Source organism: Ensifer sp. MJa1 (assembly GCF_037026475.1).
Classification (GTDB): domain Bacteria; phylum Pseudomonadota; class Alphaproteobacteria; order Rhizobiales; family Rhizobiaceae; genus Ensifer.
The window spans coordinates 276409-329862 of the sequence record NZ_JAKUMO010000001.1 but is presented as its reverse complement, the minus strand read 5'-3'; the positions used below and the strand labels follow the sequence as shown (position 1 = coordinate 329862).

The window sequence follows — 53454 nt, the reverse complement described above, 5'->3', positions numbered from 1 at the left end:
CCGCCGACGATCTCGTCGCCCGGCCGGACCAATGTCACATCTGGCCGTAAGCTTGCTGCTGTGCCGCGTTCTCGAAGGCTGCCGCCTGCTGGGCAAGACCCGCCTGCCGCGACTGCTCCTGCCCGGCGTTGAGGATTGCGCCAAATCGGGCGTCGTTCGCCTGCCGGTTGGCCTGGTCGATCGCCCTGTTGTAGGCTTCCGATCCCGGCTGCAGGCCCTGATTGGCAAGCTGCGTTTCCAGGGCGGCACGATCCCGCTCCAGCTGCGGATTCATGCGCGCCATCAGCGCGTCCTCGTACCGCTTGGTATCGAAGTTGGTCTCGTAGCTGCGCCTGATGTCGCCGGTATTGCCGAGCGAGGTCTGGATCGCACCGGCATTGGCAACCGCCGTTTGAGCGCTGCCCAAATTGGGGAGTGACGTCTGCAGCGTCGGACCCGGACCATATTGCTGATACTGCGGCAGCTTGATCGCGCCGGGGTTACCGGCTGCCGGCGCGCCGGAGAGGTCGATCGGCCGGCCGAGCAGATCGTTCAACCTGGCCGACTGGTTGTTGGCCAGCGTTGCCAGGTTCTTCTCCGCGGCGTCGGTCTGGTCCTTGATTGCCTGCTGCGCCGGCGAAAGCGTTTGCGTCGCCGTCCAACTCGGCAGGTCGTAGATCTTGCCGTTGAGCGGGTCGGTCCACTTCGTCGAGCCCGTCTGGGAGTAGGTCAGACTGCCGTCCGGCGTCACCTGGTTGATGTTACCGAGTGTCCCGTTGGCAATTGCGGTTCCGATATTGGTCGCGGTCTGCGCCGCCGCGGTTTCGCGCGGATCCGGCGGCTTTGGAGCTTTGGGCTTTCCCATGGTTCCTACCTTTGATTGACGGGATGCGCCCGCCAGTCGCTGTCTGTCAGGGTGAAGATGATTTCTGCTTCCGCCCGCCCGCGAAGGCGGGGAATGGAATGCGGCGTGAAGCCGAAACGTTTGGCAATTGCGACCATGCCGTTGTTGCGCTCGGAGACCCTCAAGACCGCCATCTGGCAGCCGATCTCGTCGAAGGCGTAGCCGAACATGGCCTTCAGCACCGACCGCGTCATCCAGCGTTTGCTGGTCGAAGCCGCCGACAGCTCGATGACGCCTGCCTCGGGCGCATAGTTGTGAAACACCACGCCGGCAACGAGCCCGCCGGCGTCGATGACACCCATGGTGGTGAAATCGGCAAAGCCGCGCTCGCATCCCTCGATATGGTTTGCAACGAAATCGGCGATCGCCTGGTTTGTCGTGGGGTCGCGGCTGCCGCCCCAGACCACCCTCATGTGCTCGCCTCGCCGGTTTCGACCTGAAGTGTCGCCAGATCCACCTCGACGTCCAGTTTCGCAGCGCCGCCCGAGGTGATGGCGCAACCGACCGCAAGCATGTCGCCGGTCGCCCGCACATTCTGGCGGAAGCTGTAGCGAAGCTGCTGCGTCAGCGCATCCCAGGCTGCCGTATCCCACAGGCCGACGTCCCATTCCGACGACGCGGTATTGCCGGTTGTGACGGCTGTGGAAGACGGGATCGTCCGGTCGAAATCGCCGCGGGCAAACAGCCGCACCTTCGGCTCGCTCTTGGCGCGAAAGAACATATGGGCAAGCGTTGCCCGCGCCCGCTGGCCGAACTGGCCGGCGGGTGCAAACTGCGAGAGATAGGCGGCGGTGAAACTCAGCCCGTCGTCGGTTCCTGTCGTGTCCCCCTGCCAGCAGAACCCGTCATCCGAGCCAAAGAACAGCCCGCCCTGCAGCGTTTCGTAGCAGCGGGCCCGCCAGTTGCTGATCGTCGACCAGCGACCGCTCAAGACGTTGAGCACGAAGGTCGTGTCAGCAATGACCGAGTTGGGCGGAAAGGCGATGAAGACGAGGTTCTGTTCCGGCCATTGTTTCACCACCCAGCCGGCACCCGTCGCGTTCGCGGCACGCCGCCAGTCGTCCTCGATCGGCCGTGAAACCGAAACCTGGCTCAGGGCCTGGCGGTCCCGCTGGAACACCTGCGAGATCGGCGTCAGCCCGTCGCTGGTGGCAATCAGGATATCGCCTCCGGCACGGATCCAGGCATTCTTGCCGAGCGGTCGGCCGATCTGGTAGACGCCCTTCAGCGCAAAGCTGTTGGCGTCACTGGGATCGGACCCGGCATAGACGGCCACCTCCCCTTCGGTTGAAACGAAGACGCAGAGATCGGAAAGCCCGTCGCCGCTTTCGAGCGACCAGGAAAAGCCCGTCAGCAACGAGCCGCCCTTCTTCATCACCCCGCCAAGCGGAAACACGGCCGCCGCCCCGCCGATCAGGTTGACCGGCAGATAGTAGGCGTCGAGCGTGGCATTCTTCAAAAAGAACTGCCGGTTCTTGAACAGCCAGCCATAGTTGAGCTGCGCCATCGTCGTCGTGTCGGTAAAGGTGATCGCCGGTGTCGTCGTCCAGCTGCTGCCGTCATAGACCCGGCGCTGGTCCGCACCGTTCAAGCAAATGAGAAAGGAACTGCCGGCATTGGTATGCTGGAAGGTGCACCAGTTGCCGCTCGAAAGCCCGCTGACGGCGGCTGCCGTTGTCGCTGGCGGTGCTGCCGGCGACGTCATGTCGTAGATTGCCGCATCCGTCGCCATGAAGAGCTTTTCGGTGGCGCCGTATTTGTACTTGAAGGCGCTTCGAATGGCCCCGCCATCGGCTGCTCGCCCTCGTTTCTGGGATCCACCGCGAATGCGGCAGCCGACGAGCGTCGGGAAAAAGTTGCGAAGCACTGTTGCGGATCCCGGTTGCTGCGCGGCCATGTCAGCGGCCGTGACGAGGCCATTGACCGGCGCCGGAAAGGTAACGGGCTGCGAGGTCTGCTGCCGCCCGATGCTGGTTGCGCCACGATTGCTTTGCCCGATGCGCCCGGGCTTCACGTCCACTCTCATGACACCCCCCTGTCGGCGTTGATTTCCTGCAGGAGATCGGCCTCGAATTCGGCAAGGCTGTCGTCATAGGGCAGCCCCTTCTGCCGTTTCCACCGCCACAGGATGCCCTTGCAAAGCAGCCGCTCGGGAAACACTGTGCCGTCGTCGTCCGCCTTCAGCGTGTCCCGCTCTTCATAGGGATCACCAAGCACCCAGTTTTTCGAGACGTAGTCGACGACGGCGCCGACGCCCGCTGCCGCCGGCGAGAACAGGATCTGGCTGGCACGCAGGAAGAAATAGGGCTGCGCCGATGCAGTCCCGTCTACAATCGCCCATTGTGAACTGTTGGCGATGGGCCGGAAGCAAGTGCCGGATGCGGTCCTGACAGCACCGCCCGGCGTCATCCGCTGATAGTCCGCCGGTAGCGTCATTGGCGAAATGATCGCCACCTGCTGCTTCAGAAGGCGCCGCCAGTCGCTGCGGCGGGCAATCTCCTCGCCCGCCTCCTGCGCCAGCGCCACCATGGTCTCGGCATTGGGATCGTTCGACCCGTAGATACTCTCGAACCGGTCGAGCGAGACGATGTCGCAGACCTCGTTGATCACGGAAAGCAGGGTCATGGCGTGACACCTCCGACTTTCATTTCGGCATCGCCCCAGCGGGCGCGCTCATCAGCAATGCCAAGGCCCGCCAGCGCCGCCATTTTCAATTGCTGGGCAGCGCCCGCCTTGCCGCCATCGCGCTCCCAGATGGCGATCTCCTCGACCAGGCCGTAGAGGTAGACGTCGGGCGCTTTGGTGAGCAGCCAGTTCGTCGGATTGGCGGCCGCAAGCGCCGGGATCTTGCGATAGTAGGTCATGGTCAGCCCGGAGCTTGCGGGCGGAAAAGCCTTGATCCGGTTGCCGACGATTGCGTATCCAGGCGGCGCGCCGGCCCCGGAGCTCTCGGCCAGCTGTTGCAGCGCCACGGCGTGGATCGGCCGGCCGCTGGCTGTTCGCACCAATCGCACGTCCAGATAGTCGTCCGGCAGCGGCGCGTCGCCATCGACGACCGAAATCGCCGCCGTCGCCTCCATGTCGGTAAGACGCAGCACCCGGTTGAGCTTCAGTTCCGCAAGCCCAACAAAGCGGGGAAACAGATGGGCGATATCGTTGCGCCCACTGTATTCGCCGGCATCGACAAGCAATGCGGCATAGTCGGCAATGCTCATAGCCGGCCCTCCTTGGTGCGCCAGGCGCGGTTGTCGCCATCGTTGAGGAAGCGCTTGACGAAGCGGTCGTCGCCTTGCGAATGCGCGGCCACCAGGCCCGAGGCATGCGCAATGTTGTGCGGAACCGAGGCGACGCGGTGCCAATCGCCTCGCCAGATCTTTTCGGCGCTGTTGCGCACCTCCTGGTTCTCGCTCACCAGATTGTCGACCGGATAATCGACGCGATAGACGTCCTTCTCCCCGTCGAAGAGGTGCCAGGTCGAGCGCCCCGTCACCCTGTCATGATCGTAGAGCGTCCAGGCTCCATCGCGGATCACCATGGCTCACTCTCCTGGCAGCGGATCGGCGCGCTCGGCCTTGCCGGCGGCGATCAGCGCTTTCGCCTCGTCGAGGCTGACAGACACGGTCGTGCCAGCGGCTGTGCGCTCACCCTCCTGTAACCAGACGTCGTAGACGAGACGGACAGGCACCGGTTTCTTTGCGTCGGACATAAAAATCTCCATGAAAAAAGGCGGCTCCGAAGAACCGCCTTGCAAGAATTGTTCGCTTGAATGGGGATGCGCCGCCCATGAACTCAAAGGCGCGACAACAGCCGGAAGTACAACGACCACACGCATTGCCCCGACGGAGCCGCAACAGCGCCGAGGTCGATCGACACGTTTCCAGCGGGCTTTCGCGCGAGGTCAAACCGTTATCTCTGGCGGCGCTGTGGTACGTTCGAAGAAAACGGCGCCACCGCCAATCCATGGGCAAGATCCCAACCGGCCAGGACCTGTGGCCCGTCGCTGCGGTTTACCGTGCCGATGTCATTGCTTGAACAAGCTTTCGGGTTTGGGAAACTCTGTCATGTCGCCCATCATGTCGGCCGTTGCGCCACAAAGCACATTCGTGAGCAACGGAAAATTCGACCGTTCGACCTTGAAGACACGGTAGGATTGCCCCTCAGCCCCTTCGCTTCCGGCACTCGCCGGAGGCCGCGTCTCCAGCGCCCATTCCCCCCAGCCGATGTGTTGCGCCCTGCTCAGGGTCTCTGTGCGCGTCGATAGCCAATGGGCGACAAGCCGCACATCTTCCTCGGCGCGAAACCCCCACCAGAAGGCGACGGGCTTGCCGTCCTTCTTGTGCAGCATCTGGGTGTATCCCTTCAGATCCAGCCCGTAAGCTCGGATTGGCTCGGCAAAGGTCACCGTACTGCCTGAGACTTCCCCCACCCGACCATCCGGTGCGGCTACGAACAGCGGTTCGATCGTCACGCGTCCAAACCGCGCCTTGGCCTGCGCGAGCGTCGTGAAAAACGTCACATCGCAGCGAGAAAACGCCTCAAGCGCGTCCTCCTCGTTCGCCGTCTTCGGCAGAACGAAAAGGCTGGTCGTGGGCGGAAGCCGCTTCCTGCCTGTCCTCTCGTCGGTTTTGAGCTCCGACATCCTGTCTTCGCTCGCATTGCAGAGGATCATGGAACGATCTGAGCGGTCATCCTGAAAAACAAGCAGGCTCCGATAACTTTCTCCGGGTCGCATCCCCGACACTGGCTTGGCATTTGCAGGTTCAAGGCGCAACTCAAAACCTCCTGCATCGGTCGAAGCAAACCGGACGTCGGAAAGGCGCGCCTCGATCATCTTGGCAACCTCGGCTGCCTTCCGGTTCGCAGAAAATCCCCAGGTCAGGCTGGGGCCGCTGGCAGCCTCGTTGTGTTGCTGGATGTAACCGTTGAGGGGCACACCGTCGACATTCACCAGCGCAGAAAACGGAACCATTCGTCTGTCGACCCAGACCGGTGCGATATGATCCTCATGCGACTGGAATTCCCTCGCCGGAAAATCCGCCTGGGCGCTGGCCAAGAGATCAAAGAAATCGACCTTGCAGGTCAAAAACGCGTCGAACACCTTCTCGACGTTCGCCTGGCCAGGCTCTGCGGCAACAGGCGTCCCCACCATCAAGCGCCAGCAGGACGCGAATGATACTGACAAACGGGGTAGCGCGCATTTCCTGTTTCCGCTCCTGAAGCCTATTGCCTGAACATGCCGCTGACATCCGGCAGTGACGTCATGTCGCCCATCAGGTCGGACGTGACGATGCACAGAACGAGAGACTGGTTCGGATTTCCGGACTCGTTGATCATCATCGTGCGCGCCGAGGCCGTGCCGCCGCCAGACTTTCCCTCTTCGATGACACGGAAGATCACCTCGCCCTGCACAAAGAACTCCGCCGTGGGTTCGCGCACACGGATAGCGTCGGCGAGATCCTTTGGTGCACGGTCGGTGACGAAACCCCACCACCAGGCGTCCGGTTGTCCGGCCGCCTTCATTTGCGAGTACTTCAGGAGACGAATGCCATCGACGTCAATCGGAGCGGCAAAGGTTACCTTGGCCGTCTCCGTCATGCCCTCGCCGGCGAGATCAGGTGCGGGCGAAACGACCTCGCTCGCGCCAAAGGCTGGCCCCTCGTCCCGCAGCACCGCAAAAAACTCCGGCCTGCAGTCCAGGAAAGCGTCAAACGCCTTCTCTGCATCAACGCCCTTGCCCCCGCCAATGCCGGCGTCGCATGCGCCATGACGGCGGCCATGACCAAACACTTTGCGAAACAACGATGTAACACCGACCTGCAACTCCCATGCAACGTTCAAAACTCGCTCCACGACGCCACACGAAAAATGTGCGCTCAAGCAACCTTTCCCGCTATTCTTGTAGAACATTACAGGAACACACGCAATAGACGTGCCGGCTTCTCTTGACTTTTCGAGAAGCGCGCAAGGCGGTGCATACCCGGCCACAGCGTCTTGCGGCGATCATTCAAGCCATTTCCGCGAGGCATTGAAGAGGTTGTCCAGGCCCGGCACATTGTCCCGCCAGAATCGTTGCAGATCGGACACTGGCGGCGTTGTTTCTGCAGGCACCCGCTTGCTCGGCCACATTTGCCAGGCCTCGCGTTTGTCATGCAGGCTTTCCAGTGAAGACGAGGTCGCCTTGCGCTCCAGTGCCAGCCGCTCCTTGGGCGTGTCAAACCCCTGGTAGGGATCCAGTTCGCCACGCATCTTGGATACGGCTGCCCGCCCATCATAGGTAAACTGCGGATTTGTCCTTCGCGGCCCTGGAAATCCATTGGGCGGTACGGCCACCCCATCTGTGAAAGGCATCTTTTCCAGTTCGTCCTCAGGTACATGAGGCACGACGTCTTCGCCTTGCACGCGCCCGACGATTGACGCACCAGCGATCCCGGCGGAGTTGTTGAGATGCTGTTCACCGCCATCGCCGTAGGGATTGAAATTGAACTCCCGTCCCTCAGCTTTGGCCTTGGCCTTGCTCGCGGCAATGTTCCTGGAAAGGCTGTCTGGTTTCATCTTGGAGAACATTAAGTGAACAAACACAAGGCATCGTTGAGAAGAAATCGTATCTTTTACCCGGCACAGCCGACCACAGTTGCCGCCTTGACGAACTCGGCAATGGCAACGGAATCGTGTGAACTGTGACACGACCGTCCTTCGGCCACGGCCACACCCTTGATGCCGCCTAGCGCCGCCAGGGTGGATCTGAGATGGGATTGCGCATCGGATTGGCAGGGGGAACGGGTGTCTCGACAGAGTAATCCGGAAGTCCCAGAACCCGCCGCACCAGCTCTTGACGTTCGGCAAGCTTCATCTTGGCGGGGTTCGGACGCTCGTACTTGTCGGCGACGACGTAGGTGGCGTTGTCGATATCCTTGGCAATCGACAATGGCTCCCGCACCCCCTGCTCGCCGTTGAGAAGTTCGTGCTTTATGAAGCCGTAATTCGCTTCGTAGGACTCATGCGGCAATCCACGGTCGTCTGCCCATTTGAAGAAGGCCTCCCTGCGATCGTCCCACTGCGGATAGCCGTAGGCGTTTCCGTTCACGCGCCCATTTTGCCACAGGTTGCCGAAAGTCCGACCAAAGCCACCGCTCTCGAGCTTGCCTCGGCGATCGTCGACAGGATCTTTTTATCGCCCCAAATCCGAAGCAGTCTTCATCGCCGACGCAACGAAGAGATCGAACTTATCGGAGAGTGCCGTACTGATGTCTCGAGACAGGAACAGGTCGTAAATCGAAGGCAAATCCTCGACGTTGGAAGCCCCAGCCCCGACAACACGACAACCAAGCCGTGTTCCAGGAAAATCAGGCGTGTCGGATGCCGTTATCGCGAACGCGCCGGAACGTGGGTTTGCTGCCAACGCGTCGTTGCGGGCCATATCCAGCGCGCGCTCGACCTCGTCAGGCTGTTCCGACGCATAAAACCCCCACGCGTAGTCGCTCTTTCCCGGCACGGCCTGTTGCGCGTATCCGGTGAGGTGAAGTCCGTACGCCTCGACGGGCTGAGAGAACGGCACAACGGAAGTCCGCGGCTCGCCTGCGTCGAGAAGCTTGTAAGGGTGAGCCACGATATTCGCCCTCTCGAAAACAGCCTTCTCTTCGTCAAGGGTCTTGAAGAATTGGGCGTCGCACGTGAGCAATGCAGCCAACACCTTCTCGGCGCTCTCCGGCGGCATCGCGCATTCCGGCGCTACATCACCGCTCCTTTCGCAAATTCCGCCGCGGCTCATGTCTTCAAACGAATACGGATCGAAGATCGCGAAGACCAGCCCGACCAGTACGACGAACAGCCCGAAGAGAGTGACAACAGTGTAGACCAATACCTTCAGCCACTTCTTCATACCGCCTCCTCACTTGCAGAGCGTAACCAGACATCTGCCCACTAGAACATTTCAAGAACAAACACAAGGTTGAAATCGGTCCTTCTCCACAGCTTATGCGGTGCGTTATTCACGCCATGATTTCATCATCTGCTTGAGCGTGCCGCGACCGGGAACAAGCCCACTCCAGAAACCCTCCTCGGGCAGAGGAGGTTTTGACTGCCAGCCATCGGCATTAGCCTGCATCCGCTGCAGATCCCGCTTTTCGTGCAGTGCCTCCAGAGGCGGCAAGTTGCGCGGGGGTGGGCCCGACCAGGACGGCTGCTCGGACGCCTCCGAGTACATCTTGAGGCGGGGGTCCGGCACAATGTCACTGATCGAGCGGATCAGGTCGCCGTTGCGTCGGGCATAATCGACCAGCCCGAACACATCCTCTTCGCCCAGGCCGTGCTCCTTGGCGTAGCGCCCTATCTGTCGGCCGACATCGTTGTTCCACTCATCACGCAGGTGGTCCTTCGTATTGTCTTCACCCTTCCACGTATCGGATATCCAGGATTCCCATTCCCTCCCGGTACCGAGCGCGCTGGCCAGACCCGGGAAGTTCTCCCGCTCGATCATGGCGCTCGTGTAGGCGTGCGCATTGGCGTTTCGAATGCCGCTGATGTCTCGCAAGTTCGCCAACGGCGTAGTCGTCCGTTCCGGATAGTTCCTGTTGTTGAGGGCCTCTATGGCTTGTTCGTGCCTGTCGTAATCAACATAGTCGGCTACCGCCTTCTTGAATGGAATTTTCAAACTTCGCCTCCTTGGGCCAGCAATGGGTGGCACGCGGGATGGACGGCTCTCATCCGTCGTATCGCGTTTTTTTTCAGAAAGAGTCTTGTTTTCAGAGAGAGTCTTAGGCGGACCTTGGTCCGCCCGCTCCAGAATTTATATTCCGTTCAGCTCGCCGCGCTCAGCCCGAACAGATCGGCCGCAACGCCGAGGCCCTTTTCGTTGTGCACCTTCAGCGTACCCTCGCCGATGATCACGCCCTTGTCGGCGTCGCCGGTCTTGGCGACCGCCTTGTCCTCCTGGATGTTGCGCAGCCAGAGGAAGGAGAGCATGTCGGTGTCGAGGAAGTAGGCGTTGCGCGCGAGCTTCGCGCTGCCCGCCTGCACCCGGTTCGGGTGGATCATCACCGTGCCGAACGGGCCCTCATAGTAGTCGGCGGTGGCCACGATCGTGTTGCGCTCGCCGCCCTGCGAGACGGCGTAGCGGAACGGCGCGACGTTGGCGTCGGACATGAAGGTGACGAACACCGACTTCACGTAGGGAGAGACCGAGACATGGCGGAAGTTCGCGCCGTTCTGGTAGCCGGTCTGCATCACCTGGTCGAGGATCGCCTTGGTGAAGGGGCGCTGCGTGCCGTCGGTCGGCGCCACCGTCAGGCCCGTCGTCGGGTTGTAGCCGCCATTGGCGCCGCCTGCCCCGCGCGAAACGTTGGTCGTCAGCCAGGTCGGCAGCGAGCCGAGCTCGCGGGTGGCGCCGGCGACCGAAGCATTGGTGTCGGCGATGGCGAATTCGAGGTCCTTGCGGATCTCCACGCCCTTCTTCAGCTTCTGGTACTTGCGCTTCTGCACATTGCCGGCCTCGGCCACCACTTCCTGGGTGGCAGAGATGATCCAGTCCTTGCGCAGGATCTGGGTGTAGTTGCCGAGCCTGGTCGGCGCGATGATCGATCCGAAGGTGTATTCGTCGCCTTCCTGGCGGATGTTTTCGCCGGGAGCGGCCAGTTCGTCGGTCTCCCATTCCGGGTGGTGCGTCTTGCACTTGCCCTTTTCAATGAGCGAATAGATCGGCGTATCCTCGGGCGTGATGCGGGAAACGACGTCGGAAAGCTCCTCGCGGTTGCCCACGGCCTGCGAGGTCGTGAAGGTGTTTGCTACGACAGCCATGATAGTGTCCTTGATTGATTGAGATAGGTCGGCAGCGCCCGCACCGGAAAAGGCGCGCGCACAGCAAGATCAGTTTCGGTCGAATGGGAGGCGTGCGATCCGGACAGAAGCCAGTTAAAACAATTGATTACGGGAGTTTCCGGACCAAAATTCTGACGAGCATCGAACGATGCCGGCCACCACCGGTCAGTCGAAGTCGACGCCCATCGCGTCACGGATGGAGCCGCTTTTCGACAGCCGCTTCATCGCTTCGCGGCTCTGGCGCGGCGCCTGTCCGGCCCTGGCCGCCGGCCTTGGCCGCGCCACCGGCCCCGGCGCGTGAGCGATCTTGCTCATCGCCCGCTTCTTCGCCTGCTCGGCGGCGAGGCCGAGACGGGCATAATGCGCGAGCTTGAACAGGCGATGGTCAGTGACTTCCCGCACCTCGTCTTCCGAAAAGCCGAGCCTTTCCGCCACGTCGAAGGCACCGGCAAAGAAGGAAAGACGTCCCTCCGCATCAGCCGTTTCGGGAAAAGCTTCGATTAGCCTGGCATTTTCTGCCTCGAGCTCTTCGTCGCTTTCCGCTTGCGACAGCGCATCCACCACCGTCGCCGGCGCCTCGGCAATCGACAGGATCTCGTCGATCCTGTTGAGCCCCGCCTGATGCAGCGCCCATTGCCGGCGGTAGCCGTCCGGATCGAGTGCCGCCATGTGCTCGGGCGGTTCCGGCGGGATCTGGCTGGCGAGGAGGTTGGCAAAGGCGTTGGCCGATTGCGCCACCCGGTTTGCCATGCCTTCCAGCGCCCGCCCGCGATTGGCGATATCCTGCGTCTTGTGGCGGTAGTCGCGGTCCCGCATGTAGCCGAGCTTGAGCTCGGAAAACGGCACTTCCTCGCCGCCTTTCAGCACAACCAGAAAATCCGCGTCTTCGTTGGCCGCCGCGTCCCCGTCAGGATCAGTCGGCTCGTCGTCGGGATCGTCAGGGTCGTGGTTGCCCTGGTCATCGGCCGTATCTGCGCCGCACTCGCTAGCCCCTCCCGGCTCCAGGTTGGCCTCGTCTTCAGGCTCCCAGAAATCGAGATCGGCGCCGTCAAGCCCGGTCGCGGGGTCAACGGTTTTGCTCCCGCCGAAAGGCAGGTTGGCACTATCGTTCGTCATGGCGTGACCTTTTTTGAGAAGCAGTTCCAGGAAAAGTGTGAAACGTCCGGAACTGCGTTTTCAGATGTATGGGCCGCTCAGCCGTCTGCCCGAAGCGGCACTTGAAAGCGCTTGCCCGTCAGGCGGGTGCGCCCTTGCCGTCAGCCTTGGCTTGCTCCGTCAGGAACTTGAGCTTGCTGCGGAAATTTCTAATCGCACGGGCTTCGGCCGCATGGGCCGCCCGGCCCGCGTCATCTGTTAGCGCGGCGTGGATGCAGCCATTGATCGCCGCCCATTCCAGCTCGTTCATCAGTTCGTCGAAATAGGGCACGTCGAGAATGGCGCGCGCAGCCGCTGCCCGTTCCTCTGGTTTCATGCTGTTGGCCTCGGTTGAAGGGCAGTCGCTTTCGACTGAAAAGTCATGTCGAACGTCGCCCTGATTCTGCTTTTGTTCTACGCTACCGATGTGCGAAACGACACATTCTACTACTCTGGGTGGCTCAGAGGTTGGCAAACGAGATACCGCCTGCCCGGCCGTTCGGCGTCAGAGGTCCCGGTCCGGATGGCCATCGCCTGGCACCAGCGGCGCGAACGGCCGTGCACCAGTCATCGGAGCGCACACCATCGTATGAGGAGCCCATGAGAAGATTGTCGAGCTTGATACTCTCCGCCCTGTTTCTCGCTGCCGCGGCTTCGCCGGTCACGGCGATCGGCCAGTCGGGAGAGCCACGTGTCCGCGTCAAGGCCCTCCTGCTTGAGACCGACAAGACCTTCGAGCACGCAAGCAACTGGTGCGGCTACGACAGCAACTGCAGCTTCACGGTCGGCGATTATGACGTCGGCTTAAGCTTCTTCATGAGTGGCAAAAGCTACCGCTTGCGCGTTGCGCCGTCCTGGAAAGGTGCCGATCCCTGCTGCTCCTTCGCGGATGGAAGCGACGAGGCCTTGATCGCAAACGGCCAGCCGCACGACGAAAGGCTCTACTACAGAACTGGCTCCGGCTGGCAGGAACTCGGCACACTCTACATCGCGCTCGAAAGCCTCGAATAGCGGGAGGCTGGCGGCTCGCGGAGCGTGCTGATCCTGTGCGGGATTGATTCTGCTTTTGTTCCGCGCTACCAGTATGCAAAAACACGATGGTGAACGCCACTTTACCGCGTGCCTGAGTTTTGTTTGCCGCCGCCCTCATCGCGGTGGCATCGGTTTGACATCCTGGAGATTTGGAGCATGAAGAAAGTCGGAGTTGCCCTCGATGCTGTCGTCGGCATCGTCCTCAACATTCTCGATATCATCGTTCTCGGCCTTCTTCTGCATCGCGTGGCACGCTTGATCGTTCCACTGTTCAGCTTCGGTCGGGTGCAGGTCGAGGATATCTATGCCTCCGGCACCGGCTTCAACTGGCTGGGCCTGAAACGCCAGGAGGATGGACGCCTTCTCCTGAACTCCGACATGAGCATGGTCGCAGCTGCGCTCTTCTGGGTCCTATGCCTGGTCGCTTACCTCGCCGTCACCCGCGGCTTCTAGCTGCGAACGACCGACGCACTGGGATCATTCACGCCACCGGCCTTGCGCCTCTCGCAGGGAGGAGCGGCCAGGGAACAGGCCCTCCCAGAAGCCACGGTCGTTGTGCTGCGCATCATTGACCGGTGCTTCCGGGGCAGGCGCTTCTGGCAGTCGGGAGGTTCGTGACGCCGGCGCCAATTTCGGGGGCCCTTTGAGTTCTTGCGCGTCTTTTCCGTATGCGTCTTCCCAAAAACCAGGATTCTGGCGGTAGATTTCGTAGGCATCGTGCCATTCATTGCCAAAGTCCCGGGCAATCCTGTCCGCGTAGGCTTCGGGCACGTTGAGCGTGTCGTTAAACATCGACTTGCCAAGCTTTCTACCGACGCGCTTCAGGCCCTGGTTGATCAGAAAATTCATGTCACTCTCCTTGTTTCACGCGCAAGCGCTCGTTCCGGGTTTCACGCGCAAGCGCTCGTTCCGGGTTTCACGCACGAGCGCTCGTTCCGGCGACCCATCGAGGCGCGTCAGATGAAGGCCCGCACACTTGCGTGCATTGGTGGTTGTTGGATTGGCTTCTATCGGTGTCCCGACCTGAGCGCGGTGGCGGCGCTCATGCATTTCAACTCGACAGTTTGGAATGAGGCCGGAATCTTTGCGAACCAGCCATCACCCGATCGACAAGCGGTAGCCGGTGCCCCGTTGCCTGCAGTCGGGCCTTTTGCACCGACCTATTTGCTCGCCCGCCTGGTGCACTGGTTCTCTCGGCTGATGCAGGCAATCTCCGCCGTCGAGCATTCGGCGACGCCGTTGACGACGGCGCAATGCGAGCATTGATCGGTGAACTCCAGGCAATCCGGATTGGCCTTGATGAAGTCCTTGAGGCTGGCATTCTCGGTCTGCTGCGACTCAGGAGCAGCATCGGGCTCGGGCGTATCGGCCGCGCGAGCAGTCGACATCCCCGAAACCGCAAGTGCCAGGCAAAGCGCGACACGAAAGCTGCACTGCCTCATCCCCTGCTCCTCCCAGACAAACCCCGACGCGACGCGAAACAGGCCATCGGTCCGGAACTGCACAATTTCAAAGAGTGCCGTCACAATGGCCGTCGCGCAAGCGACCTTCGGCCGCCCTCACCCCAGTTCGTTACGGATCGCCCGCATGAAGACCTTGGCGCCGATGCCGATCAGGCCATCGGGAAAATCATAGTCCGGATTGTGCAGCCGCGCGTGGCTCTCGCCGGCCCCGAGAAAGAACATCGCAGCAGGCGCCACGCGCCCAAACAGCCCGAAATCCTCGGATCCCTTCATCGGCAGCACGCCTTCGCCGCGATCGTGGCTGACGCCCTCCTCCTCCATGGCCCGCTCCAGCGCGCTCACCGCGATTTCCGCATTGCTGCACTGGTGGAACACGTCCTCATAGCCGATCGCAACCTTCAGCCCCGCAGCCTCCGCTTCGCTTGCGACCAACGCTTCGGCGCGGGCCACGAGGTCGGCCATGCGCTCGTCGGTCAGTGTGCGGAGCGTCGCCCAGATCTCGGCATACCCAGGACTGATGCCGAAGGCCGCCTCGCCGAGCCGGGCATGCGTCACCGTGACCAGCGTATAGTCCTCGTTAAGCGGCCCGTTTTTGCCAAGCGCCGTCAGCCCGGAAAGCAACGTGGCCATAGCAAAGGTCGGGGCAATGCCGTCCTCCGGCGTCGAGGCATGCGCGGTCTTGCCGGAAAGCGAAATCCGCATGCCGCGCGAGGCGCAATTGACCGGCCCCGTGCGCAGCGCCGCATGGCCGAAGCGCAATCCCGGGAAATTGTGCAGCGAAAAGACCAGATCCGGCTTGATCCCTGAAAATTTTGGGTCGGCGAGCACGGCGGCAGCACCAGCGCCGTTTTCCTCCGCCGGCTGGAACATCAGGATGGCCCTGCCCTTGGCGGGCCGCTTCTGCCCGAGCCCCTTGGCAAGCGCCATCAGGATCGTCATGTGCCCGTCATGGCCGCACAGATGTCCCTTGCCCGCAATCTCCGAGCGATGCCCAACCTCGGATATCTCCTCGATCGGCAGCCCGTCGAGCTCGGCCCGCACCATCACCGTCGGCCCGGGCTCTCTGCCCTCATAGACCGCCGCCACCCCATGCCCGCCAAGGCCAGTGATCACCGCATCCGGCTTCGTCTCGGCAAGTGCCGCAACGACCGTCTCCGCCGTCTCCCGCTCCTCGCCCGAAACCTCCGGTCGCCGATGCAGGTCGCGCCGAAAGGCCGTCAGTGCCTCGAGTTCATGGTCGATCAGAAACATTCAGCCCCTCCGCATTCCAGTTTCCCTGCTCTTAGCAGCTCACGAAGGGTGTCGCCAATCGCGCCATCACGCGTTCTGGATTCAATCGGCCAGCCCGGACAAATAGTGCTCAAGAACTCGTCCGGTTTCATCATTTTTATCTCATCGGCCAATGTGCATCAGGACTTCCAGGGCACAACGTCGGCTACTGCTAGATCGTGCTCTCTCGCGCCGGCAATGCTATCTGTGCCTTGGCAATTCTTCTGACGGGAAGATCGAGGGCGATATAGGTCAGCAGAAACACGAAAGTCTGGGGCCCAAAAAGGCCAAAGATGACCACAATTGCGATTGTTTCCAAAAGAAAATTGACGCTGTCGATGCTGTTGGCAACGAAGAAGTATCCGAATGGTACGATCATCAAAACGACTGCCGCCAAGCAGATACACAGAAGCCGTTTCCACAGAGGTCGGGCAGAAAGCGGCACCAAGGCGAACAGGTAGAGCGACGAAAACAACAGGGCGGTGGTGAAGTCCACATAGCGACCGAAGAACCAGGCAACGGTCGTCAGCATGGCGACGTAACTCAACAGAACTCGGATCGTATTGAGAACCATGTACCGCATGGGATACCTGAAGCATGAGGGGTTGTTCTTGCCGACCCAAACTTTGGCAGGCCTATTGGCTTTGCCTGGAAGCTAACTGTGGCATATGCGCCCTAAACGCGAAGCGGAAGAAAAAACCTCCTCTGATTGCACAAGGCTATCACCCGATCTTGTCAGGGCACCGTCCGATGTTTCCTGCAAACGGCCTATCCTAATCCCTGACCCGCGCGCCGTCCTGCCGGTGCGCGCGCTGTTTTAGTCCCTAATCCTCTCGCCTTCTTCACCTGGCTTCTCGATCGCCACAGCCTTCGCCCGGATAGTAGTCTTGACTTTCACATAGTCCCCGAGCTCGTACCCCGAGCCGATTTCCATAACGACCGTGAAGCGATCCCCATCGTAGCCAAGAAACTCGATGGAACCGAACTCGTCATTCAGCAAGCGACCGGGCGGGTCGAAGGAAATGTGATCAACCCCTTCGAACACCAGGAAACCATCGTCAACGTCTTCAGCAGTGTAAAAATTCCACGTTTCCCCGCGCATGCGCGACAAGGAATCAATTTGGATCTTGACCTCGTCCTTCCAGCCGTCAAGCACGATGGACTTACATGCACAGTCGACGAAATGGATCGTCTTCAGGAATTCATCCGGTTTCATTTCATTTCCTTATGAGCCAGAACGCGCGTCACATCTCTGGGATGACCGCTGTTTCGGGCAATCGGCCCAGCCTAATCCCGGATCCGCGCACTTTCTTCACCCGGTTCCTCAATCGCCACCGCTTTCGCCCGTATGGTCGTTTTGATGAATCCGTAGTCGCTGACCTCGTCGGCAGCGCCCAATTCGATTACGACCGTAAACCTCTCACCATCGTAACCAACGAACTCAATGCTGCCGATTTCATCGTTCGGAATTCGTCCGGGCGGATCGAACGAAACGTGATCGACTCCTTCAAAGACCAGAAAACCATCGCGTACATTTTCGTTCACGTTCCACGGTCCCGAACGAAGACGCGATATGGAGTCGACCTGGATCTTGACCTCCTCCCTCCAGCCATCGAGAACGATCGCCTTGCAGGCGCGGTCACCGAGATAGAGCGAGTTCAGGAATTCGTCGGGTTTCATGCTTCGTTACCTTGTTGGCCAATGCGCTTCGTTCGGGCCTTTGCCGACCTAGTCCCTGATCCGCTCGCCTTCTTCACCTGGCTTCTCGATCGCGACCGCCTTCGCCCGGATAGTGGTTTTCACCGAACCATACGTTCCGGCTTCGTCGCAGAAGCCCATATCGAGCACCACAGTGAAGCGACCGCCTTCGAATCCCAGAAATTCGATATCTCCGAAATCATCATTCGGCATGTTGCCGGGCGGGTCGAAGGAAATGTGATCAACACCCTCGAACACCAGGAAACCATCCACCACGTCTTCAGCAGAGTAGAAATCCCAAGCCTCTCCCCGGACCCGCGATATGGCATCAATCTGGATCTTCACCTCGTTCTTCCATCCGTCCAGCAGGATGGCCTTGCATGCACGGTCACCGAGATAAATCGAGTTCAAGAATTCGTCCGGCTTCATTTCACTTCCTCAATGGCCAATGCGCGTCAGGGCTATTGTATGGCACCACATTGCCCCAAACATCAATCGACGCTCCCTGTCCCGACTTGCCTGGACCGGTGCCCTCAAGGTGTCCATGCCCATGCGGCGTCTTTCTGGTGCCATGCCCTTCGGGGTTCAACCTCTGATAGTTCGATCCATTCGGATAGCGCGTGTGCGTGTCAACCGGGTTCTTCCCAGGCACGGTGCTGCCCCCCAACGGTTCCAGCATGGTATTACCGTTGTCATCGCCGATGTAGCGCTGAATGGGCCACCCGGTTTTCTCGTCGATAACATGTGCCCTCTCCAATTCCTCCTGGCGGATTCGCAACTTCTCGCGCTGCTCGTCGAGATATCTGGAGGTTGTCGGCATTCCGCTGTGTGGCCCCGCAATGCCCGGGCCGAACAGCGGAATGCCGTCCTCCCTGCGGCTTCTTCCGGGGAATGGCTCGTAGACAGAGGACGGCGCCAGGGCGCGATCATCCGAAGTCTGGTAGTTGTCCGGAATTCCATCGTCGTTCCTGTCGGCATCAGGTCCGCTGACGAAATCGACCAACCCGCGCACACGATTATCCCGCATGCCTCGATTGCGGTCCCAACGCGGGTGCGATTGGAATTGCAACCCTGTGGATACCGGGCGGCCGGTTTGCCGGTAGATATCGCCGCGCTCAGGATTATCGCGGTTTGACGCCCAACTGTTCGCCTCCTCGCCAAAATCGCGAAGCTCCAGTGCGCCGCCAAGCCCGATCGGCGCTTCATAGAAATCGTCGAAATTGCTGATCCGCCTCATCCCGGCATCCCTCCGATATGCGCCGTCGTCAGCGCCGTGCCGCCGGCCATCTCGGCCAGGTTCTGCTCGCGTTTCAGGTTGAGTTCGGCGTCGATCTGGTAGCGTTTGAGCGCGCCGTTCTGTTGGATCTCCGCAAGCTTCAGCTCGCGCTCCATCTCCAGCTTGCGGCTGGCGTTTTCGCCGTCCATGCGCGCCTTCTCGTTCGCTAGCTGCATCTGCATCTGCAGTTGCTGCATGCCCACGTCAGGCTGTTGCTGCGGCTGCGCCGCCTGCATCCGCTTCTGGATGTCCTCGGGCGTCGGCTTGGTGAAGTAGAGGTCGGGCGATTTCAGCCCCGCCGCCTCCACCGTCTTCGCGATGCCATCGTCTATGGTTTCGTGACTGCCGGACAAGACCGTCGCACAAGACGGCTTTCCAGGAACACATAGGTGAGCACGAAGACCAGGTAGTTGGGGCCGATCCAGCTATGCAGGGAATACAGAAACAGGCCCCGCACAAACGACTCGCTGTCAAAAGTGCCATCGGCCACGAATGTCCAATGGTACGCGCGCGCAACGATCGTCAAAAGCATGAAGACGGTGATGAGTAAGACGCGGTTGCGAAGCGAGACTGTGTGAAGCGGGACAAATGCCACAAGAAAATAGGTCGTGGCATAGGGCGCCATATACCACTGGAAGAAGCGCCCATAGAGCAGTTTCGCAACAAGCAGCATAACCGCATAGCAAACGAGAACGCGGACGGTATTCCATAGCGTGTATTGCATCGGTTCTCGGATCCGCTGTTGCGTCGGTGAACGTTGGGGCCAGCGATTTCTACTCTAGAGATTGCGGCGATTTTGCGCCACCCTGAGTTTAAGACGAGGATTTACGGCTTCCTCAGCACACGGCGCAAGCTTTCCAAGTCGGTGGCCTCGTCCACATGCCTGTCCAGACCGCGCAACTGCCGATCCAGGACAACCGGCCAGTCGGTCTTCTCCACCCCGCGAAAAGGACCAACGCCGCTAACTGCCTCGCTCACAGAAGTCGTGCAACGCGCCAGTCCCCCGCCGCCAATCTCGTCCGCGCGCCGGATGATCTCAGCCTCCTCTTCGGGCGTCGTCGCAAACTTGCGCACGGTTACATTGGGGCCATCACGAAGCTGATACTGCAGATAGTCCTCAGGAGACACTTGCGATCCATATAAAGCACGCCCGCTGCCCATTTCTCTGCTCATGTAAGAACCTGACGGATCGTAGAGGAAACGCCCCTCAGGATCGCCATTGTCGGGAATGATAAAAAGCCCACTGTGCATGTTGTTGCCAAGCAGAGCTTGAATAGGCCAACCCGTCGGATTCGTATTGGACATGACATAGGTCGCAGCCACCTCCACGCCCTTGTCGCGCCCATGCTCCTTGCCCCACCCTGGCAACCGGCTGTTGGCCTCCTCGCCGAAATCGCGCAGCTCCAGCGCCGTCGTCGACGGCGCGCCGGTTTCGTACAGGCCGTCGTCCGGCATGCCCCCAACGGCGGTATGACCCGGTTTCACGCCAAAGGTGTCATATGCTCGCTTGTTCATTCTGATCATCCCGGCATCCCTCCGATATGCGCTGTCGTCAGCGCCGTGCCGCCGGCCATTTCGGCCAGGTTCTGCTCACGTTTCAGGTTGAGTTCGGCGTCGATCTGGTAGCGCTTCAGCGCGCCGTTCTGCTGGATCTCCGCAAGCTTCAGCTCGCGCTCCATCTCCAGCTTGCGCCTGGCGTTTTCGCCGTCCATGCGCGCCTTCTCGTTCGCGAGCTGCATCTGCATCTGCAGTTGCTGCATGCCCGCGTCAGGCTGCTGCTGCGGCTCAGCCGCCTGCATCCGCCGCTGGATGTCCTCAGGCGTCGGCTTGGTGAAGTAAAGGTCGGGCGATTTCAGCCCCGCCGCCTCCACGGTCTTGGCAATGCCGTTGTAGAGGTTGTCGGGCGAGACGTAAGGGTTGTCAGGCCCGAGCGTCGTCAGCAGTTTTTCCTGCAATTGCTGGATCATCTGGATCATCAGCATGTCGCGTTCGCGGGTTCCCGCACCAAGCCCGGTGTTGACGGTCGCATCCATGCCGGCGTTCCAGTGGCGCGGGTCGAAGGTCACCCATTTGCCGCGCAAGCGCACCGCCCGCGGACGATCCTGGTGCTTGATGGTGAGCCCGAGCAGCCCCTTGAACACCCGCCTCAGCCCTTGCGCGAAGGTGCGCACCATCAGCTCCGTCTGGCCGATGCCCGCCTGTTCTACGAGGGCCGTCGCCTTCGCCGTCATGTTCTGCAGCGCATCCGGCGCCATGCCGCTCGACGCATCGGAAATCCCGGTGCGGTCAGTCGCCTCCTGGTCAAGATAGCCGAGCATCGAGAAGGACTCGCGCGCCACGAACGGCACCGCCGTATAGCCGACGGCACCACGCACATCGACGCCCTGGCCGACGCGGATCGGCTGGCCGAATTTCGGGTTCAGCACCGATTCCGGGTTCTGGATAACCCCTTCCTGCACGATCGGCTGCTGGTTGTTCTGCCAGTAGAGATTGTCGAGCGTCTGGCGCAGAAGCACGGTCTTCACCCGCTGGATCTCCGCCATGTCGTCGGTGATCGCATTGCCCTCGCGCTGGTGCGGCCGCCGCTCGGTGATGAGATCGGCAAAGGGCACCTCGTCCCATTCCGCGTCTTCCAGCAGATTGTCGGCCCCGGTGCCGCCGGCAAAGACCAGGCGGCGGAGTTCCGCAATGCCGTCGTCATCCGCATCCACCTTCACATAGAGCTCGTAATAGTCGACCTCTTGCAGCGCCGTCGCCGTCTCCTCTCCATCGCCGAAGATGCCACGCCTTCGGGCAAACTCCTCGTCCTCGCCGTCCGCATTTCCGGCAACGGCGAAACCTTCGACGAGATCGCGGTCGTAGCCCATGGCGATGAGATCGGAGCGGCGCATCCGCCGCTTGATCCCGGCAATCGGGCTGTCGTCGATCGAGATCGCATCCGGATGAACGAGGAATTCCTCGAGCGGCACGGCGGCAAGCCTGGTCGCCCCGCGCTCCGCCATGCGGCGGATCTTCACGGTGAAGACAGGCTGCTCGACAGGCCCGGTCGGCAGCTCGATCCGCTCGACCGATTGCGCCTGTTCCAGCACCTCCACCGTGTCGTCGGCAATGAGTTGCACCAGCGCCGCCTCGTCGAGCCCGCTATGGGTCGAAACTTCGACGCTTTTTCTCTTCTCGTACCACCAGCGGATCACGCCATTGCCGAGCTTCAGCGCATCGTGCGCCGCGTCCTGCACCGCGTCATAGCCGTCGCTTTCGGGAAAGACGATGTAGTTGATGTAGTCGGTCGCCTGCTCCGCACCCGCCTCGTCGCCCTGGTTGACCGGCTGGTATTCCACCACCTTGTCATTGCCAAGCACGGTGCGAATGAGCGAAGGCAGCACCTTCTTCACCGCCGCCCGCACGTCACGCGAAACCACCTTGGAGCGGTTTGCTTCCGCCGGCACATCGGCCATCACCCCGTCATAATATTCCATCGCCCGCACACGCGCCGCCGAAAGCTGGTCGCGATAGTCCTCGCAATCCCTGACGAGCTGGCCCACGAGCTCCGTCAGTTCCGGTTTCGTCATCGCTGCCATCAGAGAACCTTTCAGGGTGGAAATTTGGTTGAGATGCTGGTGTTGCCACGCACGGCACGAACGGGTACGGCCCGGCGCCTGGGGCTGTTCGGCAGCGGAAGGATGTCGCAAGAACATCGTTTGTCGTGATGAATTGGTGACGGCGAACACCGGGGAGCGAGGCCCTTTGTTCGCCTGCTCAATGCTTGCTGTCGCCAAATGTTGGACAGGTCGGCAACGGAGGGCAGCCGTTGGTCGGTTGCTTCAGCCCTTGCGGCGAGACCTTCGATGAGACCTGACCGCGGCCAACCAGTCTGGAAGAACGAATATGCCACTGGCCGACGCGACGAACTGAGCGACGGGCATGAACCCTTCTTGCCGTGCCATGCCACTCGACAGGGTCGCGAACATCACCATGCCTCCGAACCACAGGTAGGCTCGCTTCATCTCCGCCACCGGCATGACGTCGAAGAGCCTGGAAACGTAGTCGGGCTCGAGCCTTAGTATCATCGCGGCGATGAAGGCGAGAGACAGTATTGACCAGGCATAGACCGAGAGAGTGGCGCTCCGCGCGGCTATGATGCCGTTCTGGTGCAGAACGTTGGCTAAAATCGAAATGACCAACAGGGCGCCAAGCAGCGCCCAAATCAGCTTCCGTTTGCGTCCCCAGAAAACATACATACCCGCACTGGTAGCGAGCCCGCGTTAAAAGTTCGCTTCCGGCAAGGTGGTTCTCTGCCGATCAGAGAACCCTCCGGTCGGTAAAGGCCCAGGCGGCGTTGTCCGCCTTCACCCGGGCAAAGCGTTTCATCATCAGCGCATAACGAGAGGCCGAAATCACGTCGTCGCGTTCCTTGACGATCCGGCCGTCCTTGCGGTGGTAGAGCCTGAATTCCTCGAACCAGTCGCCAGCGGTCGAAAACACCTTCAAGCGCCCGGTCTGCATGCGCTGCAGCATGTCGGAAATCCCCGCCTCGACACCGTTGGTGCCGTCGTCGAAGGTTGCGCGTTCAGGCAGCATCGCGAGCCCCTGCCCGCGGTATTGGGCCGCGAGCTGCTCGCCCGAGCCCTTGTCATGTTGCAGGCCGTCATGCGGCCAGGCCCATGGCAGCCAGGCCCCCCAGGGTTTGAGTGCCGCCGCATGGATGATCGGCGTTGCCTCGCGCTCGCGGTAGCAGCGGGTCACGTAGAAGACATCGGCATCCCGATCCCAGGCGCAAAGCGCTGCGGCAAAGGGGTGATCCCAGCCGAAATCGAGCCCGCCGATCTGTACCCAGTGCCTCGGTATCTCGAAGGGCTCGACGCGGATCTGCTCTTCCGTCACCGGGAAAATCCGGCCGGACCCAAGCGTCGGCACACCCTTGGTGCGCGCTTCCTTCTCGTGCGCCGGGTAGCTGGCAACGATCTTCGCGCGCTCCTCGGGCGAATAGTGTTCGGCATCGTCGATGGTCATCGTCACCACGGTCCGATCCTCCGATGGTTCCAGCAGATAGCGGCTGACGACCGAGCTCATGCCCTTGAGCGGCGTAAACGTCACGGCGACCGAGCCGCCCGTCGCATTGGTGCGGGTGATGCCCTCGAAATAGACGTCCTCCGGCGGTTCTTCGTCGAACCAGACATAGTCGACCGTGTTGGCCTGCCACTTCGCCCGCCCCTGCTCGTAGGCTTTCAAGAGCAGCGTCGAGGTGCCGCCCGAAGCGTGGCGCACCGTCACGCTGTCGAGCGCGCCGGACGCGCTGGACCGTCGGGTCCAGCCGGCAAGGGCTGATTTCGGCAGATAGCCGGTGCCCCAGTCCTCCTCGCTCATCGGCGGGCCGACGAGCAGCCGCTGCACGCCATCGCGTGTCAGCTCGTGCGATTCCGAGCCGCCGATCATCGTGATCGGTCGCTCGAACCGTCGGCCCGCCCACCAAGAGGGATAGTCGCCTGTCAGATGCATCGCCGCTTCCGCAGCCCCGGCCAGTGTCTTGCCGAGCTGGTTTCCGGCCATGAACAGCCGTTCGCGAAAGGCAGCACCCGCCGCGTGAAACGCCTTCTGCTTCTGATAGGGCTGGTAGTAGCGCAGCCTATTCGTCTGCTGCCGCCGCCCGATCTCCATCGCCAGTTCCATCCGTTCCTTGAGAAGCAAGGAAAGGCCGGATGGTCTGGTCGAGCTTCTGGATCCGCTTGATGAGTTGTTCATCCGTCATCTCGCCGATCTGGTTGGCATGGATGGTGACGTCCTTCGGCATCAGCGCCGCGATCGTCTTTAAGAAATCATTCGGGTTCTTCTCGATCAGCGCGTGGATCGCCGCAGCCCCCCGGGCTTCCCAGGCCGAAAGCATGTCTTCGAGAAAGAGCTCGCCGAGCTTGTTGCGCACCGCCTTGCGGGCGCGCGAGCGAGGAACGGCGCCCGCACCTTCCGCTACGCCTGCGCCTGCCCGTTCGCTGCGCGGCAGAAAGCGCCCGGTCTTCGGGTCCTTGGCGGGTCTGGTTGTCATGGCATTGCTCCGTGGCGTGGACATGCGGCAACACTCCTCGAGCGCAAGGCGGACGCGCATCGTGACCGGGAGTTGCATTTCGCCATCAATGCCAATGGGCCGCTTGGTCGCGGCATGATTTGTGGAGGCGGTAGCAGGTGATCGGCAGATTGGGGCGAAACTGTATCGTACGTTCGCGAAACCGGCCCCGCCCTCGCCCGAAGCAGCAAACGTGTCGTCTCCAAGTGCGATCGCTTCCGTGCCAGCGGGCGGCGCCGTCGTGTCGCGACGGCTGTTCGAACTCGCCGAGGCGGGTGATGTCGATGCCCAGGCCGCCCTTGGCGAACACTTCTTCGACGATCGCGAGGAAAACTATGCCGCCTGCCACCATTGGAACGAACGCGCCGCGCTTGCGGGACACGTCGGGGCCCAGGGCCGGCTGGCGACGATCTATCACGAGGGGCTCGGCGTCGAGCGCAATCCCGAAAAAGCATTCCAGTGGTGGTACAGCGCGGCCCAGCAGAACCACCACGGCGCACAATTGATGGTCGCGGTTGCCTATGAGAACGGCACCGTCGTCAAGGCCAACCTGATGGAATCGGCCTATTGGGCGTCGCTTTCCTATCTCAATGCCCGAGACGATACCGAAGGGCGTGCGTGGACCACTGCCTACTATCGATCGGTCCTCGCCAAATTGACCGAAGAGCAAGAACTGCAACTCCTCGCGCGGCTTCAGCGTCAGGCCAAGCCGGATTGACGAACGGACGAAGGCAGCGGCAGCGGGCCGCAAAAGCAGCAACGGGGCCTTTCGAGGCGCCCGTCATGACAACCGGTCACAGAGATTTGTTGATGTCACGCCTGATGTCACGCTTGCCAACTTGACTTCAGGTTGTATTGCGTCATCAATATGCCCGCGTGGGATTGATCTTGCTTGGGCGTCCCCACCGGAGATGTTTTGCAAGTACCGCTTTTTCAACGGCAGCGATCAGAAAGAATCAAATTACTTCAAAATCTTGAATGATTTTCAGGCCATTGCGGCCACGGCTTCGGGAATGACGCGATGGATGCGATAGGTGGCAGATGATCCGCAACACGATTAGCAGGTTGAAGACCATTCTCACCCCAGGTCCGTCCGCAACCAATATATCGCCCAGGTTGCTTGAACTGGCCACGTCGGGAAACGTCGATGCCCAGGCAAAACTGGGTGAAATCTATTTCAACGATGGCGGCGAAGAACACTACGCCGCGTCGCTGCACTGGAACCGGCAGGCCGCCCGCCAGGGGCACCCAACCGCTCAGGCCCGTCTTGTCACCATCTATCAAAGGGGCCTTGGCGTCGACCGCGACACAGGGGAAGCCTCGCGCTGGCTTCGCAGCATCGGGCAGCCCCGCCCGCGGCCTGAGACGGGGCTCGCCGGCTCCATCGTCAAGCAGGAAGCCTGAAGCGAGCCGCAAGTCTGTGCAGCGCTTTTGCCCTGGCCAACAGATCCGGGCGTCAAGGCGCAGGACAGGACGCTGAGAGATTGCGATGCGCCCACCGCGCCATGTGTCCTATCCCACACGAAATGGTCGCAGTAGCACTTTGAATTGCTGCATGTTTTGTCCTCTGATCGGCCACGGCTAAAGGCAACAAGCCGTAGCGGCCAAGCCACGCAACGCGTGCCTTGCGGCGGCGGACGCCACACGTACCATGCGCTGACAGCCACCCATGATCGCCGGAATCAAAAAGGCCGCTTCAATGACGAAACGGCCAGCCTGGAATATCCTTAGCCCGCTTTCGGATGCTTGGCAAGCCTTTTGTTCGCTTTTTGTTCTTTTTATTGCACTCCCCCGTTGCCATCGTCGGCCGCACCGCATGGACCGCCGTTTGGTGATACAATTGCCCGCCGCACGCGACCGCGCCCTGTGGTGCCCCCACGATTGTGGTTCCTGCAGGGCCTCGCGTGTCGGGTTCGATGTTGGGCAAATGGCCGTTCCCAAGATGGAGGGTTCCATGATGCAACGAGGCCTGATCGCCGCGATTTCCATAGCTCTCCTTGTGCTTGCCGGCTGCACCACCGACCAGGCGAGCCGCACCACCACCACCCCTGCCCCGGGCCAGGGAAGTCAGGGCATGCAAGGGGCGATGGAAAGCAGCCAGGGCGGCGGAAGCTCGGGCTACTAGCGCGCCGTGCGTTCGCGACGATGCATAAAGGACGCTTGCACCCTGTTTCAAAGAGCTGCCGCTTGCCGGCTACGCCGCCGGAATGAACCTTCAGCGCTCTATTGCGTTGAGTGATGGCGCGCCGATTGATGGCACGTCGAATGGCGCCTTGAGTAACCATGACGGGCAATCTCCGTGCCATGCCATTTGTTTGCGCGCATTCTGTGTTAAGCTTCCCGTTGGGAGGAAAATGCCATGGAGAATTTCTTCGGACTTGCCGCCATCGTAATTGGTTCCGCCATCCTCGGGCTTGCGCTCGCCTACGGTTTCCGCCGGAAGGACGCCCACCGGCCTCCTGAACATGATGATGCCCGGCTGAAATTCTAGCGCCGCAGGCTCTCCCGCAAACGGATCAAGACCCGTGCGACTGCGCGCGTTATCCCATGGCTGCTCATCGGGAAGGTCACGTCCGCCGGTCGTCCATCCTTCAGTCGTCGGGGTCTGCGCAGGCCGACGCCGCCGCCATTCAACCGAAACCAAGACCTTGCCCGCCTCCCCCCCCAAAAAAATGAATGGTGCGGAGAGAAGCCTCCGGATGCCCGTCGTGTTTGCGGGCCAGGAACTGGACGTGTCGCCGCCACGAGAGCGCCGTGCGTTCATCTGAATGCACAAAGGACGCTCTAGCACTTTGATTCTAGTGCATTTTTCCGCCCGCAAGTGTCTCAACCTGAAGGCAGGATGCTCTAGTTCGCCGGGAAAGCAGGACCCCGACCGGCAAGCTGCGGATGGAAGAAGGGCCCGCCGGGGAGGTCACCGGCGGGCCTTGAGACGATTGCCTCAATAGTAGGGCGAATAGCACTGCTGGCGCGGACCGCCATAGGGCTGGAACGAGTTGTCATAGGCACGGTAGGAGCGATAGCGGGCGTAGCACCAGTCGACATGGCGCGAGTTGATGCCGGTTTCGTAGCGCCGCGGCGGAGCGGCAATCGCGCCGCCGATGATGACGCCGGTGCCGAAGGCTGCCAGCGGGTACCACCAGCCGTCATTGTGCCGGCGGTAGCCATAGCGCCCGTAGCGATAGCCGCGGTAGCCGTTGTAGTAACCATAGCGGTAGCCGCCATGCCAGCCCGGACGCGGGTGGTAGCCGCCGTGCCAGCCTGGCCGCGGGCGGTAGCCGCCATGCCAGCCCGGGGGACGCCGGCGATAGTGGCCGCCGTTCCATTCGCGGTACTGCACCAGGTCGGCGTCGCTCTTTTGCACCCGCTCGATGGCAACAGCCGGCACGGCGTTGGCCGGCGTGATGCCCGAAAGAGCCGTTATCGTCGCCATCACGACGATGCCAATCTTCTTCATCTCATCACCTGTCCGTTTGAAAACAAGCGCAAGTTTCATCGAGGCACGTGAACCCGCAATGAATGCACCGCCCCTAATATTCGTGACGCTAAAAGGCGCGGCCTCCACGGATGGCGCCGCGCCCTGCACCTGTGCGTTCAGGCATGCGTGGGGCCGAGATCCACGCAGATCGCGCCCCCGCCCACCGGATCGTTCATCGCGCCTGCGTCAGCCTTTGCCGCGCGTCTTCAGCGCGTGCGCAATCAAGGTCTCGACGGCAGCACTATAGGAGATCCCGTCGGCGGCCAGCGCCTTGGCATACATGCTGATATTGGTGAAGCCGGGAATGGTGTTGATCTCGTTGACGACAAGGCTGCCGTCCGGCCGCAGGAAGAAATCGACGCGCGCCATGCCGGCGCAGGCCAGCGCCCGGAAGGCCTGCTCGGCCATCTCCCGTGCCCGGTCCGCCACATCCTCGGACAGGTCGGCGGGCGCGTTGACCACCGCGCCGCCGGCATCGATGTATTTGGCGTCGTAGCTGTAGAAGCCGTGGCTTTCGGCCGGAATGATCTCGCCCGGCCGCGACACGGTGATCCGGCCCTTGGCATCCTCCAGCACCGAGCATTCGATTTCCCGGCCCTCTACGAACTCCTCGATCAAGAGCTTGTCGTCGTGGCGAAAGGCCTCGTCGAAGGCGGCCTGAAGCTTTTCGAGGCTGTCGACGCGGCTGACGCCGACGGACGAGCCCTGCCGGGCCGGCTTGACGAAGACCGGAAGCCCAAGCGTTTCGAGCACCGTCTCGCTTGAATAGCTGTCGTCGCGGTGAAGGGCGATGGCGCGGGCAACCGGCAGCCCTTCGGCAACCAGCAGGCGCTTGGTCAGCGCCTTGTCCATCGCTGCGGCCGAGGCCGCCACGCCGCAACCGACATAGGCGATGTCGGCCGTCTCGGCATAGCCCTGCACCGTGCCATCCTCGCCGAAGGGACCGTGCAGCACCGGAAAGATCAGCTCGATCGGCTGAAGCAGGCCTTGGCTGCCGTCGGCGGCAATCGTGACCGCCCGCCCCCGCCCGCCGGGCACCAGCGCCACTTCCGTTCCCGTGGCCGGAATGGCCTTGGGCAAGTCGCCGTTTTCAAGGTCGAGCAGCAACCAGCGGCCATCCTTGGCAATGCCGATCGGCACGATCGCGTAGCGGCTGCGGTCGAGTGCCGCGACCACGTTGCGCGCCGACATCAGCGATACCTCGTGCTCCGCCGACCGGCCGCCAAACAGCACGGCAATGCGCAACTTCTTCGTCATGTGAACTCTCTCCAGAATCGCTGCAAATCGAAGACCAGAAGGAAGCGGCCGAAGATGGCAACAAGAGGGTCAAGGACACGCGCCGATGTCGCGGCGGCAAGGTTTTCCCTGCCTCACGCCGGACCAGTCGCCTTGCCGCCGGCGGATAGAGACGAGCGCCGCGACCGCGATGGCGGCGCGGGCGCTGCCGCGTCGCGAGGATGCGCACGGCATCGTCGCCGCGCGCGACAGCAATGGGTTGCTCTTCTAACGCTTCATTCAACTTTCCGATGTAGCCTGGCAACAACTTTGCCACCACGTGCTGTACCGTCCTGGCGCTCTCCTTCCACCACACGGGCAGACGGCGCAACAGGATTGGGAGTACCGCATGCCCGATACCGTCTGGGTCAGCAGCGTGATGGGCGATTACACGATCGGAAACAGGCAAGGCATCCGCGAAAAGTTCTATGGCGGCGACTGGGCACCGCCGACCTTTCGGCTAGGCGTTGAGCCGGATCACGTCGTCGTGGCGCACCGGCGGCATACGCGCGGCGAGACCCTCGAGCGGACCGATTTTCCCGAAGCAATGTATGTGTTTGCCGAAAACAACTGGAAGCGGGTGGGCGATCTGTTCTGCGCCGGCCCCTTCTATGCGGTGAAGGGCAGATTGGCCGAGGTGCTGAAGGACTTCGATCTCGGCAAGGGCGGCTTGATCGAGTTTCCGATCTATGCGGCCGACAAGACCACCCGGCTTCCCGGCCCCTTCTACCTGCTGAACTTTGGGGCGATCAAGGATAGCTTCGTGCCCGGCGAAAGCCGCAGGCTGCACCCCGAGCGAACGGTGGAGCAGAACGGCTACGAACTATGGGCGGCCTACGATATCGAGGACGGCGATATCGCGCTGACAGCGGCCGCTTTCGAAGGTGCAGACCTGTGGCTCGAGCGCAAGCTTCAAAGAACCCTCTTCATCAGCGGCCGGCTTCACGACGCCATCATCGCCGCAAAGGTGAAGGTCAAGTTTCGCTCCGTGCGAGCGCGGATCGTCGATTGACGCAAGCGCGCACCCTGTCCTTGGCTTAGCACAGCCGAGACCGCCATGCGCTCATCGGAAGCGACGACCGCTCAACCCGAAGTTCATGGCCACCGACTGGAAACGGCGACTTGAACAGGGAAGTATCGAACGCAAGCTGAAATAGTTCGAAAAATCTTGATTTGTTTCGACTACCATCACGGGAAAATAACAAAATCGTGATAAGTAATATTTCCCCGCCGCCGCCTTAACCATTTCCGAACAAACACAAATCCCGAAAGCACCGCACCGGCCGGCTATGTAGTGATTTCTCATAAAATCTGCAACATTAGGTGGAAAGTGGGGGGGGCTTCCTACGGTTACCGATCAGACAGATTCCTGGGCTGGAAACGACGCGCACGCCAGATCCGGCGCGCGACTGGATTTTGTCGTCCAGAGCCCGGCCCCGCGCGACCTGTGGCAGCACCTCATGCTGGTCGACCACGACGCTCTTCCCTATCAGTCGCCGGCATGGCTCGACAGCCTCTGCGCGCTCGGCTGGTATCGCGATGCCAGCCGCGCCTATAGCTTCGCCGACGGGCATCACTATATCCTGCCGATGGTGCGCAACCGGCACCTGCCGGCACGGCTCTGTCTCGCCGAATCCATGCCCTATGCCTGGGGGCGCGGTGGCGTTATCGCGTCGGCCACCCCGCATGTCAGCCACCTGCGCGCGATATTCGAGGACCTGGCCAGCCTTCCCTACCTTAGGATCTCCGTCCGGCCGAACCCCCGGCATGCCCATCTGTGGGCAGCCGCCGCACCGCCCGGCGTCACCTCTGTGCCGGGACTGGCGCATATCCTGGATCTCGACGGCGGCTTCGACGCGGTCTGGGCGAAACGGTTCAAGAAGACCACTCGGACGCGGGTGCGCAAGGCAGAGCGCGGCAACATCGTCGTCGAGCGCGACACCACCGGCAGGTTGCTGCCGGTGTTCCACCAGCTGCTGCGGACATCCTTCGACCGCTGGGCCGACAAGCAGAACGAGCCGAGGATGCTCGCGCATCTGCGTGGCCAGCAGCGCGATCCGATGTCCAAGTTCGGTTCGATCGCCCGGCACCTCGGCGACGCCTGCCGGATCTGGGTCGCCTGGGTGGAGGGCAAGCCGGCGGCGGCGGCCTTCGTGCTGCAGTATGGCAATGTCAACGACGCCCGCGGCGCCATCGACCGCGAGGCGCTCGGTGCCTCGGGCGCCAACGACCTGATCCAGAAACTGGCCATCGAGGAAGCCTGCCGCAGCGGCTGTCGCTTCTATCACTTCGGCGAAACCGGCGGCTCGACATCGTTGGCGCATTACAAGCAACGATTTGGCGCCACCCCGCACCCGCATGCGGAATACTTCCTGGAGAAATTGCCGATCACCGCCGTCGACACCCATGTCCGAAACGTCGCGAAATGGACGATCGGCTTCAAGGACACCTAGAGCGCCGTGCGTTCATTTGAACGCACAAAGGACACCTCCAGCGCCCGCGACCAATCCGTTTCCGCCGTCTTCATCGACATCGCGACGTCCATTTCAGTCGGCTCTCCGTCAATGCGACGCGACACGCTAGGGAATCCTCTGCGATCTCGATGCGGCAATCCCGTCCACGGCCGACAGCGCGGCGCGGCTTATCAGCGGCGCAAAGGCGCTGTCGCACTTTGAATTGCTGCCTGTTTTGTCCGTTGATCGGCTCGCGAAACGCAAACATGCACGAGCGCCCAATGTCGCCATGGTTGCGGCCTAAGTGATACGGTAACTGCGGCGCGAGACCAGATTCCAGGGAGAACCGTTCATGGCCGAAATCCTCGTGTTCCACCACGCCCAGGGGCTGACACCGGGCATGTTGGCCTTCGCTGACGAATTGCGCGCTGCCGGCCACGTGGTGCACATGCCCGATCTCTTCGAAGGCCGCACCTTCGCAAGCATCGAGGAGGGCCTCGGCCATATCGAGGCGGTCGGCTTCGAAGAAATGCGCGAGCGCGGCGTGCGCCTTGCCGACGCCCTGCCCGAAGGTCTCGTCTATGCCGGCTTCTCCTTCGGCGTGCTGCCGGCACAAAAACTCGCCCAGACCCGGCCCGGCGCCCGCGGCGCGCTTCTGTTCTACTCCTGCATCCCGATCAGCGGTGAGTGGTCCTTCGGCCCCTGGCCGGACGGCGTGGCCGTCCAGATCCATGGCATGGACAACGACCCGATCTTCGTCGGCGAAGGCGACATCGACGCCGCCCGCGAGATCGTCGAAAAGGTCGAGGATGCCGAACTCTTCCTTTATCCCGGCGACCAACACTATTTCGCCGACAGTTCGCTGCCGTCCTATGACACCAAGGCAACGGCGCTGCTGACGCAACGGGTGCTCGCCTTTCTCGCACGGGTCTGAATAGTGGGCGTGTCGACATATTGGCCGTTGATCTTGAAGTCTCGACCGCCTTTCCTTCCTGCGACGAGACATCGCGCAGCAAATTGATCCGGGAAGAACCGCGTCCGCACTGAAATCCGACGCGGAGAGCCATGCCTGAATGTTCAAACGAATGTCGACTGCCAAGCGGCAGATTACGACCAGAAGACGAAGGCGAAAGGCTATCGCCTGCTGCGCGCAAACCCTGCCCCTTTCGCAGGCGGGCCAACAACTACGTTACGGTTACGGCCGCACGTAAGAGCGGCGCACAACCAGCGGCGTCGTGACCACGCCTGGCCGAAAGCGCCGCAATGGAGCCTGCGGGCAAGGACGTCACCACAACCGAATATTGGGATTGTCTTGCCAAAATACCGAGGCACTGGAAATCTGACACAAATGGGCAATACTGCAGCCAATTGAGATCCGCGCAAATCATTCTCGGGATTTCAAGCAATATTACTGCAAGATTTGAACTATTTCGGAGTAGCCGTGCTTATCTATTCGGACGAAAATCTCGAAGTCATCCATCGCCCGGGCTCTTCGCCTTTTCTTCTGGTCACCTTCAACGAGATGGAGATCGAGGCCAATGGCAGCCGCTACTGGGGCCAGCGCTTGTGCGACAAGGCCGATATTGCGGCCCTCGGCATCATCAGCCGCCGCCCCAACTGGTTTCCGGCGGCAAGCATCGTCAAAGCGGTCGAGGCGGCCGCACCAATCCTGAAGGCGGCACCGGAGCGCATTCTCTACGGCCACTCGCAGGGCGGTTACGCCGCCCTTCGCTATCGCCGGCGCTTCGACGCCACCACCGCGATCGCCTTTTGTCCGCAGGTCTCGATCGACCCGAAGTCGGTGCCCTATGACAATCGTTTTGCCCGGTATTTCTCCCCCGAATTGCACGCCAACATGGGCATTTCGCCCGACCAGGCGGCCGGCCGCGGCTTCATCTTCCATGATCCCTTCCACGCCATTGACCGCCGCCACGCCAAGCGCATTGCCGAGTTGCAGGAAGATACCCACCTCGTCCCCGTGCACATGACCGGCCACGGTACGGTCAGGGTGTTCAGCACCACCGAACGCGCCGTCGCCCTCATCAAGGCCTGCCGTAGCAACGATCGCGTGCGCCTCGGCAAGCTTGCCCGCGCCGCCCGCATCAACGCGCCGATGCGCCCATACCAGATCGCCGTTGCCGCCATGCCCCGCCGTCCGGCGCTCGCCGACCGGCTCCATGTCGTCTTCGGCGAGCGCTTCGCGCCGATGGAGCGGATCAACTTCCTCTACCACCGCGCCAACCGCCACATCCGCGACGGCGATATCCTTTCGGCCCGCGACCAGCTTCAGACCGCGCTGTCGCTGCTGCCGGGCGATCCGGCCATCAAGCACCGGCTGAGAGAGCTCGACGCCCGCATCCTTCGCGAACAGAAGGTTGCGAGCGCTTCATAGGGCAGGATCGCCGGCGTTACGCCGCGGCCTGCGCCTGGCCGGCGTCCGGCACCAGAGCGAGATGTCGCTTGAAGAACGGCACCAACTGCTGCAGAGCAAGTTCTACCGGCTCCGGCCGGTCATAGAGGTCGTAGTGCGACCAATGCTCGAGCAACACCAACTGGCGGTCCATCGAAGCGGTGGCACGACCATGGATCTCCATGCCGTCGCGGAAGGCTCCGAACGCCCCGACCTGCTGCCCGATCACCACCATGACCGGCTGGGTCAGCAGCGTTTCGGCAAAGGCAAACGCATCCCAGGCGAGCGTCTTTTGCGCATGGGAGAACAGCATGCGCGTGGCGCCGCCTTGCTTCTGGCCGCGCGGCGTCTTGTAATAATCCGTCGCCTCGAACACGTCCCTTTCGGTGAGGCCGGCGGCCGTTGCCGCGCCAGGGCTCGCAGGCAGCAGCTCGTTGACGAGTTGTGTTTCGCCGCGTGCCTCCTTCGTGCGCTGCGCCGCCATGGCGGCAAGGGCTGCGAGCGGATCGTAGTTGCTGAAGCCCTCGCGAAACAGCCGGCCGATATTGACGCCGGTGATAGAGACGACCGCCTTGATGCGCTTTTCTGTGAGCGTCGCATTGATGGCATAGCCGCCACCGCCGCACACGCCGATCACGCCGATGCGGTCTTCATCGACATAGGGTAGCGTCACCAGATAGTCGATGACACGGCTGATGTCCTCGACGCGCTGGGTCGGGTCTTCGATGAAACGCGGCTCGCCCCCGGATGCGCCTTGAAAGCTGGCGTCATAGGCGATGACGACGAAGCCCTGCTCCGCCAGCGCCTTGCCATAGACATTGCCTGACGTCTGCTCCTTGCAACTGCCGAACGGATGCACGCTGACGATGGCGGGGTATTTTTTCGTTTCGTCGAAGGCCGGTGGGAACTGGATGTTCGCCGCGATGTGCCAGGCCATATCGGGGTTCTTGAACGTTACGCTTTTCATTGCTGCCTCCTTGGGATCGAGACGCTAAGGGCGCCTGCCGGCGCCCGGTGTCCAGTATCAGCCTATTCGGCGGCCTGACGCGCGGCTCTGCCGGCGAGCTTCTCTCTGAAGAACGGAGCGAGTGCCGAGACGGCTTCGTCGACATGGGTTTTTCCGTCGTAGAGCGACATGTGGTTGGCGCCGTTGACGATGTGCATCGCCTTGTCGGTGCTGGCGGCCCGGGCGATGAGGTCGTCACTCATCCACTTGCTGCCGGCATCGCTTCCCACCACCGCAAGGATCGGCTGGGTGAGATAGACATTGGCCAGGTGGTAGGCGTCGTAGGTGATGATCTGGTTGAGGCTGCGCAGGGTCGCAAAGCCGGGGGCGGTCGGATGGGCGGCGCGCGGCGTGTGATAATATTCCCAGGCCTCGCGCAGTTCCGCATTCGGCGCGTCCGCTTCCCTCATCGGCGCCAGCGGCATGGTGGCGGCAGCACCACCCTTGGCGTCGTCCGTGCGGGCATTGGAGCCTGCCTCGACATAGGGCAGCGCGTCGATATCCTTCACGTTGTTTTCCCAGCCGTTGCGGAACATCGAGCCGATATTGACCGCGCTCACCGTGCCGATCGCCCGGATGCGGCGATCCTGAATGGCGGCATTGGCCGTATAGCCGGCGCCGGCGCAAATCCCCATCGCGCCGATCCGCGCCTTGTCGACGTAAGGCAGCGTCGTCAGGTGGTCGATGACGGCGCTCACATCCTCCGTGCGGATGTAGGGGTTCTCGAGCTGCCGCGGCGCGCCGGTGCTTTCGCCCTGGTAGGAGGCGTCATAGGCAATGGTGACGAAGCCCTGCTCGGCGAGTTTTTTCGCATAGGTTCCCGCAGTCTGCTCCTTCACGCCGCCGCCCGGATGCGAAACGACAATTGCCGGATAGCTCCCGGCCTCGCTGAAGCCTTCGGGAAAATTGATCACCGCCGACAGCGTGATCGCCGGATTGTTTGAATTGGTGAAGCTGATCTTTCCCATGGTCGTCTCCTGTTTCCGTCTTTCTTGCCGTCCGGGGCTCGAAATCGCCCCGGCAGCGGATGACTGGAAATATAGACCGCCCTCACCTATCACTCTATACTGCCAAACCGCATGAACCTATCAGTGAGGTGATAAATGCGGCGTGAGGAAATGGCGGATCTCACCGCCTTCGTGGTGGTGGCCGAAGAGCGCAACTTTACCCGGGCGGCGCTCAAGCTCGGCCTGTCGCAATCGGCGTTAAGCGGCATCGTGCGGCGGCTCGAAGAGCGCCTCGGCGTGCGTCTGCTTGCGCGCACGACCCGCAGTGTCGCACCCACCGAAGCCGGCGAACGGCTGGTTCGGACCCTCGGCCCCATGCTTGGCGATCTCGACCGCAGCATCGCCGAGCTCAGCGAGTTCCGCGACCGCCCGGCCGGCACCATCCGCATCACCACGGTCGAACATGCGGCAAGGACCATCATCCGCCCGACCGTCACCCGGCTGTTGTCCGAGTACCCGGACATCAGCGTCGAAGTGATCGTCGACTACGGCCTCGTTGACGTGGTCGCAGACCGCTACGACGCCGGCGTTCGGCTCGGCGAGCAGGTCGCCAAGGACATGATTGCCGTGCGCATGAGCCCGGATATCCCGATGGCGATCGTCGGCGCGCCCGTGTACTTCGACAGGATCCCCCAGCCGACCGAACCGCAACAGCTCGTCGAGCACCGCGCCATCAACCTGCGCCTGCCGACATCCGGCGTGCTCAATGCCTGGCGCTTCACGAAGGATGGGCGCGAGATCAGGGTCAGGGTCGATGGACCACTCGTCTTCAACACCATCGACCTGATCCTCGACGCGGCCCTCGACGGCCTCGGCCTTGCCTATATGCCGCGCGATCAGGTGGAGCAGCATCTGGCGAGCGGGCGCCTCTGCCAGGTTCTCGCCGACTGCACGCCGCGGCTGCCCGGCTACCATCTCTATTATCCCAGCCGGCGCCATTCGTCCCCGGCGTTCAACCTCTTCGTCGATGCGGTCCGGTATCGGCACTAGAGCGCCGTGCATTCACATGAACGCACGCACGACGCTCTAGGAACTTTGAACCTAGAGCATCTTTCTGCCTCAAGTGATTCCACTTGAGAGCAGGATGCTCTAGCGCATGCCCGGATCGCCATTGCCGGCAACTGGGCAAGTCAGCGACGCCTTCCCTTCTCCGGGCCCTATCGTTACCCGCAGCAGCTCGAAGCGGTCGAGGGACCACAGCAGCTCGATTGCAAGGGTTTGACCTCGCTGGCAAGCCATCGGTCCCGCGGCTTGCAGCTCGCTGGTCGCGGTGACAGCTGGATGAATACGGCGTCGCCGCGCTCGACCGGTTCAGCGGCAAAATAGAGCTGCATCGGCTTCACACCATCACTGACCTCAAAGGTCAGCTTGGCCGATCCGTCGAGGGCGACATGCTCGGAAACCTTCCGGACGATCGCCGAGAACTTGCCCGCCGTCATGTGGGTGCGGTCGCCATCGTCGACATCCCAGAGCTGGACGAAGATCTCCGACCACGCCTCGGCATTGGCGCCGCAGTCCAGGGCCGAGAACTGGCCCGCCTTGACCTCGGTGACGTGGTAACCTGGCCGGACGGCCCTTCCCCCATACTCGAAGACGAGCGGCCTTGAGGTCGCGTCTCCTAGCTTTTCCAACAGTCGGCCAAGCGTGATGTCTGAAACCGCAAGCCGGGTATTGCCTGTGAGCGTCATCTGGTCTACTCCTTTATTCAATATTTCAAGGATTATTGAATCATGAAAGAACGTCAAGCCCTCTTGTCCTTTGCAGCCCTGTCCCAGGAGACCCGTCTCGGCATCGTCAGGACGCTCGTCGTCGCCGGGCCGGAGGGCATGGCGGCCGGCGCGATCGCAGCGAGCATGTCCGTCTCGCCCTCCAACCTTTCCTTCCACCTGAAGGAACTGGAGCGGGCCGGCTTGATCGCGCAGCGACGGGAATCCCGCTCGATCGTCTACAGCGCCAATTACGATGCGCTGTCCGGCCTCGTGCGGTTCCTGATGGAGGACTGCTGCGCCGGGCATGCCAGCGTGCGTGCACTGGTGGACAAGGGCGACAGTTGCTGCTCGCCCGCTTCGGCGGCAGCCGAAAGCGGGAATGTCTGAGATGAGGCCCGACGTTCCCGCCGCCGCCTTCGTTCCCGCAGCCCCCGCCATTCCCGTCGCGACCGTCGCAGCCCTCGGCCTTACCCAGATCATCGGCTACGGCACGCTCTATTACAGCTTCAGCATCCTGGCGCCGGGCATGGCAGCCGACCTCGGACTCAGCGTCGAGCAAGTCTTCGGCGTCTTCTCCGCCTCGCTGTTCGTGGGCGGCCTTTCGGCATCGTTCATCGGGCGCTGGATGGATCGCTTCGGCGCAGCCATGATCATGACCTTCGGTTCGCTCCTGTCCGCACTGGCGCTGCTGATGTGCGCCTGGTCGCCATCGATCGCGGTGTTTGCCGCGTCGATCGTCCTCCTGGAAGTGGCATCCGGCATGGTGCAGTATCAGGCGGCCTTCGCAGCGCTCGTGGAAAGCCGCCCACGGGCGGCCGCGCGCAGCATCACCTATCTCACCCTGATCGCCGGCTTCGCATCGACGATCTTCTGGCCGATCGCCGCGAGCCTTGGCGAACATTTCACCTGGCGTGAAATCTATGTCGCCTACGCCGCCTTGAACCTCGCGGTCTGCCTGCCGCTTCACTGCTGGATCATGCGCAACAGAAAGGCGCAGGCGGCCACATCCACCCATGAGGACCGCGCGGCAGTCGTCGGGGCTCTGCCTGCAGAAGCCAGGCGGCGCGGCATGCGCCTTGTCTCGCTGGCGTTTGCGCTCGAGGGCTTCGCGCTTTCGGCAATGCTGACGCATATGGTGCCGATGCTCGGAACCATCGGCTTCGGAACGGCTGCCGTGGTGATCGCTTCGCTGTTTGGCCCCGCCCAGGTTCTGAGCCGGCTGATCAACATGGCCTTTGGCAAGAGCCTGTCACCACCTGCCCTTGCAACCCTGTCTGCCGGCCTCATCGTCGCGGCGGTGGTTGTGCTCGGCCTGTCCGGAACCTGGCTGCCGGGCGCTGCGGCCTTTGCCATCTGCCTTGGCCTCGGCTCGGGCATCAACAGCATCGCCCAGGGCTCGCTGCCGCTGTGGCTGTTCGGATCCGTCGGCTATGGCGCGATTACCGGCCGCATGGCCGCCACCCGGCTGGCGGCGGGCGCCACGGCTCCTTTCGTTTTCTCGGTGCTCATGGAGCGCTTCGGCATCGATGTTGCCTTGACGGCCAACGCCCTGCTTGGCGCAGTCGGCGTGGCGGCTTTCGTCGCGGTGGCGGCGTTAGCCCGGCCTGTTGGTGAACAGGCCGCCAGAAAGGGCGGCTAGTATCTGGAAAGATGGCGCTCGCGGAGTTTCGGGAATGGTGCTCCTGCTTGTTTCATCCTTTGATCGTAGTCGATTGAGGGATAAGAACATGCAGCAAATCAAAGTGCTACGGCGACCATTGCGCGTCTGATAAGACGCGCGGCGCTGTAGTCCGCTGAAGAACAACTCTTGCCGCGAGCGACGATGACAGATCTGACCACAGACAAGCCTGCCGCAAACTCCGTCTCGGCCTTCATCGGCGGCGGCGTCATCGGCGTGCTGGGCGGGCTGATCGGCCTTGGTGGAGCAGAGTTTCGCCTGCCATTGCTGATCGGGCTGTTCAAGTTCGCGGCCCTGGAGGCGGTCATTCTGAACAAGGCCATGAGTCTGGTTGTCGTTGCATCCGCCTTGCCATTTCGGGCCGCAACCGTGCCATTCGGTTCGATCGCCGATCACTGGCAAATCGTTGTCAACCTGCTTGCCGGCAGTCTCTTTGGCGCCTGGTTCGGTGCAGGCTGGGCGACGCGACTGAAGTCGGAGACGCTCTACCGGGTGATTTCCGCGCTGCTTGTCGGGATCGCGCTCGTCCTGGTGTTCGGCCATGATGCCGTCGCCAACCAGCCGTTCTTGACCGGAACGGCGCAAGTGTTTGCGGGTATCGTCATCGGCTTCGCTATCGGTGTGGTTGCCTCTTTGCTCGGCGTCGCTGGCGGCGAACTTCTCATTCCCACGCTGGTCCTTCTGTTCGGCGCCGATATCAAGCTGGCGGGAAGCCTGTCACTTGCGGTCAGCTTGCCGACCATGATTGTCGGCTTCACCCGCTACAGCCGGGACCGAAGCTTCTCGGTCCTCGGCCGCAACATCCGGTTCGTCGTGGTGATGGCGATCGGTTCGGTTATCGGAACCTTTTTGGGAGGACTCCTTCTCGGAGTGGTTCCAGGTGCGTATCTGCTGCCCGCTTTAGCGGTCATCCTGATGATCTCGGCGGTCAAGGTCTGGCGGCATCGCTGACGTCAGATCGCCTTGAGGTTCACCCGCTTTTCAAGCTTCTCCGCATCTTCCTTGCGCTCGCTGTAGCGGTCGACGAGATAGGCCGACGCGTCGCGCGTCAAGAGCGTGAACTTCACCAGTTCCTCGCACACGTCGACAACGCGGTCATAGTAGGAAGACGGCTTCATGCGGCCGTTGGCGTCGAACTCCTGATAGGCCTTGGCGACCGACGACTGGTTGGGGATGGTGATCATCCGCATCCAGCGCCCGAGCAGGCGCAGCGCATTGACGGCATTGAAGGACTGCGAGCCGCCCGACACCTGGCAGACGGCAAGCGTCTTGCCCTGGGTCGGCCGGATCGAGCCGATCGACAGCGGGATCCAGTCGATCTGCGCCTTCATGATGCCGGTGATCGCCCCGTGGCGTTCCGGGCTCACCCAGACCTGCCCCTCCGACCAGGCCGAAAGCTCCCGCAGTTCCTTCACCTTCGGGTGGCTGACGGGCGCATCGTCCGGCAGCGGCAGTCCCGAAGGATCGAAGAAGCGGACCTCGGCGCCGAAGTGTTCCAGCAGCCGCCCGGCCTCCTCGGCCAGCAGCCGGGAATAGGAGACCTGGCGCACCGAGCCGTAGAGGATCAGGATGCGTGGCGGGTGGCTGGAGAACGGCGGCCTCAGCGCGTCGAGATCGGGCTTTTGCAGGTGACGCGGATCGGCAGCGGGAAGATCAGACAATGCGACGCCCCTCCTCATCGAGAACCTTCTCGCCGTCTTCCTTGACGAACGCGCCCTTGAAGGCTTCGGCAGGCAGGATGTCGAGAACCGCCTCCGATGGCCGCGCCAGTCGCGTGCCGATCGGCGTGACGACGAACGGGCGGTTGATGAGGATGGGGTGCTCGAGCATCGCCGCCAGAAGCGCGTCGTCGTTAAGCGTGGGATCGTCGAGGCCGAGTTCGAGATAGGGCGTGCCCTTTTCGCGGATCGCCTGACGGACCGAAAGCCCGGCGTCGGCAATCATCCGGGCAAGCTCATCCCGGCTCGGCGGCGCCTTCAGGTACTCGACCACGGTCGGCTCGATCCCGGCGTGGCGGATGAGCGCCAGCGTGTTGCGCGAAGTCCCGCATTGCGGGTTGTGGTAGATGGTGACGTCCATGGTCATTCGGTTCCCTTGACCGTTGTTGTCGAAAGTGAGGTGTTGCGCTCGCTGAGCATCCAGCCGACCAGGGCTGCGGCGATGAGCGCGCCGACCACTTCGGCGGCGATGAAGCCCGGCACATCGGCCGGGCGGATGCCCGCAAATGTGTTCGAGAAGGCACGGGCGATGGCGACGGCGGGGTTGGCAAAAGAGGTCGAGGCGGTAAACCAGTAGGCAGCGGTGATGTAGAGCCCGACCAGTTGCGGAATGGCGTCCGCGCGAAAGCGCAGCGCGGCAAGGATGGTCACGACAAGGCCAAACGTGGCCACCGCCTCGGCGATCCACTGGCCAGTCCCGGTCCGCACCGTCTCGGACACCTGCAACAGCGGCAGGTCGAACATCGCATGGGCGATCACGGTTCCCGCCACGCCTCCGGCGACCTGCGCGGCGACGTAGAGCGCGGCCGCATATGCGTCGATCTCGCGCCTGGCCGCAAACACCATGGTCACGGCCGGGTTGAAATGCGCCCCGGAAATCGGCCCGAGAATGGTGATCAGCACCACCAGCATCGCGCCCGTCGGTATCGTGTTGCCAAGCAGCGAGACCGCCACATCGTTTGAAAGGCGGTCGGCCATGATGCCGGAACCGACCACGGTCGCAACCAGGAGCGCCGTGCCGAGGGTTTCCGCGGCAAGGCGGCGTTTGAGATCGAACATCATGCGTCAGCCAGCCTTCGGAACGTTCCGGCCGATCTCGTCGAGCCTTCTTTGCAGGGCGAGCCTGTCGAGGCTCGGCATCGGCAGGCTGACGAAGATCGAGATGCGGTTGTTGAGCATCCGGTAGGTTTCGGCGAAGGCGAAGTGCCGCTCGGCCTCGCTGCCTTCGGCCGCGGCCGGATCAGGCACGCCCCAATGCGCCGTCATCGGCTGGCCGGGCCACACCGGACAGACTTCCGCAGCGGCGTTGTCGCAGACGGTGAAGACGAAATCCATCTGCGGCGCACCGGGGGCGGCGAACTCGTCCCAGGCCTTCGAGCGGGCAAAGGACGTGTCGAAGTTCAGCCCTCTCAAAAGCTGCAGGGCGTACGGATGGACCTCTCCCTTCGGCTGCGACCCAGCCGAATAGCCCTTGAACTTGCCGATGCCGAGCCGGTTGAGAATGGCCTCGGCGATGATCGAACGGGCTGAATTGCCCGTGCAGAGAAAGAGGACGTTGTAGATTCTGTCGCTCATGTGGCTCTCCCAGCATGTCTTATCGCGTTTGCGCCGCCTCCTTGGGAGGGCAGCATGGGGTCAGGTCGGAAATGAGGGGTGCGCAGAGGCTGGCATTGCCGCCGCAGCAGTCCTGCAGCAGATAGAGAACGACGGCGCGGAAGCGATCGAGATCGGCGCGGTAGATGATCGACCGGCTCTGCCGCTCGCCCACGACGAGGCCAGCCTGCGACAGCGTCGACAGATGCGCCGACATGGTGTTCTGCGGCACCTCTGCCAGCCTTGCCAACTCGCCGGCGGCGATGCCATCCGGCTCGCGCTCGACCAGCAGCTTGAAGGTCCTGAGACGCGTGGGCTGCGCAAGGGCGGCCAGGGCGGCGATGGTTTGATTCTCATCCATATATCCAGAATAATGGATACATTGGACCAGTCAAGGGTCTCGTCGGCGCGCGATCGGCAAGCAAGCCTACCCCTGCAGCTCCGCCCGCAGCTCGCGCACGCCACGGCCGAGGTGACGGCGCAGCAGCGTTCTGAGCGTCGCGGCATCGGCGTAGCCGACCTCGCTTGCCACCGCCTCCAGGTCGAGCCCGAGCGAGACCAGATGCTGGGCGCGCTGAACCCTCAGGTCCTGCACGAAGGCAAGCGGCGACTTGCCGAGCACCGCCTCCGTGCGGCGCTGCAACGTCCTCGGCCCGACGGAAAGCGCCCTGGCGGCCGCCTGCAGCGAAAAGCCCTGGGCCAGATTGGCCCGCACATAACGCTCGAAGCGGTCGACCAGCGGATCGCTCTTTGCCAGATAGCTCGGCACCACGTAACGCGCCTGCGACGAACGCCTGTCGACGAGCATGAAGCGAGCGGCAAGCGACGCGATCTCCGGGCTTGCCTGGGCCACGAGAAACAGCGCCAGGTCGAGATGCCCCATCATCGCGCCCGATGTCACCAGCCGGCCGGAGACGGTGATCATCTGGCTGTCGTCGAGCCTCACCTTCGGGTAGCGCTTGCGAAACAGCGGCGCCATCGGCCAGCTCGTCGTGGCCTCCCGGCCATCCAGAAGCCCGGTCTCGGCCAGGAGGAAAGTTCCAAGACAGGCGCTTGCCAGCCCCGCACCGGCGGCATGGCAATCCTGGAGGTAGCCGAGAGCATCGCGCACATCCGGGCGCGAGAGTGCCATTTCCAGTTTGTCCGGCTGCCGGGTGTTGAGCGCCGGCACCGCCACCCAGTCCGGCCGCGCGGCGCCGTCGATCGCCTCGACGGTCGCCATCAGGCCAAGCGCGGTGCGGACCGCGCGCCGCACGCCCACCACCTTGACCGCGAGCAGCGGCCCCTCCATGCCCTCGGCCGCAGCCAGATCGTTGGCGACGGAAAACGTGTCCAGGAGTACGCTGAGGCCGCTATCGAACACCTCGTCGAGAGCAAGAACCGACAGCCGCATGACGCAATCACCCCTAAAATTGTCATTTGCGACTGTAGCCTTGCTGAAGGCGGCAATCTAGCCTGCAATCACCATTCGAATTGTGAGGCCCCTGAGATGAGCAACGCCCCGAAGACAATCCTCGACACGATCGGCAACACGCCGCTTCTCGAACTGCGCAACGTCAGGCCTTCGAATGGCGCCCGCATCTGTCTGAAGCTCGAGAGCCAGAACCCGACCGGCAGCATGAAGGACCGCATGGCACTGGCGATGATCAGTGCGCCCGAGGCCGATGGCCGGCTGAAGCCCGGCGGCGCGGTGGTGGAATATACCGGCGGCAGCACTGGCGTCTCCTTGGCGCTCGTCTGCGGCGTCAAGAAGCACCCGCTGCACCTGGTCACATCCGATGCGTTTTCGAAGGAAAAGCTCGACCATATGCGCCTGCTTGGCGCCAGGCTGACGATCGTCCCGAGCGACGGCGGCAGGCAGACCGAGAAGCTGACGAAAGACATGATCCGCGAGGCCCACCGCATCGCCGCTGAAACCGGCGCCTACATCACCGCCCAGATGGAAAACACCGACCAGCTCAAAGCCTACGCAAAAATGGCCGACGAGATCTGGGACCTGACCGTCGGCCGGATCGACGCCTTCGTACAGGCGGTCGGAAGCTCTGCGTCGCTGCGCGGCATCTCCGAGCGGCTGCGAGCGCTCGCTCCCCGCATCCGCATGGTCGCGGTCGAACCGGCCGAATCGGCGGTTCTGTCGGGCGGCCCGTCCGGGGCCCACAAGATCGACGGCATCGGCGCCGGCTACGTCGTTCCGCTTTGGTACCCGGAAATGGCCGACGCCATCGAGCCTGTCTCGACCGCCGAGGCAAAAGCGATGGCCTTTCGCCTCGCCTCCGAGGAAGGCCTCTTCTGTGGCACGTCCACCGGCGCCAACGTCACCGCCGCGCTGCGCGTGGCCGAGCGTCTCGGCCCCGAGGCCACGGTCGTCACCGTGCTTTGCGATACCGGCATGAAGTATCTCTCGACCTTCGCCCGGGATCTCGATCAAAGATCGGCCTGACGGCCTCGGCGGCTCTTGGCGCGGCGTGGACCAACGATGCAGAATGGGCAAAAACGATCCTGCCTGACCGACACTCCCGCCCCTGCCGCGCCATCAATCGAGGACCGCCCCGTTCATGACGAAGCCCCTGCCCGATCTCGATGAAATTCGCGCCCTGGAAGAAGCGCTTCACCGTGCCGAAGTGCGCCGTTCGCGCACAACGCTCGAAGCGCTGCTTGCCGACGGTTTCGTCGAGTTCGGCGCCTCCGGCTCGGTCTATCACCGAACCGAAATCATCGGCTTGTTGCTTGAGGAAGAAGAGGCCGATGGATCGGAGCTTTGCGCCGACGACTACCGGCTGACGGCGATTGCGCCGGACGCCGTGCTTCTCACCTACCGGACCCGGCGCACTGAAACGGACGGCTCGCAGCGCCATGCGCTCAGGAGCTCGATCTGGAAACGGGACGGTACGAAATGGCAGATGCTCTTCCATCAGGGTACGATCACGAAGCCCTTCGCGTGAAGACCGCCGTCGCGCCCGGTCGCCCTGTTTGAATTCACGCTGAGGACGATAGAACTCGGCTTCGCCGGACATTTTCGACCGCGATGTGTCGGAACCTCGCCCGGCCGGTCGTCCTTGGGACAGACCAAGCGATGGAGGATATCATGACGATCACGATCACCGCCTTTGAACGCTCGCCCGACCGCGGCCGCGGGCTCGCGCGACATGCGCGTGCGCTGGGCGCTCGAAGAGGTCGGCGAGCCCTACGACGTCCGCCTCGTCTCGTTCCAGCAACTGAAGGAGCCCGCGCACCTGGCGATCCAGCCCTTCGGTCAGATCCCGACCTATGAGGAAGGCGATCTGGCGCTCTTTGAATCCGGCGCCATCGTCTTCCACATCGCCGAAAGGCATAGGGGCCTGCTGCCCGATGATGCCAACGCCCGAGCCCGCGCCGTCGCCTGGATGTTTGCGTCCCTCAACACGGTGGAGCCACCGATCTTCGACCGCAGCCTCGTCATGATCCTGGAGCGCGAAAAGCCCTGGTACGAGCCGCGTCTGCAGGCCCTCGAAGACGTCATCCGCAAAAGGCTCGCCAGCCTATCCACCCGCCTTGGCAATGCCGACTGGCTCGACGGGTCTTTCAGCGCCGGCGACCTCCTGATGGTCACGGTGCTGCGCCGGCTGCATGGTTCGGGCATTCTGGAAGAATTCCCGAACCTTGCGGCCTACGTCGCCCGCGGTGAGGCACGCCCTGCCTTCAAACGCGCCTTCGAAGCGCAGCTTGCCGTCTTTGCCGCAGCATCAGTGGGTTGATCGACGACGACCGACGACGGCCGGGCGTCTGGCGCCCACACGGACTACATTCGATCTATGGATCGATCTCGTGAAGCAAGCGCCTGCAACACCAAAGAGAGCGCTGCGGCCGCTTCCGGGCCCGGGCGGGATCACCGGCTACGCCCAATACCGGCCATCCGGTTTCCAGGCTATGATCCGACAGCCAGCTTTCGTCAGTGTCTTCCACGCCCTTTGAGGAGCAACCGGCATGACCCGCGACCAGATGCTCGCCCACCTTCGCGCCGCAGGTGACGTCGCGCGCGAGGCGGCAGTCCATGGCCACCATCCCTTCGGCGCCGTCCTTGTCGGGCCGGACGACCGCGTCCTGATGCGCCAGGGCAACCTCGACACCGTGCGCCACGCCGAGACCGAACTGGCCCGGCGCGCCGCGGCCGCCTACCCGGCAAAATTCCTGTGGTCCTGCACGCTGGTTACAACCGGCGAGCCCTGCGCCATGTGCACGGGCACGCTCTACTGGGCCAATATCGGCCGTCTGGTCTACGGCTATGAGGAAGAAAAGCTGCTTGCCGAGACCGGCGACCACCCCGAGAACCCGACCATGAACCTTTCGTCCCGCACAGTCCTTGCCTCCGGCCAGAAGCCGATTGAGGTCTTCGGCCCCTTCCCCGAGATCGAGGACGAGTTGTTAGAGCCCCACCGGACGTTCTGGCAACGCTGACGCCGCCCGATGGGCTGTGAAAGCATCTGTCTCGTCTACAGGCCGGCGTTCGATGCGGAGCGAGCCGCCTTCACGACGGGGTCCAATCAGGGACGCTCGCACACCCCAGTTTGACCTCGGCATCCTCACGCCTCGCCTTGAACCACGACCAAAGCTTGGTACCGCGGCTCCTGATGTAACGGCGCCAAATCAGTGTCGTTCCTCATCCAGTCGGCGAGTTCGGGGGGCATGTTGGAGATGCACGACTCCAGTAGGTCGAGAGCGTGCTGGGTGTTGCCCATTTTGACCAAGGCGCAAGCCAAGTTGTAGCGGTCCAGTATGTCGTCGGGCTCCATGACGATGAGTGCACGGGAGACCCATTCTTTGGCGCGATCGAGTTCTGCTAGATGAGCCAATGCAAGCGCCCCGCAAATCACCGCATGTACGTTATCGGGCCGCAGCGCGATCTCACGTTCAACCCGCTCTAGCACGCGTCGTGCGGCGAGCCTGGATTCCTCTCGCCTGCCAAGCGCGTCGCAGCTTTGAACCACAAAACCGGGAGAAACGTAGTCGCTCTCGAGAAGCTCGGCGGCCCGCGAGAAATGTTCAATGGCCTCCCTATGGCGGCCAAGACGCAGGCAGGTGCGCCCAAAACCAAAGTGGCAATCATGGCACTCCGGGTCCAGGCGCAATGCCTCGAGGTGCGAGGCAAGCGCCTCATCGGCGCGACCGGCATCTGCGAGAATTCGGCCCTTGGCCGCGTGCGCTTCAGCCAAGCTTGGATCCAGTGACAGAGCTCTCTCGACGGCTGCATTGCCCCGTTCCCCTGATCTTCCTCCAAAATAGAGATCGGCCTGGCAATGAGCGATCATTGCCCAGGCTCGCGCATAGCTGGGATCGATTTCCACCGCGTGCCGACAGATCCGAAGAGCGATTTCCACGTGTCTTGCGCCATGTTGCAGGTAGTGCCGGCTTAACAGGTAGAGTTGGTAGGCCTCGGGGTTAAGTGTCGAGCGGTTCTCGATCGCACGGCGTTCGGTCGGCAGTAGCTTGACCTTCAATGCCTCGACAATTGCCGTCGCGATCTCATCCTGCAGGGCAAAGATATCGGTTAGTTCGCGGTCATATCGCTCCGCCCAGACGTGATTGCCCTTGGCGCCATCGATCAACTGCGCTGCAATACGCACGCGGCCGGCGGCCTTGCGGACACTACCTTCGACAACATAGCTGGCTCCCAGTTGCCTGGCCACCTGACAGACGTCCACGGATCTGCCTTTGAAGGTGAAGGCCGTGCTCCGAGCCGTAACCGAAAGGCCGGAGACCTTCGACAGATCGACGATGATGTCTTCAGTGATGCCATCGCTGAAGTACTCTTGCTCCAGGTCACCGCTCATGTTCAAAAACGGCAGAATGCAGACCATCGGCCGCGTGTCCGCCCCGATGTCCGCGACGTGCAATCGTCTGGAGTTCGGGACTTGGCTCGCCCCGACAGAGCGAACGCCAAACACCCGAATCGGGCGTTCCTGCTGCTTGACAACGTGCTCGCCAAGGTCGTCGAATGCCACGGCGAGCCGTCCTGCGATATGGTCGTGGACTGTCTGGGAGATCGCGACACTTCCCGGGCTTGCCAACGTCTGCAATCGCGCCGCCACATTGACGCCCTCCCCGTAGAGGTCATCGCCCTCGACGATTAGATCGCCGAGGTTGACGCCAATCCGATAGCGGATGCGCTGCTCCTCGGCCTGCTCAAGGTCGGCACCTGTCACAACCCTCTGGATTTCCAAGGCACAGTTGACCGCGGCAACAACACTCGTGAACTCTACGAGAGAGCCATCGCCCATGAGCTTGACCACGCGCCCGCCGTGCTTCTGGAGCAGAGGTAACACATGCGTCCGCCGGCTGCTCTGGAGCCGCTCGAGCGTTCCAGATTCATCCAGTTCCATCATCCGGCTGTAACCGACCACATCGACGGCCAGTACGGCAGCGAGACGGCGTTGAACCGGTTCCTCGGTCATTGTTGTCCCCGCTGAGACATCGATCTGAGGATAGTAGAGGTGCCCAGAGGCGGAGTCTATTGGAAGCAGATGTCCGGATCGGCCTCACCCATCCGGACAAGATGACAATTGAGTTCGTTTCTTTCGTCAGGGAAATGACATGCGAAACGGTACCTCCCCGGCGCAGAAACAGCTGCCGGTAGGGACCGTTGGCACGGTTGAAGCCGGCCCGTCCATCTGTCTCACTCCTCCTTCTCCCGCGACAGCCCCAGGTGCCAATGCAGTTCCTTCAGCCCGCGCTTCAGCCATAAAAGTTGCGGCTCAGGCATGGTGCGCAGCATCTCGTAGTCCATGATGCAGACATTGAAGACGGTCGTCTTCACCTGCGGCCCGTCGGGCAGCCTCAGGAGCACGCCCTCGAGCGCCATCATCCGGTTGGCCGCCTGCCGGGCGCTTCTTGCGCGCTCGGCGCTGGTCTCGCCGGCAAAGCCCTTGACGTCGAACAGCGACTGCGCCCGGACACTCGGGAAGGGAATGCCGGTGAGGCTGTAGTAGCGCGCCATCTGCCTGGCGTATTCGTCGCCCGCCTCGCGCTCATGCGCGGTCAGCTTGCCGTCGAGGAACATGCGGCCGAGCGTGTAGCCGGCAAAGGGGCTTGCAACGTCGACGTCGCGTTTTCCGGCAAAATGCATGCGCTGGCGCGCGTCGAGCGCCACTGAGCGCACCTCGCGCTCGGTCTCGCCATGCTTGATCTGCCCGCTTGGATAGCGCGCCACATTGGCCTTGCGCGGCCGGCCCGCCCGGCTTGCACGCTTGATGCGGATGCGCTCTGCCTTGGATGTCATGCTCTTGTCTCCTTCTTCCCATTCTCACTTGCCGCGCCTGCGGGGCCAGCCGCCCGGCCCCGCTGAAATCATCGGCACATCAGACCGCCGGTCAGCCGGCCCGGCTGAAATCATCAGCGCGCCGCGCCGGCCGTTGCCTGTTGGCGTGCCCGCCGCGGCGGCCGATCGCCCTCACCCCGCTTGTTGACGGCGTGCAGCACCGAGGTGTGGTCGCGGTGAAAGATCCGGCCGAGCGCCGGCAGCGAAAGGTCCGGGCGCTCGCCATAGACGGCGCTCATGCACCGGTGCCGTGGCTCGACGAGGCGGCGCTCGCGGCCGACGCCGATGACCTGCTCCCAGGTGATGCCCGGATAATTGCCAAGCACCTCCTCGACGATCTCACGCACCGGCCGACGGCTGAAGAGATCACCATCGGCGGCAAGCGTTGCGGCACAGATGAGCTTGGCCTGCGACAGGATCCGCGCCTCGGCATCGGCAAGGGCCAGTTCCAGCGCTGCGATCCGGCGCGTCTGCGCCCGCACTTCAGCCGCGACAAGGCCGGCAAGGTCGTCGAGGCTCGCCGGCGGCGTCTCTTCGTTCAACCACCCTTCGTCCCCGGCCCGCTTTTCGTTGTCAGCCCGGCCCTCCGCGCCGGCCTGCGCGCGCCTTGCCGCCGAAGCGCCGATCGCAGCCTCAGCGCCCATGGCATGCACGCTGCCTGCGCGGTAGCACCTTGCGTCCGCCTGCCTGCCATCGACGTCTCCGCCAGGAGCACCGGAACCGGATCCCGGCCGCGTCTTTTTCGGGCGCCGCTCGGTCGCGCGCGCCTCGCTCTGCTTGCTCGTAAGATCTGTTGCTTCAGGCTGCATGGGTGGCGTCCTTGGAAAGGTTTGGGGTGAACTGGGGAGCGCTGCCGGCACCGTCCGGGCGGATGCCGGAGACGTCCTGCCGTGCCGCCGCATGGGCCTTGCGGAAATTTTCAAGCAGCGTGCGCACGCGGCCGCGGCTTGCGGCCGACCGGCGATCGTCCGTCCGGTTCGCCGAAAGCGCCGCCAGGATCTCGCGCTTGCGGGCAAGCTCGGCGCGAAGGCTGAGCGCCTCCGCCCGCGCAAGGGCCGCCAGCACCGGCGGCTTGGGGATCGTGCCCAGGAGCACGTCCGGGTTGGCGGCATAGTCGCCGCGGATCAGTTTCGCGGTCGCCGCCGCCAGGCCCGGGCCTGGTACGCCCGATAGCGCATAGTGGTAGACGGCAAGGATTTTCCTCGGTTCGATTGCCGGCGGCATCGTCATGCCGGCCGTCTGCATGGCATCGAGACTGCGCAGCACCGCCGCCTCGCCGACACCGGCAAGCCGCTCAGTGAGCACGGTAATCTCCCGGCCCAAGGTCGAAAGCCGGGCCTCTCCCGGCAAGGTCATCATTTCTGAAAAGGTCATTGCGCTCATTTCCATCTCGTTCCTGCCGATCGCGTTGCTGTCCATTGAGTTCCTGTTCAATCGCCTGCCTGCATTCCCGCTGGTGGCGGGCAAAGGCTGTTTCTCGCGGCGGCGCCTGCTTTGGATGTCCGCGCTGCGGTCGCGCGGCCCGGCGCGGCTTTTCGGCATTGCGCATCCAGTTGCGCCAGGTGGCGGCCCAGTCGAGTTTGGTGGCATTGCGCCCGGACTTGGCGATCCAGTAGTCGCGGAACTTGTCGAACTCGACTGCGGCATCCGCCCGGGCAAAGCCGAGGCCGGCGGCAAATTCCCAGTCGGGCTCGAAGCTCTCGGGCAACCGGCTCGCCCGGTGGCGGCCCGGCCGGAACTGCACTTCAGCCATGCCTTCACGGTCATCCGGATGCGGGCAGGCTTCGGCCGCCACAGCCGGATTCGGCTCGGGAGAGTTATTTTCTTTAGGGGGTGTGGGGGAGCTTTCTTTATCAGAGAGGGCACCGGCCACCGTCACCGTGACAGGGCGTGACGTCACGCGCGCCCGGTGGCGGCGCTGGCGTTCGCGGTCGCCGGCCCGGCGCCGCTCGACCTCGGTGGCCTCCTCCGCCTCCGCCGCCCTGACGGCCGAGAGGATCATCTCGGGCGAGGCGCCGGACAGAACCAGGGCTTCGACGATTGCGGTGATGCGCATGGCTAGGCTCCACGCGTCCGGAAACCGGCATGGCAGCAGGCAGCGCCCGAGCACCGGAAAAGTCGCCCGCATCGCCGCAGTGCGGCCCGTCCGGCGCCCTTGCCCTTATCCTCGGCCCAGCCTTCGCCCTGCGGCGCGCATCCACCCCATCGCCTGCCCTGCCGCGGCAGCCTTCGTTTCAGTTCGTCGTCGGCCATTCCTTCTTCCCGTCTTTCCCATGCGCTGCGCATGCGTTCCCGTTTGGCCGCCCCGTCTGGCACGGCCATTCCGTCGCGCCTGTCGCGCGCCCGTTTCCGATCCTGTCTCCACCCTTGTCGGCAGGCCGCCGGCCAATCCGCATTTTGCAGACGGAGCAACCGGCCTTCCCGCCCCGGTGCCTCCGGCACCCGGTAACCAAGGCATCCGGCATGCGCCGAAGCCCGGCAGAACGGCCCTGATGCCGGGTGGGCAGCGCATCTTTTCAACACGCCACCCACCCCTTCCCGACCGGATCGCCCAGGCTATCCGCCGCGGACCGTCATCGGCTCCACGGAGGCATCGCCCGGCACGGCGGCCGGCTAAAAGTGAAAGCGAGAGGTCGCCGGGGAGGAAACGACGACCCCTCGCCTGGACCACCGCAAATGCTGCGGCGGTCGATCCTTTGCCGAAAGCGCGGCACCGGCTGAAAACGGGACGATGGCCCGCCACCAAGACCGCGCCGCCGCCAACGGGCGGTCCGCGACGGAAACAGGGGGATCACACCGCTCATTTCCGTTGACATCCTATCCATAGTAGGATTTCTTATCGTCAGCAAGAGGAAAAATCCTATTGGACGCAGGAAACGGAATCTGGGAAGCCAGTGCCATGGACGAATTGCGCCGCCTTATCCGGGAAGCTGTCGACGCGAAGAAGACGACCTACAAGGATCTGTCGATCGCGATCGGGAAGAACCACGCCTATATCCAGCAGTTCGTCGAGCGCGAGACGCCGCGCGAGCTGCGCGAACGCGACGCCCGCGCCATCGTCGACCTGATCAGCGGCACGCCCTCATCGGGCGAAGCGGCACTGAAGCGTGCGCCCGGCTTCGCACCGCAGATCGTGCCCGGCGAACAGCTCGTCGGCCATCGCGACCTGCCGATCTTTGCCGCCGCCCAGGGCGGCGACGGCCACGTGATCGT

65 protein-coding genes and 3 pseudogenes (2 of these 68 cut by a window edge) are annotated in these 53454 nt (G+C 62.7%); 20 read left to right on the top strand and 48 right to left on the bottom strand.

Annotated features, from left to right (window positions below; translation table 11 throughout):
* The 17 genes and pseudogenes from MKZ91_RS01730 to MKZ91_RS01650 all read right to left on the bottom strand — a co-directional run.
* A pseudogene (locus MKZ91_RS01730) lies at nt 1-53 on the bottom strand (MBL fold metallo-hydrolase) (its annotated part extends 313 nt beyond the left edge of the window); the annotation flags it as partial.
* A pseudogene (locus tag MKZ91_RS01725) lies at nt 38-844 on the bottom strand (tail fiber domain-containing protein); the annotation flags it as partial. The pseudogenes MKZ91_RS01730 and MKZ91_RS01725, both read right to left, overlap by 16 nt.
* Nucleotides 845-849: 5 nt before the next feature.
* On the bottom strand, nt 850-1296 hold the full coding sequence (locus MKZ91_RS01720; protein WP_336167334.1) for a GNAT family N-acetyltransferase: 447 nt from the start codon (nt 1294-1296) through the stop codon (nt 850-852).
* The gene (locus MKZ91_RS01715; RefSeq protein ID WP_336167332.1) at nt 1293-2909 is read right to left on the bottom strand and encodes a hypothetical protein; all 1617 of its coding nucleotides are present in this window, start codon (nt 2907-2909) and stop codon (nt 1293-1295) included. The genes MKZ91_RS01720 and MKZ91_RS01715 overlap by 4 nt, the downstream gene beginning before the upstream one ends.
* Nucleotides 2906-3508: a phage adaptor protein gene (locus tag MKZ91_RS01710; protein WP_336167330.1), complete on the bottom strand. Its 603-nt coding sequence runs from the start codon at nt 3506-3508 to the stop codon at nt 2906-2908. Before MKZ91_RS01710 ends, MKZ91_RS01715 begins: the two co-directional genes overlap by 4 nt.
* Nucleotides 3505-4098, bottom strand: coding sequence for a phage adaptor protein (locus tag MKZ91_RS01705; RefSeq protein ID WP_336167328.1), 594 nt, complete (start codon nt 4096-4098; stop codon nt 3505-3507). Before MKZ91_RS01705 ends, MKZ91_RS01710 begins: the two co-directional genes overlap by 4 nt.
* Nucleotides 4095-4418: a hypothetical protein gene (locus tag MKZ91_RS01700; RefSeq protein WP_336167327.1), complete on the bottom strand. Its 324-nt coding sequence runs from the start codon at nt 4416-4418 to the stop codon at nt 4095-4097. The genes MKZ91_RS01705 and MKZ91_RS01700 overlap by 4 nt, the downstream gene beginning before the upstream one ends.
* Before the next feature lie 3 nt (nt 4419-4421).
* On the bottom strand, nt 4422-4589 hold the full coding sequence (locus MKZ91_RS01695) for a hypothetical protein (protein WP_336167325.1): 168 nt from the start codon (nt 4587-4589) through the stop codon (nt 4422-4424).
* Between the two features lie 315 nt (nt 4590-4904).
* The gene (locus MKZ91_RS01690) at nt 4905-5981 is read right to left on the bottom strand and encodes a hypothetical protein (protein WP_336167323.1); all 1077 of its coding nucleotides are present in this window, start codon (nt 5979-5981) and stop codon (nt 4905-4907) included.
* Nucleotides 5982-6103: 122 nt separating this feature from the next.
* Nucleotides 6104-6790 (bottom strand): hypothetical protein, encoded by a 687-nt coding sequence (locus MKZ91_RS01685; protein ID WP_336167321.1) that lies wholly within the window; start codon nt 6788-6790, stop codon nt 6104-6106.
* A gap of 93 nt (nt 6791-6883) precedes the next feature.
* The gene (locus MKZ91_RS01680) at nt 6884-7447 is read right to left on the bottom strand and encodes a hypothetical protein (RefSeq protein ID WP_336167319.1); all 564 of its coding nucleotides are present in this window, start codon (nt 7445-7447) and stop codon (nt 6884-6886) included.
* A gap of 157 nt (nt 7448-7604) precedes the next feature.
* Complete coding sequence (locus tag MKZ91_RS01675; protein ID WP_336167758.1) at nt 7605-7985, bottom strand: phage tail tip lysozyme; 381 nt, start codon at nt 7983-7985, stop codon at nt 7605-7607.
* Between the two features lie 66 nt (nt 7986-8051).
* Nucleotides 8052-8762 carry a hypothetical protein gene (locus MKZ91_RS01670; protein ID WP_336167317.1) on the bottom strand — a complete coding sequence of 237 codons (711 nt, stop codon included), beginning with the start codon at nt 8760-8762 and terminating at the stop codon, nt 8052-8054.
* A 105-nt stretch (nt 8763-8867) separates the two neighbouring features.
* The gene (locus MKZ91_RS01665) at nt 8868-9533 is read right to left on the bottom strand and encodes a hypothetical protein (RefSeq protein ID WP_336167315.1); all 666 of its coding nucleotides are present in this window, start codon (nt 9531-9533) and stop codon (nt 8868-8870) included.
* Between the two features lie 146 nt (nt 9534-9679).
* A complete protein-coding gene (locus MKZ91_RS01660; RefSeq protein ID WP_336167314.1) occupies nt 9680-10675 on the bottom strand; it encodes a DUF5309 domain-containing protein in 996 nt (331 codons plus the stop codon).
* 186 nt (nt 10676-10861) lie between these two features.
* Nucleotides 10862-11812 carry a hypothetical protein gene (locus MKZ91_RS01655; protein WP_336167313.1) on the bottom strand — a complete coding sequence of 317 codons (951 nt, stop codon included), beginning with the start codon at nt 11810-11812 and terminating at the stop codon, nt 10862-10864.
* A gap of 118 nt (nt 11813-11930) precedes the next feature.
* A complete protein-coding gene (locus MKZ91_RS01650; RefSeq protein WP_336167312.1) occupies nt 11931-12167 on the bottom strand; it encodes a hypothetical protein in 237 nt (78 codons plus the stop codon).
* A 263-nt stretch (nt 12168-12430) separates the two neighbouring features.
* Here MKZ91_RS01650 and MKZ91_RS01645 point away from each other — a divergent pair, with 263 nt between their 5' ends.
* Together MKZ91_RS01645 and MKZ91_RS01640 are read left to right on the top strand one after the other, a co-directional pair.
* Nucleotides 12431-12841: a hypothetical protein gene (locus tag MKZ91_RS01645; protein WP_336167310.1), complete on the top strand. Its 411-nt coding sequence runs from the start codon at nt 12431-12433 to the stop codon at nt 12839-12841.
* 177 nt (nt 12842-13018) lie between these two features.
* Complete coding sequence (locus MKZ91_RS01640; RefSeq protein WP_336167308.1) at nt 13019-13315, top strand: hypothetical protein; 297 nt, start codon at nt 13019-13021, stop codon at nt 13313-13315.
* 24 nt (nt 13316-13339) lie between these two features.
* Here MKZ91_RS01640 and MKZ91_RS01635 read toward each other — a convergent pair whose 3' ends face one another.
* The 15 genes from MKZ91_RS01635 to MKZ91_RS01565 all read right to left on the bottom strand — a co-directional run bounded on the left by MKZ91_RS01635 (nt 13340) and on the right by MKZ91_RS01565 (nt 24605).
* Nucleotides 13340-13711 carry a hypothetical protein gene (locus MKZ91_RS01635; RefSeq protein ID WP_336167306.1) on the bottom strand — a complete coding sequence of 124 codons (372 nt, stop codon included), beginning with the start codon at nt 13709-13711 and terminating at the stop codon, nt 13340-13342.
* A gap of 311 nt (nt 13712-14022) precedes the next feature.
* A complete protein-coding gene (locus tag MKZ91_RS01630; protein WP_336167304.1) occupies nt 14023-14304 on the bottom strand; it encodes a hypothetical protein in 282 nt (93 codons plus the stop codon).
* Between the two features lie 117 nt (nt 14305-14421).
* A complete protein-coding gene (locus tag MKZ91_RS01625) occupies nt 14422-15576 on the bottom strand; it encodes an amidohydrolase (protein ID WP_336167301.1) in 1155 nt (384 codons plus the stop codon).
* A gap of 190 nt (nt 15577-15766) precedes the next feature.
* The gene (locus MKZ91_RS01620) at nt 15767-16126 is read right to left on the bottom strand and encodes a hypothetical protein (RefSeq protein ID WP_336167299.1); all 360 of its coding nucleotides are present in this window, start codon (nt 16124-16126) and stop codon (nt 15767-15769) included.
* Nucleotides 16127-16411: 285 nt separating this feature from the next.
* Complete coding sequence (locus tag MKZ91_RS01615; RefSeq protein ID WP_336167297.1) at nt 16412-16810, bottom strand: DUF6258 family protein; 399 nt, start codon at nt 16808-16810, stop codon at nt 16412-16414.
* 71 nt (nt 16811-16881) lie between these two features.
* Entirely contained in the window at nt 16882-17274 is a 393-nt protein-coding gene (locus MKZ91_RS01610) for a DUF6258 family protein (RefSeq protein ID WP_336167296.1), read from the bottom strand.
* A gap of 48 nt (nt 17275-17322) precedes the next feature.
* On the bottom strand, nt 17323-17721 hold the full coding sequence (locus MKZ91_RS01605; RefSeq protein ID WP_336167295.1) for a DUF6258 family protein: 399 nt from the start codon (nt 17719-17721) through the stop codon (nt 17323-17325).
* A gap of 1 nt (nt 17722) precedes the next feature.
* Nucleotides 17723-18529, bottom strand: a complete 807-nt coding sequence (locus MKZ91_RS01600) for a hypothetical protein (RefSeq protein ID WP_336167293.1) — start codon at nt 18527-18529, stop codon at nt 17723-17725.
* Complete coding sequence (locus MKZ91_RS01595; RefSeq protein WP_336167291.1) at nt 18526-18921, bottom strand: hypothetical protein; 396 nt, start codon at nt 18919-18921, stop codon at nt 18526-18528. The genes MKZ91_RS01600 and MKZ91_RS01595 overlap by 4 nt, the downstream gene beginning before the upstream one ends.
* Nucleotides 18897-19292: a hypothetical protein gene (locus tag MKZ91_RS01590; RefSeq protein ID WP_336167289.1), complete on the bottom strand. Its 396-nt coding sequence runs from the start codon at nt 19290-19292 to the stop codon at nt 18897-18899. Before MKZ91_RS01590 ends, MKZ91_RS01595 begins: the two co-directional genes overlap by 25 nt.
* 101 nt (nt 19293-19393) lie before the next feature.
* On the bottom strand, nt 19394-20092 hold the full coding sequence (locus MKZ91_RS01585) for a hypothetical protein (RefSeq protein ID WP_336167287.1): 699 nt from the start codon (nt 20090-20092) through the stop codon (nt 19394-19396).
* Entirely contained in the window at nt 20089-22146 is a 2058-nt protein-coding gene (locus MKZ91_RS01580; protein ID WP_336167285.1) for a portal protein, read from the bottom strand. Before MKZ91_RS01580 ends, MKZ91_RS01585 begins: the two co-directional genes overlap by 4 nt.
* A gap of 243 nt (nt 22147-22389) precedes the next feature.
* Nucleotides 22390-22806, bottom strand: a complete 417-nt coding sequence (locus tag MKZ91_RS01575; protein WP_336167283.1) for a hypothetical protein — start codon at nt 22804-22806, stop codon at nt 22390-22392.
* Nucleotides 22807-22867: 61 nt separating this feature from the next.
* Nucleotides 22868-24307, bottom strand: coding sequence for a terminase large subunit domain-containing protein (locus MKZ91_RS01570; RefSeq protein WP_336167281.1), 1440 nt, complete (start codon nt 24305-24307; stop codon nt 22868-22870).
* Nucleotides 24192-24605, bottom strand: a complete 414-nt coding sequence (locus MKZ91_RS01565; protein WP_336167279.1) for a hypothetical protein — start codon at nt 24603-24605, stop codon at nt 24192-24194. Before MKZ91_RS01565 ends, MKZ91_RS01570 begins: the two co-directional genes overlap by 116 nt.
* 211 nt (nt 24606-24816) lie before the next feature.
* Here MKZ91_RS01565 and MKZ91_RS01560 point away from each other — a divergent pair, with 211 nt between their 5' ends.
* The 4 genes from MKZ91_RS01560 (at nt 24817) to MKZ91_RS01545 (ending at nt 27114) form a co-directional block, all read left to right on the top strand.
* Nucleotides 24817-25341, top strand: a complete 525-nt coding sequence (locus MKZ91_RS01560; RefSeq protein WP_336167277.1) for a tetratricopeptide repeat protein — start codon at nt 24817-24819, stop codon at nt 25339-25341.
* Nucleotides 25342-25664: 323 nt separating this feature from the next.
* The gene (locus tag MKZ91_RS01555) at nt 25665-26027 is read left to right on the top strand and encodes a tetratricopeptide repeat protein (RefSeq protein WP_336167275.1); all 363 of its coding nucleotides are present in this window, start codon (nt 25665-25667) and stop codon (nt 26025-26027) included.
* Nucleotides 26028-26577: 550 nt separating this feature from the next.
* Entirely contained in the window at nt 26578-26748 is a 171-nt protein-coding gene (locus MKZ91_RS01550) for a hypothetical protein (RefSeq protein ID WP_336167273.1), read from the top strand.
* Between the two features lie 234 nt (nt 26749-26982).
* Nucleotides 26983-27114: a hypothetical protein gene (locus MKZ91_RS01545; RefSeq protein ID WP_336167271.1), complete on the top strand. Its 132-nt coding sequence runs from the start codon at nt 26983-26985 to the stop codon at nt 27112-27114.
* A 450-nt stretch (nt 27115-27564) separates the two neighbouring features.
* Here the strand turns inward: MKZ91_RS01545 and MKZ91_RS01540 are convergent, their stop codons facing one another.
* Together MKZ91_RS01540 and MKZ91_RS01535 are read right to left on the bottom strand one after the other, a co-directional pair.
* Nucleotides 27565-28080, bottom strand: a complete 516-nt coding sequence (locus tag MKZ91_RS01540; protein WP_336167270.1) for a BA14K family protein — start codon at nt 28078-28080, stop codon at nt 27565-27567.
* A 207-nt stretch (nt 28081-28287) separates the two neighbouring features.
* A complete protein-coding gene (locus MKZ91_RS01535; RefSeq protein ID WP_336167269.1) occupies nt 28288-29358 on the bottom strand; it encodes a D-alanine--D-alanine ligase family protein in 1071 nt (356 codons plus the stop codon).
* A gap of 85 nt (nt 29359-29443) precedes the next feature.
* Between MKZ91_RS01535 and MKZ91_RS01530 the strand changes: the two genes are divergently transcribed.
* The 5 genes from MKZ91_RS01530 to MKZ91_RS01510 all read left to right on the top strand — a co-directional run bounded on the left by MKZ91_RS01530 (nt 29444) and on the right by MKZ91_RS01510 (nt 34221).
* Nucleotides 29444-29608: a hypothetical protein gene (locus tag MKZ91_RS01530; RefSeq protein ID WP_336167267.1), complete on the top strand. Its 165-nt coding sequence runs from the start codon at nt 29444-29446 to the stop codon at nt 29606-29608.
* A 117-nt stretch (nt 29609-29725) separates the two neighbouring features.
* The gene (locus MKZ91_RS01525) at nt 29726-30388 is read left to right on the top strand and encodes a hypothetical protein (protein ID WP_336167265.1); all 663 of its coding nucleotides are present in this window, start codon (nt 29726-29728) and stop codon (nt 30386-30388) included.
* 448 nt (nt 30389-30836) lie between these two features.
* A complete protein-coding gene (locus MKZ91_RS01520) occupies nt 30837-31829 on the top strand; it encodes a GNAT family N-acetyltransferase (RefSeq protein WP_336167264.1) in 993 nt (330 codons plus the stop codon).
* 352 nt (nt 31830-32181) lie between these two features.
* Complete coding sequence (locus MKZ91_RS01515) at nt 32182-32763, top strand: dienelactone hydrolase family protein (RefSeq protein ID WP_336167262.1); 582 nt, start codon at nt 32182-32184, stop codon at nt 32761-32763.
* A gap of 507 nt (nt 32764-33270) precedes the next feature.
* A complete protein-coding gene (locus tag MKZ91_RS01510) occupies nt 33271-34221 on the top strand; it encodes a hypothetical protein (RefSeq protein ID WP_336167259.1) in 951 nt (316 codons plus the stop codon).
* A gap of 16 nt (nt 34222-34237) precedes the next feature.
* On the opposite strand, the gene MKZ91_RS01505 is transcribed toward MKZ91_RS01510, so the two are convergent.
* Both MKZ91_RS01505 and MKZ91_RS01500 read right to left on the bottom strand, forming a co-directional pair.
* On the bottom strand, nt 34238-35206 hold the full coding sequence (locus tag MKZ91_RS01505) for an alpha/beta hydrolase (protein WP_336167257.1): 969 nt from the start codon (nt 35204-35206) through the stop codon (nt 34238-34240).
* Nucleotides 35207-35268: 62 nt separating this feature from the next.
* Complete coding sequence (locus MKZ91_RS01500) at nt 35269-36213, bottom strand: alpha/beta hydrolase (protein ID WP_336167255.1); 945 nt, start codon at nt 36211-36213, stop codon at nt 35269-35271.
* Between the two features lie 135 nt (nt 36214-36348).
* Here MKZ91_RS01500 and MKZ91_RS01495 point away from each other — a divergent pair, with 135 nt between their 5' ends.
* Nucleotides 36349-37242, top strand: a complete 894-nt coding sequence (locus MKZ91_RS01495; protein WP_336167253.1) for a LysR family transcriptional regulator — start codon at nt 36349-36351, stop codon at nt 37240-37242.
* 173 nt (nt 37243-37415) lie between these two features.
* On the opposite strand, the gene MKZ91_RS01490 is transcribed toward MKZ91_RS01495, so the two are convergent.
* Nucleotides 37416-37940, bottom strand: coding sequence for a DUF6428 family protein (locus MKZ91_RS01490; RefSeq protein WP_336167251.1), 525 nt, complete (start codon nt 37938-37940; stop codon nt 37416-37418).
* 42 nt (nt 37941-37982) lie between these two features.
* Between MKZ91_RS01490 and MKZ91_RS01485 the strand changes: the two genes are divergently transcribed.
* The 3 genes from MKZ91_RS01485 to MKZ91_RS01475 all read left to right on the top strand — a co-directional run bounded on the left by MKZ91_RS01485 (nt 37983) and on the right by MKZ91_RS01475 (nt 40590).
* Nucleotides 37983-38348 carry an ArsR/SmtB family transcription factor gene (locus MKZ91_RS01485; protein WP_336167249.1) on the top strand — a complete coding sequence of 122 codons (366 nt, stop codon included), beginning with the start codon at nt 37983-37985 and terminating at the stop codon, nt 38346-38348.
* Between the two features lies 1 nt (nt 38349).
* A complete protein-coding gene (arsK, locus tag MKZ91_RS01480) occupies nt 38350-39600 on the top strand; it encodes an arsenite efflux MFS transporter ArsK (RefSeq protein ID WP_336167756.1) in 1251 nt (416 codons plus the stop codon).
* Nucleotides 39601-39783: 183 nt separating this feature from the next.
* The gene (locus MKZ91_RS01475; RefSeq protein WP_336167247.1) at nt 39784-40590 is read left to right on the top strand and encodes a sulfite exporter TauE/SafE family protein; all 807 of its coding nucleotides are present in this window, start codon (nt 39784-39786) and stop codon (nt 40588-40590) included.
* A 2-nt stretch (nt 40591-40592) separates the two neighbouring features.
* Here MKZ91_RS01475 and arsH read toward each other — a convergent pair whose 3' ends face one another.
* The 6 genes from arsH to MKZ91_RS01445 all read right to left on the bottom strand — a co-directional run bounded on the left by arsH (nt 40593) and on the right by MKZ91_RS01445 (nt 44343).
* The gene (arsH, locus tag MKZ91_RS01470) at nt 40593-41318 is read right to left on the bottom strand and encodes an arsenical resistance protein ArsH (RefSeq protein ID WP_336167245.1); all 726 of its coding nucleotides are present in this window, start codon (nt 41316-41318) and stop codon (nt 40593-40595) included.
* Nucleotides 41293-41718 (bottom strand): arsenate reductase (glutaredoxin), encoded by a 426-nt coding sequence (arsC, locus tag MKZ91_RS01465; protein WP_336167755.1) that lies wholly within the window; start codon nt 41716-41718, stop codon nt 41293-41295. Before arsC ends, arsH begins: the two co-directional genes overlap by 26 nt.
* Nucleotides 41719-41720: 2 nt before the next feature.
* Nucleotides 41721-42419, bottom strand: coding sequence for an MIP/aquaporin family protein (locus MKZ91_RS01460; protein WP_336167243.1), 699 nt, complete (start codon nt 42417-42419; stop codon nt 41721-41723).
* Nucleotides 42420-42422: 3 nt separating this feature from the next.
* Nucleotides 42423-42932 carry an arsenate reductase ArsC gene (locus tag MKZ91_RS01455; RefSeq protein WP_336167241.1) on the bottom strand — a complete coding sequence of 170 codons (510 nt, stop codon included), beginning with the start codon at nt 42930-42932 and terminating at the stop codon, nt 42423-42425.
* Nucleotides 42933-42951: 19 nt separating this feature from the next.
* The gene (locus tag MKZ91_RS01450) at nt 42952-43311 is read right to left on the bottom strand and encodes an ArsR/SmtB family transcription factor (protein ID WP_336167239.1); all 360 of its coding nucleotides are present in this window, start codon (nt 43309-43311) and stop codon (nt 42952-42954) included.
* Between the two features lie 66 nt (nt 43312-43377).
* Nucleotides 43378-44343: a GlxA family transcriptional regulator gene (locus MKZ91_RS01445; protein WP_336167237.1), complete on the bottom strand. Its 966-nt coding sequence runs from the start codon at nt 44341-44343 to the stop codon at nt 43378-43380.
* 96 nt (nt 44344-44439) lie between these two features.
* Between MKZ91_RS01445 and MKZ91_RS01440 the strand changes: the two genes are divergently transcribed.
* The 4 genes and pseudogenes from MKZ91_RS01440 (at nt 44440) to MKZ91_RS01425 (ending at nt 47384) form a co-directional block, all read left to right on the top strand.
* Nucleotides 44440-45390, top strand: coding sequence for a PLP-dependent cysteine synthase family protein (locus MKZ91_RS01440; protein WP_336167235.1), 951 nt, complete (start codon nt 44440-44442; stop codon nt 45388-45390).
* 115 nt (nt 45391-45505) lie between these two features.
* Nucleotides 45506-45892 (top strand): nuclear transport factor 2 family protein, encoded by a 387-nt coding sequence (locus MKZ91_RS01435; RefSeq protein ID WP_336167234.1) that lies wholly within the window; start codon nt 45506-45508, stop codon nt 45890-45892.
* Between the two features lie 143 nt (nt 45893-46035).
* Nucleotides 46036-46684, top strand: a pseudogene (locus MKZ91_RS01430) (glutathione S-transferase family protein).
* Nucleotides 46685-46913: 229 nt separating this feature from the next.
* The gene (locus MKZ91_RS01425; RefSeq protein ID WP_336167232.1) at nt 46914-47384 is read left to right on the top strand and encodes a nucleoside deaminase; all 471 of its coding nucleotides are present in this window, start codon (nt 46914-46916) and stop codon (nt 47382-47384) included.
* Nucleotides 47385-47509: 125 nt separating this feature from the next.
* Here the strand turns inward: MKZ91_RS01425 and MKZ91_RS01420 are convergent, their stop codons facing one another.
* The 5 genes from MKZ91_RS01420 to MKZ91_RS01400 form a co-directional block, all read right to left on the bottom strand.
* The gene (locus tag MKZ91_RS01420; protein ID WP_336167230.1) at nt 47510-49378 is read right to left on the bottom strand and encodes an adenylate/guanylate cyclase domain-containing protein; all 1869 of its coding nucleotides are present in this window, start codon (nt 49376-49378) and stop codon (nt 47510-47512) included.
* A gap of 221 nt (nt 49379-49599) precedes the next feature.
* Entirely contained in the window at nt 49600-50202 is a 603-nt protein-coding gene (locus MKZ91_RS01415; protein WP_336167228.1) for a hypothetical protein, read from the bottom strand.
* Nucleotides 50203-50315: 113 nt separating this feature from the next.
* Nucleotides 50316-51050, bottom strand: coding sequence for a helix-turn-helix domain-containing protein (locus MKZ91_RS01410; RefSeq protein WP_336167226.1), 735 nt, complete (start codon nt 51048-51050; stop codon nt 50316-50318).
* Entirely contained in the window at nt 51040-51546 is a 507-nt protein-coding gene (locus MKZ91_RS01405) for a hypothetical protein (RefSeq protein ID WP_336167225.1), read from the bottom strand. Before MKZ91_RS01405 ends, MKZ91_RS01410 begins: the two co-directional genes overlap by 11 nt.
* The gene (locus MKZ91_RS01400; protein WP_336167223.1) at nt 51536-52297 is read right to left on the bottom strand and encodes a hypothetical protein; all 762 of its coding nucleotides are present in this window, start codon (nt 52295-52297) and stop codon (nt 51536-51538) included. Before MKZ91_RS01400 ends, MKZ91_RS01405 begins: the two co-directional genes overlap by 11 nt.
* An 843-nt stretch (nt 52298-53140) precedes the next feature.
* Between MKZ91_RS01400 and MKZ91_RS01395 the strand changes: the two genes are divergently transcribed.
* On the top strand, nt 53141-53454 hold the start of the coding sequence (locus MKZ91_RS01395) for a S24 family peptidase (RefSeq protein WP_336167221.1). 337 nt of this gene lie beyond the right edge of the window; 314 of the gene's 651 nt are visible here — the first part of the coding sequence; the start codon lies at nt 53141-53143; the stop codon falls past the right edge of the window.

Bases quoted from the DNA above. Each gene is read 5' to 3' on its own strand.
- MKZ91_RS01570 (WP_336167281.1), bottom strand. From the start codon at position 24,307: ATGAACAACTCATCAAGCGGATCCAGAAGCTCGACCAGACCATCCGGC.
- MKZ91_RS01585 (WP_336167287.1), bottom strand. From the start codon at position 20,092: ATGATCAGAATGAACAAGCGAGCATATGACACCTTTGGCGTGAAACCG.
- MKZ91_RS01555 (WP_336167275.1), top strand. From the start codon at position 25,665: ATGATCCGCAACACGATTAGCAGGTTGAAGACCATTCTCACCCCAGGT.
- MKZ91_RS01500 (WP_336167255.1), bottom strand. From the start codon at position 36,213: ATGGGAAAGATCAGCTTCACCAATTCAAACAATCCGGCGATCACGCTG.
- MKZ91_RS01655 (WP_336167313.1), bottom strand. From the start codon at position 11,812: ATGACGAACGATAGTGCCAACCTGCCTTTCGGCGGGAGCAAAACCGTT.
- MKZ91_RS01565 (WP_336167279.1), bottom strand. From the start codon at position 24,605: ATGACAACCAGACCCGCCAAGGACCCGAAGACCGGGCGCTTTCTGCCG.
- MKZ91_RS01535 (WP_336167269.1), bottom strand. From the start codon at position 29,358: ATGACGAAGAAGTTGCGCATTGCCGTGCTGTTTGGCGGCCGGTCGGCG.
- MKZ91_RS01615 (WP_336167297.1), bottom strand. From the start codon at position 16,810: ATGAAACCGGATGAATTCCTGAAGACGATCCATTTCGTCGACTGTGCA.
- MKZ91_RS01610 (WP_336167296.1), bottom strand. From the start codon at position 17,274: ATGAAACCCGACGAATTCCTGAACTCGCTCTATCTCGGTGACCGCGCC.
- MKZ91_RS01580 (WP_336167285.1), bottom strand. From the start codon at position 22,146: ATGGCAGCGATGACGAAACCGGAACTGACGGAGCTCGTGGGCCAGCTC.
- MKZ91_RS01545 (WP_336167271.1), top strand. From the start codon at position 26,983: ATGGAGAATTTCTTCGGACTTGCCGCCATCGTAATTGGTTCCGCCATC.
- MKZ91_RS01635 (WP_336167306.1), bottom strand. From the start codon at position 13,711: ATGAATTTTCTGATCAACCAGGGCCTGAAGCGCGTCGGTAGAAAGCTT.
- MKZ91_RS01700 (WP_336167327.1), bottom strand. From the start codon at position 4,418: ATGGTGATCCGCGATGGAGCCTGGACGCTCTACGATCATGACAGGGTG.
- MKZ91_RS01440 (WP_336167235.1), top strand. From the start codon at position 44,440: ATGAGCAACGCCCCGAAGACAATCCTCGACACGATCGGCAACACGCCG.
- MKZ91_RS01705 (WP_336167328.1), bottom strand. From the start codon at position 4,098: ATGAGCATTGCCGACTATGCCGCATTGCTTGTCGATGCCGGCGAATAC.
- MKZ91_RS01485 (WP_336167249.1), top strand. From the start codon at position 37,983: ATGAAAGAACGTCAAGCCCTCTTGTCCTTTGCAGCCCTGTCCCAGGAG.
- MKZ91_RS01435 (WP_336167234.1), top strand. From the start codon at position 45,506: ATGACGAAGCCCCTGCCCGATCTCGATGAAATTCGCGCCCTGGAAGAA.
- MKZ91_RS01550 (WP_336167273.1), top strand. From the start codon at position 26,578: ATGATGCAACGAGGCCTGATCGCCGCGATTTCCATAGCTCTCCTTGTG.
- MKZ91_RS01520 (WP_336167264.1), top strand. From the start codon at position 30,837: ATGCTGGTCGACCACGACGCTCTTCCCTATCAGTCGCCGGCATGGCTC.
- MKZ91_RS01490 (WP_336167251.1), bottom strand. From the start codon at position 37,940: ATGACGCTCACAGGCAATACCCGGCTTGCGGTTTCAGACATCACGCTT.
- MKZ91_RS01475 (WP_336167247.1), top strand. From the start codon at position 39,784: ATGACAGATCTGACCACAGACAAGCCTGCCGCAAACTCCGTCTCGGCC.
- MKZ91_RS01575 (WP_336167283.1), bottom strand. From the start codon at position 22,806: ATGTATGTTTTCTGGGGACGCAAACGGAAGCTGATTTGGGCGCTGCTT.
- MKZ91_RS01400 (WP_336167223.1), bottom strand. From the start codon at position 52,297: ATGCGCATCACCGCAATCGTCGAAGCCCTGGTTCTGTCCGGCGCCTCG.
- MKZ91_RS01650 (WP_336167312.1), bottom strand. From the start codon at position 12,167: ATGAAACCAGAGGAACGGGCAGCGGCTGCGCGCGCCATTCTCGACGTG.
- MKZ91_RS01645 (WP_336167310.1), top strand. From the start codon at position 12,431: ATGAGAAGATTGTCGAGCTTGATACTCTCCGCCCTGTTTCTCGCTGCC.
- MKZ91_RS01415 (WP_336167228.1), bottom strand. From the start codon at position 50,202: ATGACATCCAAGGCAGAGCGCATCCGCATCAAGCGTGCAAGCCGGGCG.
- MKZ91_RS01505 (WP_336167257.1), bottom strand. From the start codon at position 35,206: ATGAAAAGCGTAACGTTCAAGAACCCCGATATGGCCTGGCACATCGCG.
- MKZ91_RS01715 (WP_336167332.1), bottom strand. From the start codon at position 2,909: ATGAGAGTGGACGTGAAGCCCGGGCGCATCGGGCAAAGCAATCGTGGC.
- MKZ91_RS01410 (WP_336167226.1), bottom strand. From the start codon at position 51,050: ATGCAGCCTGAAGCAACAGATCTTACGAGCAAGCAGAGCGAGGCGCGC.
- MKZ91_RS01710 (WP_336167330.1), bottom strand. From the start codon at position 3,508: ATGACCCTGCTTTCCGTGATCAACGAGGTCTGCGACATCGTCTCGCTC.
- MKZ91_RS01540 (WP_336167270.1), bottom strand. From the start codon at position 28,080: ATGAAGAAGATTGGCATCGTCGTGATGGCGACGATAACGGCTCTTTCG.
- MKZ91_RS01450 (WP_336167239.1), bottom strand. From the start codon at position 43,311: ATGGATGAGAATCAAACCATCGCCGCCCTGGCCGCCCTTGCGCAGCCC.
- MKZ91_RS01670 (WP_336167317.1), bottom strand. From the start codon at position 8,762: ATGAAGAAGTGGCTGAAGGTATTGGTCTACACTGTTGTCACTCTCTTC.
- MKZ91_RS01445 (WP_336167237.1), bottom strand. From the start codon at position 44,343: ATGCGGCTGTCGGTTCTTGCTCTCGACGAGGTGTTCGATAGCGGCCTC.
- MKZ91_RS01680 (WP_336167319.1), bottom strand. From the start codon at position 7,447: ATGTTCTCCAAGATGAAACCAGACAGCCTTTCCAGGAACATTGCCGCG.
- MKZ91_RS01590 (WP_336167289.1), bottom strand. From the start codon at position 19,292: ATGCAATACACGCTATGGAATACCGTCCGCGTTCTCGTTTGCTATGCG.
- arsH (WP_336167245.1), bottom strand. From the start codon at position 41,318: ATGAGGAGGGGCGTCGCATTGTCTGATCTTCCCGCTGCCGATCCGCGT.
- MKZ91_RS01695 (WP_336167325.1), bottom strand. From the start codon at position 4,589: ATGTCCGACGCAAAGAAACCGGTGCCTGTCCGTCTCGTCTACGACGTC.
- MKZ91_RS01425 (WP_336167232.1), top strand. From the start codon at position 46,914: ATGACCCGCGACCAGATGCTCGCCCACCTTCGCGCCGCAGGTGACGTC.
- MKZ91_RS01495 (WP_336167253.1), top strand. From the start codon at position 36,349: ATGCGGCGTGAGGAAATGGCGGATCTCACCGCCTTCGTGGTGGTGGCC.
- MKZ91_RS01720 (WP_336167334.1), bottom strand. From the start codon at position 1,296: ATGAGGGTGGTCTGGGGCGGCAGCCGCGACCCCACGACAAACCAGGCG.
- MKZ91_RS01605 (WP_336167295.1), bottom strand. From the start codon at position 17,721: ATGAAGCCGGACGAATTCTTGAACTCGATTTATCTCGGTGACCGTGCA.
- MKZ91_RS01640 (WP_336167308.1), top strand. From the start codon at position 13,019: ATGAAGAAAGTCGGAGTTGCCCTCGATGCTGTCGTCGGCATCGTCCTC.
- arsC (WP_336167755.1), bottom strand. From the start codon at position 41,718: ATGGACGTCACCATCTACCACAACCCGCAATGCGGGACTTCGCGCAAC.
- MKZ91_RS01515 (WP_336167262.1), top strand. From the start codon at position 32,182: ATGGCCGAAATCCTCGTGTTCCACCACGCCCAGGGGCTGACACCGGGC.
- MKZ91_RS01620 (WP_336167299.1), bottom strand. From the start codon at position 16,126: ATGCTGACGACCGTTGCCTGGTTCTTCGGTCGCTATGTGGACTTCACC.
- arsK (WP_336167756.1), top strand. From the start codon at position 38,350: ATGAGGCCCGACGTTCCCGCCGCCGCCTTCGTTCCCGCAGCCCCCGCC.
- MKZ91_RS01630 (WP_336167304.1), bottom strand. From the start codon at position 14,304: ATGAGGCAGTGCAGCTTTCGTGTCGCGCTTTGCCTGGCACTTGCGGTT.
- MKZ91_RS01460 (WP_336167243.1), bottom strand. From the start codon at position 42,419: ATGATGTTCGATCTCAAACGCCGCCTTGCCGCGGAAACCCTCGGCACG.
- MKZ91_RS01600 (WP_336167293.1), bottom strand. From the start codon at position 18,529: ATGAGGCGGATCAGCAATTTCGACGATTTCTATGAAGCGCCGATCGGG.
- MKZ91_RS01455 (WP_336167241.1), bottom strand. From the start codon at position 42,932: ATGAGCGACAGAATCTACAACGTCCTCTTTCTCTGCACGGGCAATTCA.
- MKZ91_RS01530 (WP_336167267.1), top strand. From the start codon at position 29,444: ATGTCGCGGCGGCAAGGTTTTCCCTGCCTCACGCCGGACCAGTCGCCT.
- MKZ91_RS01625 (WP_336167301.1), bottom strand. From the start codon at position 15,576: ATGTTTCTGATCGACCATGAACTCGAGGCACTGACGGCCTTTCGGCGC.
- MKZ91_RS01420 (WP_336167230.1), bottom strand. From the start codon at position 49,378: ATGACCGAGGAACCGGTTCAACGCCGTCTCGCTGCCGTACTGGCCGTC.
- MKZ91_RS01525 (WP_336167265.1), top strand. From the start codon at position 29,726: ATGCCCGATACCGTCTGGGTCAGCAGCGTGATGGGCGATTACACGATC.
- MKZ91_RS01685 (WP_336167321.1), bottom strand. From the start codon at position 6,790: ATGTTCTACAAGAATAGCGGGAAAGGTTGCTTGAGCGCACATTTTTCG.
- MKZ91_RS01660 (WP_336167314.1), bottom strand. From the start codon at position 10,675: ATGGCTGTCGTAGCAAACACCTTCACGACCTCGCAGGCCGTGGGCAAC.